The following is a 57,671-nucleotide window of genomic DNA, read 5'->3' as shown; positions in this document are numbered from 1 at the left end:
GTCGTAACCCTCAAAGTATTCCATTGTGGATAGACAAATTAAAAACCACTTCAACGTTAAAGGGTTATGCATTTTCAGCGATGACAATGGATCGCGGTGAAGCACAGCCGTTGGCGTTTAAATTGATAAGCCAGCCCGTTGCTAAGGAGTTTGCACAATGAAGCAACAATGGCTGGTGTGGTCGTCAAAATTTAATGAGCTAAGTCCACGAGAGCGGATATTGATTACGTTAGCCTTATTCGTTGTCATTGGGATGTTGCTGTTTATGCCATTAGAGTCATTGTGGAAGCAACAGCAAAGTGTTCAGAATCAGTTAAAGGGACTCGAACAAGAAAATTCGATTTCATTACAACAAGTGGCGCTTTATGAAGAGCGTTTACAGCTCGATCCCAATCAAGATTATCAACAACGATTACAGTTGATTAATGAGCAGATGCAATTGATTGATGCTGATCTCAGCAACAAAATGGTTGATATGGTTCCTGCGGATTATATGCCGACAGTATTAGCCAACTTACTGGGCAATGTGAAGGGGGTATCGCTCATGTCGTTTGCCTCTATTGCGCCCAAAGCCTTATTGCAAGTGGGTGATGGTAGTAAAGTTAATCTTTACAGCCATGGTATTAAGTTGACGTTACAAGGCGATTACTTTTCTATTTTAGCGTTTATTAAAGCGGTGGAAAGTATGCCCGATAAATTGTATTGGAAGCGTTTAGATTACCGTGTTGAATCTCATCCCGATGCGTTAGTTGAATTAGAACTTTACACACTTAGTGTGAATAAGGACTTTATCAGTGTTGCGAAACAAGATTAATGCTATGGCGTATGCATCCAGCCTAATGATGCTATTAATGTCGGCTGCTAACGCGCAAACATTACGTGATCCAACTTTACCAGGGCAGGGCTTTGTTGCTGTGCAGGCCAAAGCTGATAATCAATCTTTGGTGTTAAACAGTATTGTTAACGGCCAGAATACTTATGCGGTTATTAATAATATTATTCTTTCGGTAGGTGATGCTATTAGCGGTAGTGGATTACGAGTATCAAAGATTAACAAGGACGATGTTACCTTGTCAGACGGAAGAAAACTTCAACTATTTCAGTCGATAACAGAGCGATAGGATAAGAATAAAAATGAATGTGATTAGATATGTTACTCCTCTGATGTCGCTGTGCTTAGTTGCTTGCCAAACGACAGATAGGCCCGACCCACAAACAGCGAAAGCGGCCTTGAATGAGTCAAGGCAACAAGCTGAGGCGAGTCAAGCCATTACGCCTCCTCCAGCGGCAATGCCTGAAGATGTTCAGCGTGAGCTTAATGGTAATAATGTGTTGAGCCAATCAGCAAGAGCATTGCCCGCCGAGCGTCGTTTTGATGTATCAGCCAATGAAGTTGACGCCAGAGTTTTTTTCCCCAGCTTAGTAAAAGACACCCCATTGAGTGTCGCGGTACATCCAGATGTACAAGGTAAAATTTCATTATCTTTAAAAGCGGTAACCTTGTCAGAAGCCATTCAAGTTGTTGAAGACATTTATGGTTACGAAGTGAATCGAGAAGGTCGTATTTTACGTGTGTTTCCGTCGGGTATGCGAACCGAAACTTTCCCTTTGAATTATATCTACATGCAACGTGAAGGGTTGTCATTAACCTCCGTTAGCTCAGGACGGATTTCAGACCAAAATAATAATTCAAGTAATGGCAGTAACAATAGTAATAGCAACAGCAGTAACAGTAGTAATAGTTCAAATAGTAACAGTAGCAATGGCAATTCGAACAGCAGTGACAATACCAATGGCACGTTTATTCGTTCAACGACCAAGACCGATTTTTGGGGTGAATTACAAGCCACATTAATGTCAATAATGGGTGAAACAGGTGGCGGGCGACAGGTTGTGGTAACCCCTCAAGCAGGGCTTGTTACCGTTCGAGCTTTCCCTGATGAGCTACGTCAAATTCGAAGTTTCTTACAAATAGCCGAAAGCCATCTACAGCGCCAAGTGATTTTGGAAGCGAAAATTATTGAAGTGACCTTATCCGATGGTTACCAGCAAGGTATTCAGTGGGAAAATGTCTTAGGTCATGCTGGCAGTACCAATGTTGATTTCAGTACCTCAGCAGGACAAGGGTTAAGTAATGCGATTACGTCTGCAATTGGCGGTGTAACCTCGATTAATTTCACCGGAAGTGATTTCAGTACCATTATTAACTTGTTAGATACCCAAGGTGATGTTGATGTACTTTCAAGCCCTCGTGTTACCGCTTCTAATAATCAAAAAGCGGTTATTAAAGTCGGCAATGACGAATACTTTGTCACCGATGTATCTTCAACGACCGTAGCGGGTACCACTCCGGTAACGACGCCGCAGGTTGAGCTGACACCATTTTTCTCAGGCATTGCCTTAGATGTAACCCCGCAGATTGATGAATATGGCAACGTAATATTGCATGTCCATCCTTCGGTGATTGACGTGACCTCACAAACCAAAGAAATTAAAATCAGTGATTCAACCTTAGAATTACCGTTAGCACAAAGTGAGATCCGTGAATCGGATACCGTTATCCGCGCCGCTTCTGGTGATGTAGTGGTGATTGGTGGCTTGATGAAGAGCGAAAATATTGAAACAGTGTCTAAAGTACCTTTATTAGGTGATATTCCTTTTCTGGGCGAAGCCTTCACCAGTCGCACTAAATCTAAAAAGAAAACTGAATTGATTATTATGTTGAAGCCAACGGTTGTGGGTGGTGACACATGGAAGGATGAATTAAAGCGTTCGCAAGATTTAATCGAACGTTGGTACCCTTCTAAATAGCGACCGTTGACGGTAGAGAATTGACGATTAAAAATAGCGGTTGAAATTGATAAGGGATAGCCAGTAATTATGTATTTGCAGCACTTTGGCTTAAGTCAATTGCCCTTTACGCTTACCCCAAATACGAGTTTCTTTTTTGGGTTGTCGCCGCATGTGGAAGCGTTGCAAGTGCTGCAAACCGCATTACAGACAGGTGAAGGTTTTATTAAAGTGACTGGTGAAGTGGGTACCGGTAAAACCTTAGTGTGTCGTAAGTTGTTGAATGACTTACCGACTCAATATCATTGCGCTTACTTACCTAACCCCTATTTGAATCCTAAAGAATTACGTTTGGCCGTAGCGGGCGAACTCGGTTTAGCGTTACCGAACAAATTAGATCAACAACAATTGACAAGGCTTATCCATGAGCGCTTGTTAGCGTTAAATCATCAGGGCTTTCACGTGGTGTTAGTGTTAGATGAAGCGCAATCATTACCGGATGACAGTATTGAGGCGTTAAGATTATTTACTAATTTAGAGACCGAAAGTCGTAAATTATTGCAAGTGGTGTTGTTTGGCCAACCAGAATTAGATGAGCGTTTAGCTCAACCCAAGTTTAGACAATTACGACAACGCATTACCTTTAGCTATGACTTACGTCCATTAACATGGGATGAGATACAAGCTTATATTGGTTACCGACTTGCTATAGCGGGTTATCAAGGACCTGAATTGTTTAATACCGCGGATATTAAACACATTGCCAAAGCTGCTCGAGGTATCCCGCGTTTAGTGAATATATTGGCGCATAAGAGCTTATTGCTATGTTATGGCCAAGGTAAAAAAAAGGTGACATCTCGCCATTGTCTAGCTGCGATAACGGATACAGAAGATATTAATTTACAACATAAAGTAGGGTTTTCCCGTGTCAGCATGCTGATAATTATGTTGCTTGTAACAGTGATGGTGGTTATTGGGTTAAATGGTGATAATTGTTGTGGTGAATGGATGACACAAATAAGCGAGATTAAATGAGTGTGATTATCAAGATGCTGAAAGATTTAGAGCAGCGTCAGCAACCAGGAACAGACAAACCACCAGTGCAACCTGCGGGTGAATTTGTACGTCCTCAAATTCAGTATCATTCAGTAGCTAAATCTCGCTCACCACTTATTAGCCTTATTGTTGTTGCCGTACTCCTGATCCCTACATTGTGGTTTGGTGTATCTATGTATCGCCAAGCCAATATTCAAATGGTCAATGAGCCAACAGCTATCAATACATCGGTTACCGAAGATATTCAGTCATCGCTGGCGAGTCAGCCACAAGATAATGTCGTTGCTGCTGAACCTAAGCTTGCTCAAGTTTCAACTGAAGCACCAACCCAAGCAGCAGCTCAAATATCAACTCAAGCATCTATTCAAGCGAGCACCCCAGAAATCACTGCTGAGATGATTGAACCAACGGATCGCATATCCGAGCTTGATCCATCCAAAGTGAGCACTGCATCAGCCGTTAATAGCGAAACCGTTAATATCTCTTCGCCATTGGAACAACAAGTTAGTGCGAAAGTAGCAGAAACCGTCAATACACAAACATTTAACCAACAAACAGTACTAGCTTCAACCGTAGACACAGAGAAGCCCAGTGGTTCGGTGGATAATAATTCACAGAATATGGCTTCGCTGATTAATACTGAATCCACTCAAGGCCAAATCGTAGCGCAAACATCTCGCTTCTTACCCGCAGAAGTGCCCGCAGAAGTATCTGCTGCAGCAAAAACTGTTGATATGAGCGTCAATGAAGTGGTGCTTTCCAAGACGCAAATGGCGCAATTACAATATCGCAAAGCGATGGATGCTGAGCAAGCGCAACGTCTGGACGATGCGGCGGGTTACTATTTAGAAGCCATTATTTTACAACCGAGTTTACATAAAGCCCGTAAGCAATTAGTCGAAATTTATTTTGCGCAAAATAATCCAACGACTGCAATGAGATTACTCGAGAGTGGAATCAGTATGTTTCCACAACAGTGGGAGTTTTATGTGATTTTGTCGCAAATTCAAACTGCAATAAAAGCTTATGATGAAGCGTTAACAACGGTGGCGATGATCCCAGATAGCTCATCGTGGGCTCGTGATAAGTGGATCGCACAAACCGATTTGGCACAAAACTCTAAAAACTTTGTTTTAGCGGAGGAGGCTTACCGAAACTTATTGGTATCTGAGTCAACTCAATCTCGCTGGTGGATGGGGTTAGGTTATGCGCTCGATTCCCAGCAAAAATATCCACAAGCCGCGCAAGCATACCGATCAGCATTAAGCTATGAAGGGCTATCAACTTCAGCTATGACATTTATTGAAAAGCGTTTAGATCAGCTAGGAGAAAACCGATGAAGCCTAAGTTAAAGATGCGGTTAGGAGATCTTCTTGTTCAAGAGCTGATTATTACTGACACCCAATTACAGCAAGCATTAGCAGAGCAGCGCAATTCAGGTAAAAAGCTCGGCCGCACCTTAATTGATTTGAACAGTATTACTGAAGACCAGTTACTTAAATTTTTATCTCATCAGCTTAATTTACCGTACCTCGATATTAGTCGTCGTCCGATTGCCGATGAAGTGGTGAATATTCTCCCCGAAGTACAAGCGAGGCGTTATCGAGCTTTAGTGGTGGAAAGTCATTCCGACCATGTATTAGTTGCTATGAGCGACCCCGCTGACTTGCAGGCTATTGATAATATTGAAGTGTTAGTTGCCCCTAAGCAGTTAATGATCGCGGTGGCACCAGAGCAACAATTACTCGACGCGTTTGACAACCTTTATCGTCGTACTGGGCAAATTGCTGAAATTGCCGGTAAGCTTGATGAAGAATATGCCGCAGATGACATGTTCGATTTGGCTAATTTGACTCAAAGCGACAGTGATAACGAAACCACCGTGGTGAAGCTATTACAATCTATTTTTGAAGATGCGGTGCAAATGCGTGCGTCAGATATTCACATTGAGCCTGGCGAGAAAGTACTGCGGATCCGTCAGCGTATCGATGGCCAATTACATGAAAACCTTCTCAGTGAAGTTAATATCGCCTCTGCTTTAGTATTACGGCTTAAGTTGATGGCTGGACTGGATATTTCAGAAAAACGTATGCCACAAGATGGCCGTTTTCATATGGAAATAAAAGGTCATAAAATCGATGTGCGGATGTCGACCATGCCGATTTATCATGGTGAGTCGGTGGTGATGCGTTTATTGGATCAGACCACAGGTTTACGTACGTTAGATGAAACCGGTATGCCACCGCATATTGTGGCGCGTATTCGTAAACAGATTAAACGCCCCCACGGTATGTTGTTAGTTACAGGGCCAACCGGTAGTGGTAAAACGACCACCCTGTACGGTATTTTAAGTGAGCTTAACACTGCCGATAGAAAGATTATCACTGTAGAAGATCCGGTTGAGTATCAATTACCGCGCATTAACCAAGTACAAGTTAACCACAAGATTGGTTTAGACTTTTCTAACGTGTTGCGTACCACGCTTCGTCAAGATCCTGACATTATCATGGTGGGAGAGATGCGTGACCAAGAAACGGTAGAAATTGGCTTACGCGGTGCATTAACCGGTCACTTTGTATTATCGACTTTGCATACTAATGATGCGGTTACCAGTGCGTTGCGATTACTTGATATGGGCGCGGCGAGTTATTTGGTTGCCAGTGCGCTGCGGGTCATTATCGCTCAACGTCTTGTTAGGCGCGTTTGTCACAATTGTGCCGTAGATTATCAACCAACCGCAGCTGAACGCAGCTGGCTTGCGAGTGTGACGAAAAAAGATATTAGCAGCGCTACGTTTAAAGTGGGTAGCGGTTGCCAAACCTGTAATGGATCGGGCTATCGTGGTCGTATCGGTATTTTTGAAATACTCGAGCTCGACGAAAATATGATTGATGCCATGCGAACGGGTAATCCGCAAGATTTTGCCCGTGCAGCGCTGCGCAGTCCTAACTTTATTCCTCTCGCGCATTCTGCGATGGAGTATTTATTCCTTGGCACCACAACACTGGAAGAGGTGTCAAAACTGGTTGAAGACGTTAGTGAGTCGAAAGTGCCGTTGTCGGAAGATATTGTTAGCCAACAAGATATTGGGTTATAACAATGCCACTATATCAATATCGAGGACGTAATTCACAAGGGCAGGCGGTCAGTGCACAGCTTGAGTCTGCTAATGAAAGCGCGGCGGCCGATGCGTTGCTTTCTCGCGGGATCATTCCACTAGAATTGCGCGAAGTGAAAACTAAGCAATCCTTTTCGATGAGCTTATTTCAAAGCAAGGTGTCGCTGGAAGAGTTACAAATTTTTAGTCGACAAATGTATTCACTGACGCGTTCAGGTATTCCTATTTTAAGGGCCATAGCGGGCTTGTCGGAAACAACCCATTCCGATCGTATGAAAAAAGCTTTGGATGATATTTCTGTTCAACTTACTTCAGGTCGACCGCTATCGTCGGCAATGAATCAACATCAGGATATATTTGATTCGTTGTTTGTCTCGATGATCCATGTTGGGGAGAATACCGGTAAGTTGGAAGATGCTTTTATCCAGTTGTCTGGTTATATCGAGCGAGAACAAGAAACTCGTCGACGGATTAAAGCCGCAATGCGCTATCCGATGTTTGTCTTGATTGCGATCACTATTGCGATGGTTATTTTGAACATTATGGTGATCCCTAAATTTGCCGATATGTTCTCTCGTTTCGGCGCTGAATTGCCATGGGCGACAAAAATTTTAATTGGCACGTCTAATCTGTTTGTTAATTTTTGGCCTCACATGATTGTGCTATTAATCGGTATCATAGTCGGGATTCGATATTGGCATCACTCTGAAAAGGGCGAGAGGCAATGGGACTTATGGAAGCTGCACATACCTGTTATTGGATCTATTATTGAGCGCTCAACCTTGTCACGTTATTGTCGCTGTTTTTCGATGATGCTCAGTGCAGGCGTTCCGATGACACAGGCATTAAGCTTGGTCGCAGATGCGGTCGATAACGCTTATATGCATGACAAAATTGTGGGTATGCGCCGTGGTATTGAATCTGGTGAGTCAATGCTAAGGGTATCAAATAGCAGCCAATTGTTTACCCCATTAGTATTGCAAATGGTTGCCGTGGGTGAAGAAACCGGTCAAATAGATCAGCTGCTCAATGATGCCGCTGATTTTTATGAAGGTGAGGTGGATTATGATTTAAAAAACCTCACTGCAAAACTCGAACCTATTTTAATCGCATTTGTTGCTGGCATTGTATTGATATTGGCACTGGGTATTTATCTACCTATGTGGGATATGCTGAATGTGGTAAAAGGCGGTTAGCAAAGAATGCAACAAAGAACGCAACAAAGAATGCAACAAAGAATGCAAACAGATCATTGGGTATCGAGATGTTGAGCCAGCAAAAAGCGGATGGCGATCTGCTTAAAGTCTATGGGCGAGTTATTGCGATTGTGGTGGTGTTAACGCTGCTGGCTATTTTTGGCGGACGTTATGTCAATACTGCCTCAAACATAGGTGGGCGTGGTTTAGAGTTTGAACATAATCGTTTTTTGAATGTCTTAGCTATGGTGCGTAGTCAGTGGTTAGCTTCTGGCCGACCTCATAAAATGCAGTTGTCCTGGCATCATATGGCATCGAATGTGACATCAAGTAAGATTAGCGATGACGATACAGTATCAAAAAATGCTCCGAGTAAGATGGATGCTATTAATACTGATGCTGATTTGGTTGGCACCGATAATTGGATTGCTATGTCTAATCAAGGTTGGCCAACCATTGACACTAATGATGTCCAAGGTTGTGAACAACTGTGGGGGCATTTATTGGCAACTAATGTTCAAGAGTTAAATATTACGGTAGATTATCAGCCTGATGAGAACATTTGCCGCTACTATTCAGGCAATACAGCCAGTTTAAGTTATCAGCTACAAACCGGTAGAGTTATTTTTTTAATGAGCGATGGATAAAGTTTGTGCCATTAGTGTTAAATTTTAAATAAGCTGCTAATATTAGTGAAGTTATAGCTTAATCAGTATTATTTCCTGTTGTAGGCGCTATAGATAAGAGTGAGTTATTATGAAATTGAAACAACAAGGTTTTTCATTGATCGAGTTGGTTATTGTTATTGTCATCCTCGGTTTATTAGCCGCTACAGCGATCCCGCGTTTTTTAAATGTGACCGATGATGCTGAAGACGCCAGTGTTGATGGTGTTGCTGGTGGTTTAGCCACAGCAGTGAGTTTTGTTCGCGCACAATGGGAAGTTGATGGTCGTCGTAACAACAGCGTTATTTTAGATGGTACTAGCGTATCACTCGATACACGTTTTGGTTTTCCAACTGGCACAACCAATACTGATGTTACCTCAATGACCAACGAAACATGTCAGGAAGTATTTGATTCAGTTTTACAAAATGCTCCTAGAAATGTACTGTTCAATCAGGATGCTCGTAATCATCGTTATACCGTAAGAATGCAAAATGGTGTCGGCGGTTCATCTACCAGTATTGATGGCCAAACTGTTACTGGTCTTGATTTGTGTGTTTATCACCAAGTGGCTACTTTAGCGCTAAATCAAACGTCGGGTGTAGCAGATCCTGCGCCTGATTTAGACACTGCGGGTGCTAACGGTGTAACATATAATGCAGGTACGGGTCAGGTCGTATCTTTTACAAACAACTAATTTGATTTACCACTGTTCGCAGTGATGTTGGTTTACCCATTTATTTTCTATAGAGGTTATTTAATATGCAAAAACAACAAGGTTTTACATTAATCGAATTAGTGGTAGTGATCATTATTCTAGGTATTTTAGCGGTTACGGCAGCACCTAAGTTTATTAACTTGCAAGGTGATGCTCGTGCTTCAGCGTTATCAGGCATGAAAGCGGCAATTCAAGGTGCAAACACCTTAGTTTATTCGAAAGCAGCATTAGCTGGTGTCGAGAAAGGCATAGATCCTACTGATGGAAAAGCTAATGTAGATATCAACGATAATGATAATGTAAATATAGTATATGGCTATATTGCAGCATCAATAGTAGATCTGGAGGCCGCATTGGATGTTACATTTGCTGCTGGTTCAGATGGCGTCGCAACAGTAACTACACCTGTTACAGTTGGTGATTGGATTATCGAAGAAAGTACAGGTAGTGTTGAAATTTGGCAAGCAGGTGCACCTGCTACTTGTTCTTTTACTTATACTCAAGCAACGGCGACATCAATTCCTGCCCTTTCTCAAGTTCCTGATGCTGACGATTGTTAATACTTGATTGTTAAGTAATAAAAGCCTGCTCATGCAGGTTTTTTTTTAAGTTAAAAAAGGATATTAATCGACTCACTTGGCTTTTCTATAAAATGTGACAAGGTAATAAATAAACAGACAATAACGCCTATTTTTGCCATAATGAGTAAGTTAATATAAGTCACTGACACCATTATGGTTTAATTAATATTGAACGTTAATAATGTTCATCAGGTTGAATGAGGACATCATCATAGTGAATCGACAACATCATATTCAAGCCGGGTTTACCTTGGTTGAATTGGTTACCACCATGATTGTGATTGGTATTATTGCCGTGGCGGTGTTGCCGCGTTTGATGTCTGATTCATCTTTTAGTGCCTACAGTTTACGCAGTGAATTTATTAGTGAGTTACGCCAGGTCCAACTTAAAGCCATCCAGAATACCGATCAGTGTTATCAAATTGACGTGACATCAAGCGGTTATACGTTACGCCATTTTAGCGAAAGAGCCGCCAGCATATGTACAAACCAAGTACGTATAGAGCAACAACAAACCTTCAGCGGCAATGCTCATGTCGCCTTAACCAGTAATGCTAGCCAAGTGTTTTCGATTACCTTCGACAGCTTAGGTCGCATGTTATCTCCGGCTTGTTCTGGCCATTGCTTTAATGTGGTGGCAGATGAAACCTTAGCCATTGCGGTAGAGTCTGAGGGGTATATTTATGCTCTGTAAAACTCAATTTCATCGTTTATCACAATCTACTCGTGGTTTTACTTTAATCGAACTTGTTATTGGCATGATGGTGATCGGCATTGCGATAGTGATGCTCACCAGTATGCTTTTTCCCCAGGCGGATAGAGCAGCATCAACATTACAAAGAGTGCGTTCGGCAGAATTAGCTCATTCGGTAATGAATGAAATTTGGGGTAAGCGATATGATCAAAATACCAATCCCAATGGCGGAGTACCAGCGTGTAATGCACCGACTGGTGACGTTTGTTCTTATACTTTATCAGCCGATGGTACTCCATTTCTGGGGCCTGACGGTGAAAGCCGAGACACGTTCAACGACGTTGATGATTATAATGGTTTGGATGAAGACGATAACATGCTCGACTCGAGCCAAACTTATGTCCAAGCCTATCCTCGCTATCAGTTGCAAGTCACTGTGGCATATCTCGACTCAGCAACGAAAGCGCAAAAATTAATTACAGTATCGGTGACAACGCCTGCCAATGAAGTGATCACTTACCAAGCGGTAAGGAGTAACTACTAATGCCTTTACGACGAGGATTAAAAGCAGCAGGTTTTACCTTAATTGAAATGGTGACGGTCATTTTAATCTTAGGGATTATTATTGTTGGGATTAGTAGTTTTGTGATTTTTGGTACTCGTATTTTTGTTGAATCAAGTGCGGTAGATCAAGTGCTCAGTCAAAGCCGTTTTGGTATCGAGCGGATGACCCGAGATATTCGCCGTGCAGTGCCCAATAGTATGCGGGTACTTACCGCAACCGATGGCAGTTATCAGTGTTTGGAGTTACTGCCTATTAGCACCAGCACATCGTATCTTGAAGCACCGTTTGTGCCTCAAATTGCGCAAAATACCATAACCGCGATTAAAAGTATTCGTCCCATTAATGCTGCTCAGTCAGTGTTAATTTATCCTTTAACCAATAGCGAAATTTATAATCCTCAAGCGACTACCGCCAAACGATTTATTGTGCAGAGTGTGGCTGAAATAAGCGATCAACTCACCATTACATTAACTCAAAGTGTGCGTTTTACTGAGGCCTCACCGTTAAAACGCTTGTTTGTTGCCGATAGCCCATTAAGCTACTGTTTTGTTAATACAGCTAGCAATGTTGATCTGCGCCTGTACCAAAACTATGGTTATAAGGTCAATCAGCCTGCACCAGCTGCAATGGGCAATGGCGTATTGATGGCACAAAATATCACTAATACCTTAGCGGTTAATCCCGCGGTGATCTTGACTCCATCGACACTGTTGACTAATGCTATAGTGCATTTGCAGCCACTATTTAGCGTCAATGGTGAAACATTTCAATATCAACATCAAGTACAGGTGATGAATGTTCCCTAAGATGAAATTAACCCAACATTATCAACAAGGTAGCGCACTAATCATTGGTATATTTGTGCTAACGGTGATGTTTTTACTTGCCGCGAGTTTAATCCGTATTGTCGGTGATGCAGATGAATCTGTGAACATGGAGGTGTGGGGCACTCGAGCTTTATTTAGTGCGAATAGCGGCGCCGATACGGCGTTGGCTGAGTTATTTCCACTGTTAGGTTCAGCAGCTAATTGTACTAATGTTAGCCCTACATGGACGCCGCCAAGCGGATTAAATGGGTTTCATAACTGCACCGTGTCGGTTACCTGCAATACTGCAACTGTGGGCAGTGTGACTCAATATCGTATTAACAGCTCAGCGGTATGTGAAACAGGTAATTGTGGTGGCAATGCTAACAGTTCAACATGTTTGCGAGTGAGTCGCCAAGTGGAGGTAGAAGCCCGTGGGAATTAAGTTACTTAAATATATTTTTACTCTTCTGAGCGTTTTTTTTGTGTCTAGTGCAAAAGCGGATCTGCCGCCGCAGTTAGAGCCCCCTCTTGATAGCCTGACGATCTATTCTGGTGCTGCTATTACAATGGGCGCAAGTTCAATAGTTGGTGGCAATATTCAGGTAAAAGCCGCCGCAACACTCGGTGCAAGTACAAGTGTAAGTGGCTATATTGTTGCCGGTGCTGCTGTAACTCTCGGCGCATCGGCAAAAGTTGGAGGCTATATTGAAGCCCGTGACGCCGGAACTATTGGTGCGGATTCAACCATAGGCGGTCATCTTACAACTGGAGATGCCGCTACGCTCGGTGCGAATACGATAGATGGCAATATTATGGTTGGCGGCGACCTAACGGCCGGTGCCGCGATACTTGTCGGCACGAAGGCCATTATTTCCGGTAACCTCAGATCTGGAGCTGCCGCATCTGCAGATCTTGGCGCGGATGCAATAGTTCGTGGCAATGCTACCGCTGGAACCGCCTTAACATTGGGCGCTAATGTCATCATTGATGGCAATATTCAGGCTGGAACTGGCGCTGTATCGCTTGGCGTGGATGCCGACGTGATCGGTAATGCTAGAGCTGGAACCAGCGTGACGCTCGCCGCAGGTGCAAGTGTTGGTGGCGTGATCACACAGAATAGTATTGAGCTGTTTACTAATGAACCCAAGGAACCCATAGATGATCATTTCTTAAAACTTTCGGTGGTGCAAGCTGAGCTTGCCGCGATGATAGCACCCTTGGAAAATCAACTTCCAGCGTCGATGACCTCAAGTACTACACTCAAAAAGGGCGTCTATCATGCAACGGCTCTTACGACTACCGCAGGCATAACCATCACGCTCGATGGCGAAGGCGTAGATGGTCACTGGCTTATCAATAGTGATACCTTCATTGCCTTTGGTGCGAGTACTAAAATAGTATTAAAGAATGTTACTGCTAACAGTACTATTACCTGGAATGCATTGAGCTATACATCTGCAGGTGCAAGCGCTGATCTAATCGGTAAATTTTTTGCATTTTCTTACATTCTCACCGGAGAGTTCACTACGCTAAAAGGCATTGGTACTGGTTGTGGTGGTATGTTTACTAATACCGGAGCTGTCACATTAGGCGCCAGTAACATAATTGGATCCGTTGGTTGTACGTCTGTTGCACCTCAGAGGCCTTTTCATATGCAATTTGGTAAGGCAGCGCAGGCATCAACGTCGGTGATATTTGATAAACCGTTTCTCTCAGGTGTAACGCCGTTGGTTTTTGTTATGGCGACAATTTCAGAAGCTGATACGAATGACGATGGTCCTGCTGCAGTTTTTGTTAGTGATATTAGTAATACAGGTTTTAAGTGGACACAAAAAGAATCACCTTCTTCAGCAGGAAACTCTGTGGCATCAAAGCCTATGCCTGAGATTCATTGGATTGCAGTGACATCAGGTACTTATGATTTAAGTAACGGGACGCAACTCATTGCTGGCTCGGTACTGCAAAATAAGGCGTTGATTGGCTCAACTAATCAATATGTAGCAGTAACCTTGCCCAGTACTCAAAATGTGGTGCTTAACCAGTTGCAGACTCAAAATAATGACTGTTGGCTAACCAGTACTTCTCAATTTACGACAAGTGGTATCGAGTTAGCGATGGATGCCTCTGAGGTGCGTAATAATTCGGGTCAGTGCGAAACGGGTAAACTAGACAATAATAGTCTTAAAAGTGAAAAAATTGCCTATTTGTCAGTAAAATCAGGTAGCGGTGCGCTCATATTAAATGAAACTAATGTCAATTATCATTTTGGCCAAGGGCAAACGTTTGATGGTAATGGTACCAAAAGTGTTGCAGATCAATGTTCTGATACTACTAGTTTGACAGGTTTTACCAATGTCCCTATGTTGGTCGCCAGTAAAAATAGCCGTCGTGGTAGTGACGGTGGGTGGTTACGGCGCTGTAAGTTAACGAATACAACGGTCAGTATGGTCGATGATGAAGACACTTTTAGGGATGGTGACCGTAGACATACTCGAGAAAACTACAGTTTTGTTGCGATAGAAACACTCAAACCTGTTCGTCAGTGTTTTACTGATAAATTCGATCGTACAGATTTAGGCAGTGATTGGGTTGTTGCGCGCAGTTCAGGTAATTTCACACCTGCAATTGTTGGAAATCGTTTAAGACAAACTCAAGCCTCTTCTAATCAAGCTACGTCTACAACTTACCAGCGTTTATTTCCTGCAAAGAATAATAAAGTAGAAATTGAATTTGATCATTATGCTTATGGAGGAACTGGTGCCGATGGTATTGCTTTTGTATTGTCCGATGCATCTATAACACCACAACCTGGTGCCGCGGGCGGTCCTATGGGTTACGGTGCTCGTTCGAATGTGAATGGATTTGCCGGAGGTTGGTTAGGGTTTGGTATTGATGAGTATGGTAACTTTTCTGCTGAGGGTGGGCCAAGTGGTCCAGGTCGACGCAGACAGTCGGTATCGATTCGAGGTTCTGGCTCAGGCACATCTGGTTATCCTTATTTACGCGGGACATGTAGTAATGGCTCTATAAATCAGAATGGGGATTGTTTGTCTCCTAAAGTTGATAACAATAATGTTTCACCTGCACATCGATACCGTATTACGGTTGATTCATTGATCGCTAATCAGTCCATTGTTAAGGTTGAACGCAATACTGGAAGTGGTTTTGTTGAAATTATTCCAGCATTTAATGCAGCAGGCATTTCCACTCAAGCTGCAATACCTGATAACTTTGTATTATCGTTGACCGGCTCGACGGGTGGCTCTACCAATAATCATGAAATTGATAATGTAGAGATTTGTGCGCTCGACTCAAATCCAATAGGTGTCCAAATAGATCACTTTGAATATTCATATTCTGGCCAAGGGATCACCTGCACACCTAAAACATTGTCGATTAAAGCGTGTGCCAATGCGGATTGTACGCAGACAGTGGCCGATACCGTTACAGCAACTTTAAGCCCTGCAACAGTCACCGGTGGTGGCGGTTGGGTTGGTGGTAACGTGATAACGTTTACTGGTGGGCAAAAATCAGATTTACAACTAAGACGTAATACTCCAGGCACAGTTACTTTAGGTGTTACAGGGTCTACGCCAAGCACTAAAGCATTCAGTAAAACCTTGTGCCGTGTCAATGGTAGCGCCGCGAGTGAGGCTAACTGTGGTTTAGTGTTTGCAGACAGTGGTTTCATTTTTGATGTGCCGGATAAGTTGGCTAACAAACCAACAGGTAATGTATCCATTAGTGCAGTGAAAAAATCGGATAGTACTCTTCAATGTGTACCTACTTTTGCTAGTACAACCAAAAACGTCGGTTTTTGGAGTACTTATATTGAGCCGACTACGTTAATTAGTGGTCAATCGGTAATCGTGAATGCAACAGCTGTGGGTAAACAGAGTAGCGCAGCAACAACGCTTGCGTTGGCATTCGATGCAGAAGGAAAAGCAGATATTATTGTTAACTATCCTGATGCAGGAAAAATGCAGCTAGATGCAAAGTATACTGGCACAGGCGATGAGCAGGGGTTGATCATGTTAGGTTCAGATCAGTTTGTTAGTTTCCCTGTAGGCTTATGCGTTACCCCCAAAGATAGTGTTGCAGAGTGCTCTGCAAATATTAGTAGTACTTGTAATCGATATAAAAAAGCTGGCGAGTCATTTGATTTAATTATTCAAGGTAAAGCATGGCAAGCGGATGGGGACACAAATTACTGCGATAATGTAAATACCCCTAATTATTCCCATACTAACATTGTATTAGGTCATCAGTTGGTTGCTCCAGCCGGAGGTGTGTTAGGGGCTGTGGGATCATCGCTTTACAATCATGCTGCGCAAACGACTAATAGTAATACCGTATCTCAGTCGGTAACCGAAGTGGGCGTCTTTAGCTTTACCGCTAATCCACCGAGTAGCTATTTAGGGTCGAGTTTTTATGACATTCCATTAGCCGCATCTCCTAATATAGGTCGTTTTATACCAGACCGATTTTTAGTCAGCAGTTCAAGTGTATTGCCATCTTGCGGTAGCTTTACCTACATGGATCAACCGTTTGGTTTGACATTAACATTAAGTGCCTTGAATACCGGTACTTACGTAACCCAAAATTATCAAGGAGCCTTTGCTAAAGGTAGTGCAAGCCTTGTGGGTGAAAACATCAATAATGGTGTAGATTTGAGTGGTAGATTAAGTGCTTTACCAATAAATGCTGGTTCTTGGGCTTTGGGTGAAGCAAACGTCGGATTATCTTATCAAGCAAATTTTCGTCGTACCGTGGCACCGGCTGTGGATGGACCATTTAGTCAGTTAGCTCTTGGCGTACAAGCATTTGATAATGATGGAGCGGTGTCGTTTATTGCCTCACCTGATATGCGTGCAGACAGCAGTGCTATTTGCGCTGACAGTAACACCTGCAATGCGAAACAATTGTCGACTCAAGATTTTCGTCATGGCAGAGTAGTGATGGATAATACTTATGGCCCTGAAAATGAAATTTTACGCATGCCAACGTATGCTCAATATTGGAATGGTAGCGGCTGGATAACTAACGTCAGTGATAGCTGTACTCGAGTAGTCGATCTACTTGATGGTAGCGAAGTATACGACCCATTATTAACCTCTGGTGAAACCGTTACCCGTAGTGATGGCAACAGTGCCGTGAACGTTACGATGAACAATGGCCAACTCCCCTTATTATGGCAAAACACGGGTTCTGTAGCATATCGAGGTCAAGTGACCGCACCGCTACAAGTCGAGGATTGGCTTAAGTGGTATTGGAATTGGGACCAAGTAAGTCCGACTCAGCTCTATGAGCCAAGAGCAAGTGCGTACTTTGGTCGCTACCGAGGCCATGATAAGATCATTTATTGGCGTGAGGTTAGTCAATGATCCGAATAAAAAAGCATCTCTTTTACGCTTTTTAGGATTAAATTTGACCGATTAGCATTTTTTTAGATACTTTTACAAAAAAAAACGTCAGATTAGCAATTGTTAACCTGTTCGGTCTTGTAGAATGGGGGTGTCATTGATAAAGTTAGCTGATTTTTCTTCTTCTGATTTCACAGAATACAGGCCTGATACATGTTCAAAAAGCTGCGCGGCATTTTTTCTAACGACCTATCCATCGATTTAGGTACGGCAAATACTCTTATTTATGTTCGCGATGAAGGCATCGTGTTGAACGAACCCTCAGTGGTTGCCATTCGCGGCGAACGCAATAGCAATGGACCAAAGTCAGTTGCTGCAGTCGGTAGAGAGGCAAAACAAATGCTAGGCAGAACGCCTGGTAATATTCAAGCTATTCGTCCAATGAAAGACGGCGTAATTGCCGATTTTTATGTTACCGAAAAAATGCTTCAGCACTTTATCAAACAAGTGCACAACAACAGTTTCTTCCGTCCTAGTCCTCGCGTACTCGTGTGTGTTCCGGTAGGCGCGACTCAAGTTGAACGCCGTGCTATTCGCGAATCAGCGATGGGTGCTGGTGCTCGTGAAGTTTACCTAATTGAAGAGCCAATGGCTGCTGCGATTGGTGCGGGTTTACCAGTATCTGAAGCGACCGGTTCTATGGTTGTCGATATTGGTGGTGGTACGACCGAAGTGGCGATTATTTCATTGAATGGCGTGGTGTATTCTTCATCAGTGCGTATCGGTGGAGATAAGTTTGACGATGCCATTATCAATTATGTTCGTCGTAACTACGGTAGTTTAATTGGTGAAGCAACAGCTGAGCGTATTAAGCATACTATTGGTACCGCATACCCTGGTGACGAAGTACTTGAAATTGAAGTGCGCGGTCGTAACCTTGCTGAAGGTGTACCAAGAAGTTTCACCTTAAACAGCAATGAAATCTTAGAAGCATTACAAGAGCCATTATCTGGCATTGTGAGCGCGGTAATGGTTGCCCTTGAGCAATCACCACCGGAGCTAGCGTCAGATATTTCTGAGCGCGGCATGGTATTAACTGGCGGTGGTGCTTTACTTCGTGACCTAGACCGTTTATTAATGCAAGAAACTGGTATTCCAGTTATGGTCGCAGACGATCCACTGACCTGTGTTGCTCGTGGTGGTGGTAAAGCTCTTGAAATGATTGATATGCACGGTGGTGATTTGTTCTCTGAAGAGAACTAATTATCAACTGCTGAGCGGCTTTGTTAATGGCATTTTATGGGTTAACAAAGTTGCGAACAATTTATGAAACCAATTTTCGTTCGTGGCGTCTCGAGTCAATTTAGATTGACACTGGCAATTATTTTGTCGGTGGCATTACTTATGACCAATAATCGCCTTGATCCAATACGCCAATCTTTATCCTCAGTATTAAGTCCTCTACAGTATTTAGCCAATGTACCAGGGGTGATGCTCGACTGGTCAGCCGAGGCTTTTGCCACCCGCAATATGCTTGAACTGCAAAACAAAGAACTGTTACGCCAACAACTGGTTATGTCAGAACGTTTACAGCGTTTTGAGCATGTTCGCCAAGAAAATGAGCGTTTACGCGCATTGCTCGGTTCGCCTGTGCACATGGACTCTCGTAAAATGGTGGCTGAAGTGATGGAAGTGGCCAGTGATCCATTTCGTCAATTTGTGGTGTTAAATCATGGTTCGCAAACCGGCATTTATGTTGGTCAACCTGTGGTTGACGCCCAGGGAGTTGTGGGACAGGTGGTGGAGGTTAGTGAGTTTACCAGTCGAGTATTGATGGTGTCAGATACCACTCATGGTATTCCGGTACGTGTTACCCGTAACGATGTGCGGGCCATTGCGAATGGCATGGGTGATATTGATCAAATTGAACTACGTCATGTGGCGAAAAGCACTGACATTATAGTGGGTGATTTATTAGTCACTTCAGGGCTGGGTAATCGTTTTCCTGAAGGGTATCCTGTCGCGCGCGTTATTAGTGTGTCGCGTGATGATGGCCAGAGTTATGCCGTAATTTATGCTCAGCCTTTGGCAGCGCTAGATCGTATTCGATACGTGTTACTGATTTGGCCTGATGAAACCAAACCGTTTACGCTGCCTAATGACGTACAAGAGTTAATAAAAGAAGCGGCAGATAAAGCCGCTGCCACTGCAAATTCTTCAGCACCCCAACCTCAACCCGTAGAAACAACCACTACACCAGTAACAAGCGAGGTAAACCAATGAGCGCACATATTGCAAATGGTCGCTTAGTGGTATGGCTGACCTTATTCATCGGGATGATGTTTCAGATCATGCCGTTGCCAAAAATGGTAGAAGCCTGGCGACCGGATTGGCTATTGATGGTGATGATGTATTGGGCCATGGCGCTACCGCATCGTTACAGTATTCTGACCGCGTGGTTGTTAGGGGTGATGCTTGATGTGTTGTTGGGAGCTCATCTAGGGATCCGTTCATTAGCATTATCATTAGTGATTTATATTGTGGTGTTGTTGTGCCAACAGTTACGTAACTACCCTCGCTGGCAACAGTCGTTACTGGTTGCTTGTTTTATTTGTATTTATCATGCTGTGATCTTTTGGGTGCAGTTTGTTGTTGTAGGCGCCGCACCATTTAATGTGGACATGTTTTTACCCGCTATTTCGAGTTTATTTATTTGGTGGTGGGTGTTCTGGGTGTTACGCAATATGCGCCGCCATTATAAAGTACGTTAATCCAACGCACTAACGTGAATACGGTATTAATGTAAACTACTTAAGGTAAATAACCGATGGCATGGATACTGGCTTCAACATCACCAAGAAGAAAAGAATTATTGGAGCAAGCGGGATTTAGTCATCTCGATTTTTCGTTTCAGCTTGTCGCACCCAACATTGATGAAACACCTTTGTTGACTGAAACGGCAGAACAATATGTCTGTCGTCTCGCACTTGAAAAAGCTCAAGCGGGCCTAGTGCTTAGCGGTCATGTGGTTAAGCCTCAAGTTCTGGGTTCAGATACGATAGTGGTGTTAAATGGCCTGATATTAGGTAAACCAACAGATTTAAATGATGCCAAACGTATGCTGGCATTATTATCCGGTCAAACTCACGAAGTGATGACCGCGGTAGCGTTAACAGACGGTGAACACACCTTTAACCGACTATGCCGTACCCAAGTGAGCTTTTGTGAATTGTCTGCAGCAGACATAGATGCTTATGTTGCCTCAGGTGAACCGATGGACAAAGCCGGTGCTTACGGTATACAAGCTCTGGGTGGTTGTTTTGTTAAATCGATTACTGGCAGTTACTCTGCAGTGGTTGGTTTGCCGTTAGTCGAAACACGTGAATTATTAGCCTGCATGATGCAGCAAACTTAACCTTTGCTTTAATCGGTCATCTACGGTGGTACAACTGCTGTCAATATTACGATTGGAGCATGACCCGAATACTGGTGGCTTATGAACATAAAAGCACAACGTAAAAAAGGCACAGAATTACTTATCAATGTCACGCCAACAGAAGCGCGTGTTGCATTAGTCGAGCATGGTGTTTTACAAGAGGTGCATATTGAACGTCGCATGAAGCGAGGTTTGGTCGGCAATATTTACAAAGGTAAAATCAGCCGTGTCCTCCCAGGTATGCAAGCCGCGTTTGTTGATATTGGCTTAGATAAAGCTGCTTTCTTACATGCCTCAGATATTGTTCCTCATACCGAATGTGTTGCCGATGTCGAAAAAGGCAACTTTGTGGTGCGTGATATTGCTGAGCTCGTGCGTCAAGGGCAAGACATTATGGTGCAAGTGGTCAAAGACCCACTCGGTACCAAAGGCGCCCGCCTTACGACTGACATTACCTTACCCTCACGTTATTTAGTCTTTATGCCTGGTTCTAGTCATGTTGGCGTATCGCAACGTATTGAGCTTGAAGACGAACGTCAACGCCTTAAAAATATTACTCTTCCTTATGTTGATGATGATGGCGGCTTTATTATTCGTACCGCGGCTGAAAATGTGGGTGAAGATGAGCTTGCTCAAGATGCAGCCTTTTTACGCCGGGTGTGGGCTAAAGTCAGCGAGCGTCGTAAGCGTAAAGGCGTCACTTTACTGTATCAAGACTTAGCCTTACCAGTGCGGATCATTCGTGATTTTGTCGGAACCGAACTTGACCATATTCAAGTCGATTCGCGTCGAACTTATGCAGAGCTGCAACAGTTCGTGCAAGAGTTTATGCCTGAAATTGCGGATAAAATTGAGCATTATGCTGGCCCTGCACCTATCTTTGAATTGTATGATGTTGAAAACGAAGTTCAACGGGCTTTGGGCCGTAAAGTTGAACTTAAGTCTGGTGGTTATTTAATCATTGACCAAACTGAAGCCATGACTACCGTCGACATTAATACCGGCGCATTTGTTGGCCATCGCAACTTAGAAGAAACCATTTTCAATACTAATCTCGAAGCCACTCAAGCAATTGCAAGGCAACTACGGTTACGCAATTTGGGTGGGATTATCATTATCGACTTTATCGATATGTTAAGTAAGGAACACCAAGCGCGGGTGCTAGAAAGCTTAAATGCAGCATTGGCGTTAGATCGCGTTAAAACCAGTGTCAGTGGTTTTTCGGGCTTAGGTTTAGTGGAAATGACCCGTAAACGTACTCGCGAAAGTTTAGAGCATGTGGTGTGTGGTGAATGCCCTTCCTGTAAAGGCACCGGCACCATGAAAACGATTGAAACCGTGTCTTATGAAATTTTTCGAGAGATTATCCGTTTAGACCGAGCATACAAAGCCGATGAGTTTTTACTGTATTGCTCGCCGGCGGTGTATATGAGCTTTAGTGGTGATGAATCGCATTTGCTGGCAGAATTAGAAGTCTACATTGGTAAGCGTATTCGTTTGCAAAATGAACCGTTATACATTCAAAGTAAATATGATGTGGTGATGATGTAGTGTCGACAACTCAGGCAGTAACTATCAACAGATTATGTTGGCAAATTTTGGCTATCGCGCTGGTGCTTTTTGCACTGGTTGTGAGCCTTATTCGTGGTTTATTGCCCCATATTCCTGAAGTCCGTACTGAGTTAATCCATTATCTTGAAAGTGAATACCAACTGCATGTGCAGATGGATAAACTGAGTGCAGAATGGCAAGCTTTTGGGCCAGCACTTACCGTGAATAATTTAGTCTTACCGCCACAAGATAACTTACCGATTACCGTTATCAGCGAAAATGTGCATATCAAACTCGATTTTTGGCAATCGCTTTTCACCTTGAGCCCACAGATTGAAACGGTAGTATTTGATGGCGTTAAAGTCGCGTTAAATCTTGATGAGTTAGCGGCTAGTGATGACCAGGCTACAGTGGGCGATAAAGCTAATCTTGATTGGTTATATGGTCTGTTATTAGAACAGCTGGGACATTTTTCAATTACCGACGCGTCCTTACAACTGGTGAGTAAACAACATGCTTATCAGCCGATTTTTATCGATAATCTGCTATGGCAAAACACGGCTAATCGTCACCAAGCGCAAGGTATTATCCACGTTGATCAGCTTAAGTCGGAGCAAGAGCAATTAACATTACGCATTGACCTTACTGGGGATGGTTATCAACCCGATACTGTAGCAGGCCAGCTTTATGTTACCGCAGACTCATTAGACCTAGGTGAATGGGCGTCAAGGCAGCATACCGCTCAAACAAACACTGATAATATTGAATTTCAAGGCGTGATAAACCTCGATGCGTGGATGACATTTTCTCATCGTCAAATTCGTGATGGCATATTGGTTTTTAAACCCAGCTGGTTACAATGGCACGATGCAGACACCCAGCAAAAATTTGCAATTAACTCAGGTTCATTGCAATGGACTCTACAACCCGATGGTTGGAAAATAGACAGCCACGATTTAGATTTATCGACCAATGATCAAACTTGGCCATCATTAACGTTGGCAATTGGCACTCGCGAGGGTGACTTTTTTGGTTACGCTAACCAGATTATTCCAGCGAACTTAACCCCAATGTTGCCGCTAGTGCCCGATTTGGGTAAGCAGCAAGTGAATATTTGGCAACAACTCAACCCTCAAGGGCTAATTGGGCCGATTAGGCTGTATAAACCAGACGACAAACCCTTTATCGCCAAGGTCGAGTTACAGCAATTACAGTGGCAACCTTATCTGTCAGTGCCTGGTATTAGCCCTATTGATGCTCAATTAACCTGGGCCAATAATCAACTCGAGTTTGCCTTGCCAGAGCAGGAGTATACGCTCGATTTTAGCGGTGATTTTGGTCAACCAATTGTGCTGCGCGGCAGCCCAATTATGGGGCGTTATAATCTCGGCGAGCAACGCTTAACAGTACCTAATATTGAATTTATTAATGATGATATTGCCCTGAAAGCAGGTTTGAATCTTGAGTTTTCCCAGCAGACACATATGGGTTTAGCTGCTCATGTCACTATTAATGATGTCTCTCATCTTGGGCGGTATTTTCCATTAATGGCGATGAGCCCCAATTTAATCAACTACCTGAATGACGGTTTAGTGGCTGGGAATATAAACGATGCACAAGTCGTTTGGCATGGTGCATTAGGCGATTATCCTTATCAAGATAGCAGTGGCGTATTTCAAGCTGGCTTTATCCTTGATAGCGGCGTCTTTAAATTCCAACCAAATTGGCCTGCCGTTAGCTCACTCACGCTTTCCGCATTATTTGAAAATGACATGATGGATTTGCATATTGATCAGGGCAAACTCGATAACGTGGTGGTGGACGGTGCGCGAGTTTCTATTCCACATCTTGGTAAAGAATCTTTATTAAGAGTAGAAGCAGATATCACCACCGATGCACAAGCCGCCACCAAAGTGATTAATGCCTCTTCATTGCGGGGTTCTGTTGGGGCAACGTTAGATGTGGTGCAAATTCAGCGAAATATTAATACCACATTAGATCTTTCCATTCCCTTATATAAAGGGGGTGAACAATTGATTAAAGGCCAAGTCACACTTGATAATAACCCAGTGTTTATTAACTCGCCTGGTTTAGATTTACAGGCTGTGTCAGGGCAAGTGAGCTTTGTAAATCAATTGATTGAAGGTAAGAATATTAAGGCCAGATTATTTCAACAGCCGTTAACGTTTAGCGTAAAGACCGGTAAACACAACAGCAATTTAGCATTGAATGTCGATATGCGTGGCAAATGGGATCTTGATGCTCTGCCTGCCAGTTTACATAACCCAATGACGGAAACGTACCATGGGCTGCTAGACTGGAACGGCGGGCTAACCATGATTTTTGACCCCAGTGGTTACAGCTTACAAGTCTCTGCTAATTCCGATCTTATCGGTACGTCATTGGATTTACCGATGCCTTATCAAAAATCTGCAGACGAGCCCAGAAAGCTAAGTGCGGATCTTATTGGCGATAACAAACAATCATCATTGAGTATTAAGTTGGGTAATGATCTGGAGTTTTGGGGTGGATTTAATGCTGATAGTGGCAGTCAGCTTGCCTATTATGATGTCATGATTGGTCGCCACTTTAGACTAGGTGATAACTTAAATAAGCAACAAGGACATCTACATTTAGACTTGCCAAAAGTCGACTTAGCGCAGTGGCTCCCGCTTATCAATCGCTTTAGTGCCACCGCAGAACCTGAAGTGATCACCTCATCGGTACGCGACCGTATCTTAACGGCTGCAGAGCTACCTGGCGCTGCGGCACAACAAAATACCACCTCATCGATTGACGCTACAGCCCCCGCATTCCCTAAATTAGTCGGTATTCATGCCAACATCGCTCAATTAAATGTATTGGGACAATCATTTGATAAACTGCATTTTGATGCTCAACCTACTGAACATGTGTGGCGTGTTGATGCTGATTCACAACAGTTTGAAGGGCGTATTGATTTTTATCCTAACTGGCGCGATCAAGGTATCAAAGTGGTTGCGAAAAAGCTGCATTTATCCCCAGTCGTGAGTGACACTGAAACCGTTGCGTTAGCACCAACTTCGATGCTAGAACATCTGCCTACTTTAGCCGTAGATGTGGATGACTTTAGCGTTAATGATTTATCACTAGGTCACTTAGTGCTGCAAGGCTTGCCACATAAACAAGGCTACCAATTTCAAACTGTTTCCATCACAAAACCGACGGTAGCATTACAGGCCAACGGTTTATGGTCTGTTGAAAATGGTATCGATAAAACCCTGTTTGAGGTTAATTTACAGGCTGACAAGTTTGATGACTTATCGACGATGTTAAAAATAAACCCGGGATTGCAAGATGCACCGCTGGACCTCTCTGGTCAGTTATCTTGGCAAGGCGCACCTTATCACTTCGCCCTCGACACCTTAAACGGCCAACTTAAGTTTGATTTGGGCAAAGGTCATTTATCGGAAATTAGTGATAAAGGTGCCCGAGTGTTTTCGTTATTTAGTTTAGATTCGTTGTTGCGCAAATTATCGTTAGATTTTTCGGACGTGTTTGGCGAAGGTTTATATTTCAATACATTTAACGGTAACTTGACGATTGATAATGGGGTGGTTAAAACCACTGATTCTGAAATGGATGCTATTGCTGGTAATATGCGAGTAAGAGGCTACACCGACTTAACCACCCAAAGCTTAAATTATGACATTCGTTTTGTGCCGCAACTTGCGTCAAGTGTGCCAACCGTGGTGTTATTGAGTACGAGTGCATGGACCCTAGGTTTAGGCGCGTTTGCCCTAACGAAAGTGTTAGAACCAGTTATTGAAGTTATCTCTGAAATTCGTTTCCGAGTCACCGGTACCATGGACAACCCGCAGCTAGAAGAGCTTGAGCGTAAGAGTAAAGAAATCGAAATACCTAAAGCAATTTTACCGCAAGCGGACGAGACCAGTGTAGAGACGACTATTGGAGCTAAAGCCAAAGCTAACTTAAATACTACAGCTAACGTAGAAACTAAAGCTAACATAGACAGTAAAGCAGAAAATAACGTTGAGGCAGATGTTCAGCGTGGCGATAACGCTCGTGAAGCGGAAGATAAATCGCTACCAAGAAGTTCGCCATCCACGCAACTTATGCCTGGTATCGATAATTTATCTGATGTAAATCAACCGTCAGCGACTGACACTGAAGTTGATCGAATGCGCAAAACTTTAGCCGAGCCAGCAACTAACGTCGTTATGCTACCAGGAGTGAGAAATGCAAATCAGCTTATTACAATGTCAAAGCAGTCGCGATGTCAAAGCCAATCTCGCGTTTGTCGACTCGCAGCTTAAAGACTTACCCCGCGAGGCCGATGAAGCGCAATTAGTGGTGTTGCCCGAGTGTTGTTTATTGTTTGGTGGCCATGAAAGCCAGCAACTTGAACATGCTGGCAACGAGCATCAAAGTGAGCTTAAAGATGCATTAGCTGCAATGGCAAAACAATACCAAGTGTATTTTATTGCCGGCACCATTCCCATGCGTGCAGATGATGGTAGAGTCTTTAGCCGCTGTTATTTTTTTGATGATCATGGCGTCACCCTAGGTCATTACGATAAACTGCATTTATTCGATGTTGAGGTGGCAGATGGCACCAAGACTTATCGTGAAAGTGATACCTTTCATCCCGGAGATAGCATTTGTGTCATAGACACCCCTTTTGGCAAAGTCGGCTTAGCCGTTTGTTACGATATCCGTTTTGGCGATATGTTTCGAGCGTTGCGTTTAGCGGGTGCAGACTATATTGCGTTACCTTCTGCTTTTACCAAAGTCACTGGTGAAGCGCATTGGCAGGTGTTATTACAAGCCCGAGCTATTGAAACTCAATGTTATTTGTTGGGGGCGGGCCAATGGGGACAACATAACCAGGGCAGTCGAGAAACATGGGGTCACAGTATGATCGTCGACCCATGGGGCCGAGTGATTGCAGAGCAAGCCACTGAATGCGGCTGGGTACAAGCTAAAGTCGATTTAACGGAACTACGACGTATTCGTCAACAAATGCCAGTGATAGGCCATAATCGATTTATAGAACCGCAGTTGAAATAACACTGGTTGAAATAACACTGGCTTAAATAATACTGGTTTAAATAACACTGAACGAGCCTGACAGAAACCAAATTCGCAGTACGCGTTACCAATTAAAAAAGAGAGTTTTAATGCCATTTTTAACCCAAGTAGAGCAGAGTTTATTGCAAGATGGATTAACCTTAGATGGACTGCAAGGTTACTTAAATACCATTCATCAACACAATATCGATTTTTCAGACCTGTATTTCCAAGCTTGTCGTCATGAGTCTTGGGTATTAGAAGATGGCATTGTAAAAGAAGGCAGCTTTCACATTGAACGTGGAGTAGGTGTGCGCGCTATTACCGGCGAAAAAACCGGTTTTGCTTATGCTGACGAAATCACCCCAGCAGCTTTAGATGCAGCAGCAAAAGCTGCCCGCGGAATTGCCAGTGCTGGTGAGCAACATAAAGTACAAGCTTTTAAGCGCCAAACAGCCCATAAATTGTATGACAGTGCTGACCCAATAGCTGCTATGGACGAAGTGAAGAAAATCGATTTATTAAAGCAAGCCGATGCTTATATTCGTAGCCTCGACAGCCGTATTATTCAAGTCGTCGTAAGTTTATCGGGCGTACATGAAGAAATATTGATAGCCGCCAGTGACGGCACATTAGCAGCAGATATTCGTCCATTAGTGCGCTTTAACTGTAGTGTTATCTTAGAAGACAAAGGTAAGCGCGAACGTGGCAGTGCTGGTGGCGGTGGTCGTCACGATTACAGCGCCTTTTTAGCCACCGATGAAGCTGGCTTACCGCAGAGTTTTGAGTTTGCCCGCGAAGCGGTACGCCAAGCTCAAGTTAATGTACACGCTATTGATGCACCTGCCGGTGAAATGACCGTGGTGTTAGGTAATGGTTGGCCTGGTGTTTTATTGCATGAGGCAGTTGGCCATGGCTTAGAAGGCGACTTTAACCGTAAAGGCAGCAGTGCATTTAGCGGTAAAATGGGCCAGCAGGTGGCGTCTACCTTAGTGACCATCGTGGATGACGGCACCTTAGAAAATCGTCGCGGTTCATTAAGCATCGATGATGAAGGCGTGCCAAGCCAAAAAACCACCTTAATTGAGAACGGTATTTTAAAAGGTTACATGCAAGACAAGTTAAATGCCCGCTTAATGGGGCAAGAGCCTACAGGTAACGGTCGCCGTGAATCTTATGCGCATTTACCTATGCCGCGCATGACCAATACCTATATGAATGCAGGTGAGTCAAATCCAGCCGACATTATTAAGTCGGTTAAAAAAGGCATTTACGCGCCTAACTTTGGTGGCGGACAGGTCGACATTACTTCAGGTAAGTTTGTGTTCTCGGCTTCTGAAGCCTATTTGATTGAAGACGGTGAAGTGACTCAGGCGATTAAAGGCGCGACCTTAATTGGTAATGGCCCTGAAGCTATGGGACTCATTTCAATGGTAGGTAATGACTTAGCCTTAGATAAAGGTGTTGGCGTGTGCGGTAAAGACGGACAAAGCGTGCCCGTTGGTGTGGGTCAGCCTACTCTAAAAATTGATCGCCTAACGGTTGGTGGCACCGCTTAACACTAACTTTTACTGTGTTGGTCACTCACTGAGTGTTTATGCTCAGTGAGTTATGGTGATCTACACTGTGATCACTATCTTATGTGAGTGAATATGCACGTTATGATCTAGTGGCTGTGATAATAACGGAATTACGTTATAATTCATCAAGGAATTAGAGTATTAACTCTAGAGGTGTTTATGGTTGCACAACGTCATATCAGTACATATTGTCGCAGACGAGTGAACTTTACTCTGTGTTTCAGTGTTTTATTTGTCCATCTTAGTGTTTTTGCTGAACCCGTTACCTTTAGTCATGCTTGGCAGCAATTGGCGCAAGTGAGTGATCAGCTTCAAGCTAAAGCTCAGCTAGTCAACCGCGCCAAAGCGGAAGAGGATGCCGGTGATGCGTTAAATTACCCATCGCTTAATATTGCTGGCAGCTATACTCGCCTCGAAAAACCTATCGAACTTGATTTACGTGACTTAAATCCATTAGCGACTCTCGACACAAGTACATTACCAGCAGCTCTTAGTAGTGCATTAGCTGAAATCCCAGGCTCTCTCTTTGTCACTCCTTTTACCGAACAAGATGTATTTCGTGCCAGTTTACAAGCCATGTGGCCCATTTATACCGGTGGTAAAATTACTGCAGCCCAAGGAATACATGCTGCCCAAGTCTCAGAGAGAGAACAAGAGTTTGCCCTAGCTCAGCGTGAGTTATTTCTTCAGTTAGTTGATCGCTACTACGCAGTATCGGTGACAAAAACCTTAGTAGATACCCAAAAGCAGCTGGTGGACTCGTTGACTTTGCATGTGAGTCATGCCCAAAAATTAGAACAACAAGGCCAAATAGCCAAAGTTGAACGCTTAAATGCCCAGGTCGCATTAGAAAATGCCAAAGTCAACTGGGGCAAAACCAAGCGTCAATACGAAATGACTGAAATTGCGCTAGCAAGGATGTTACATATACCGTCGGTCGATCCTATTTCGGCACTGTTTTTACTCGAACAACAACCTTCATTGCCCCGTCTTAGCCAGCTGACATTAACTCAGCATCCGGCGTTAAAACTACTCGAAGCTAAAGAAGCTCAAGCCAATGGTTTAGTCGACTTAGAAAAGGGCAGTTACTACCCCACGGTGTATTTATACGGCAACTACACCTTGTATGAAGATGACAGCTTATTTTCTCAAGTAGAGCCGGACTGGATGGTGGGTGTTGGTATGAGCATACCGCTTATTAGCCGTGATGGTCGCAGTGGAAAAGTGCTCGCGGCGAAAAGTGCTTTACTGCAAGCGCGTTACACCAAAGCACAAACCAAACAAGATTTAAGTTTGTTGATTGATCAGAGTTATCGGCAAATGCTGCAAGCTAAAGAAGAAGCGGATGCGCTGGATGTGTCATTAGCATTGGCGACCGAGAATTTACGATTGCGAGAGTTGTCCTTTAACCAAGGCTTATCCACTTCAATTGACCGAATCGATGCCGAGTTGAGCTTAACTGCAGTGAAAACTCAGCAATTAGGTGCAAAATATCGTTATATGCAAGCCTATGCCAAAGTGATGGCCATTAGTGGTCAAGTAGATGAATTTATTAACCGAACTCAACTTCAAGGGGCTGCTTATGCGGGCTAACAAGATTATTGCAGTGGTCGCATTCGTGCTAGTTATATTATTGTTAGGGTACGGTGTAATGCTAGCTTTTACGCCTCAACCGACAGTGTTGCAAGGGCAAATAGAAGCTCGTGAATATAATATTTCATCTAAAGTTCCTGGCCGAGTTGAGCAAGTTTTGGTTCGCAAAGGCGACCAAGTCAATGTGAATGATATTTTGTTTGCCATCAGCAGCCCAGAATTAGATGCTAAGTTACTGCAGGCTCAAGGCGGCCTTGAAGCGGCAACGGCTATGCAGCAACAAGCTAAAAATGGCGCAAGGCAGCAACAAGTTACCGCAGCTAAAGAACAGTGGTTAAAAGCCAAGGCTGCAACCGAACTTAGCCTAAAAACTTACCAACGAATTGAAAACTTATTTGATGAAGGTGTTGTCGCACGGCAAAAGCGCGATGAAGCTTATACCCAATGGCAAGCGGCAAAATATACCGAGCAAGCAGCTTACGCTATGTATCAAATGGCAAATGAAGGCGCGCGGGTTGAAACTAAAGCCGCAGCCGCAGGAAAAACTCGTATGGCAGAAGGTGCGGTTAACGAGGTCAATGCCATTTTAGCCGACAGCCAAATGCGCTCACCTAAAAAAGCGGAGGTGAGTGAAGTATTATTACAAGCAGGTGAGCTTGCGCCGAGTGGTTTTCCGGTGGTAAGCATTATTGATATGAGTGATGCGTGGGCCGTATTACAAGTTCGAGAAGATTTATTGAAGCTATTTAAACAAGATCAAACCGTCATGTTAGATATTCCAGCACTACAGCAGCAAGTCGAATTTACCGTTTCGCACGTTAGTGTTATGGGTAATTTTGCCACTTGGCGCTCGACAGAGAGCGGCCATGACTTTGATATGCGTACCTTTGAAGTTGAACTGACACCTAAGCAAAAGATTGTCGATTTACGAGTTGGTATGTCGGTATTGTTTCGTGCCGACAAGCTTGCCGAACATTAATAAGGCTTGCTGATGAGGCATTTATTCAGGCGAGAATGTAAAGCGTTGTGGAATTCACCATGGCAACTTGCCTTGGTGAGCTATATTCCGCTAATTAGCGTGATCGCACTTTGGTGGTTATTTAGTGCGGGGTTGCCAAGGCAGCTCCCCGTTGCCGTGGTTGACTTAGATAACAGCCAAATTAGCCGCATGCTAACAAGGCAATTATCGGCCAATGCCGTGATTGCACCACGTTCATTTGCCAATGAAGCTGCGGCGATTGAAGCTATGCGTCAAGCGCAAGTATACGGGCTAGTTATTTTACCTTACCAGCTCAGAAAAGATTTACTCACATCAAAACAACCCACTATTGATATTCGCTATAACAGCCAATTTTTGTTAGTAGGTAAGTTATTATCCAGCCAGTTACAACTCAGCCTTGCTGAGGGGTTAACGCATATTGGCGAGGAGAGCCTATTACTTAAAGGCGCAAATAAAGCCACCGTTGATGTGAGTTTAACGCCTATTAGTAACCAAACGACGGCGTTATTTAACCGAAATAATAACTATGTTGGTTTTTTAGTCCCGCCTATATTAATTGCATTATGGCAATTACTGTCGATGTTGGTATTTGTTAATAGTGTTAATGCGGAGCTTATTCCTCAAGGTGAACGCTATTATTTAGCCCGAAACATTTGGCCAAAAGTGTGGGTTAAAGTGTTATTTTATAGTCCGATCATGCTCGTTCATAGTGGCTTTATTTTAGTGTGGTTATACCACTATTTAGCTTTGCCCGTGTCGGGTTCGCTATGGTTATTGCTATTGGCACAGGCATTCATGCTCATGGCATTGTGGTTGTTAGTGTTGGTTATTTTTATGATTATGCGTGACAGTGCTCGCACGGTCAGTTTCTGTACCGCATTATTTGCTCCAGCATTTGCATTTATGGGAATAACCTTTCCCGTAAACGATATGCCCTTATTGGCTAAATGGTGGCGGTTGGTGATGCCATCGAGTCACTATATAGACTCTCATATCAGCGTCGTCAGTTATGGTGTTGGCTTGCCGCAAGTATTGAGTCAAATCAGTTCTTATTGGGGCTTTTTACTGTTATTGCCTTTGCTTTATGTGCTGGGCCGCCACGCGCAGAAAATACCGCCACAGGGTCATGTTAGTCACCCGGTTACTCTGGAGGTCAACCGATGAACTTCTGGCAATTAATCGTAGCAGAATGCAAAGCTATATTGGCTGACAAAGCGATTGTGATGACGCTATTTGGTGGAGTGTTATTTTACTCGGTTCTGTATCCGTTACCGTATTTGAATCAGGTGCCGACAGAGCAAAAGGTCGTGGTGGTAGATCACGATAATTCGTCACTCAGTAGGTTGGTGACTCGCCACGCAGATGCCAGTGCTAAGATAAAAATACTCGCTAAGGTAAGCAGTATTGAGCAAGCACAAATGTGGATCGATCAAGGTAAAGCTCACGGCTTACTGGTTATTCCGGCTAACTTTAGACGCGATTTGTTGTTAGGCAAGGGTGCAACATTAAGTTACGGCGGCGATGCGAGTTACTTTCTGATTTATTCAGCCGTAGTAGAAGGCTTAGTGTCAGCCGGTATAGATGCCAGTAAACAAGTGCAGTTAATTGGTTTATTGGCTCGGGGCCAAAACCCCCAACTTGCCCAGCAAGCTGTTAATTCTATTAATATTAATTCAGTTCCAGCGTTTAACCCCAGTTTAGGTTACACACCGTATGTGGTGCCGGGATTATTTTTATTAATTCTGCATCAAACCTTATTAATTGGCACCGGTATTTTGGGCGCAGGCCAATGGCGCAAACCCGGTTATTGGCAGCAAGTACGTCCAGTAACCTTGGTGCTTGCACGGTTAAGTGTGTTTATGATGATTTACGCGCTATTTAGTAGTTTCTATTTAGGTTTTTGTTTTTATTGGTACAAAGTAAGCGTGGTGGCTACGGTGATTGAAGTTGGGCTATTTATGTTGCCCTTTCTATTAGCCACGGGATCGTTAGGTATTTATCTTAGCAGTTTATTTAATCGTCGAGAATTACCTACCCAATTGTATTTACTGGTGTCGATGCCGATTTTATTTGTGTCAGGGTTTGTGTGGCCGATTGCATTAATTCCAGAACCATTGGTATTAGCATCTCAAGTTATTCCAGCTGTTCCAGCGATTATGGGGATGCTCGAGTTAAATCAATTAGGAGCTGGTTGGTCGGCGGTAATGCCTAAATGGTTACAATTGTGGGGCTTGTTTGCAGTATTCGTCACGATGGCCATAGTCGCCATTGGGCGGAAACAGAAAAATGTTGATGTTGCATCATAAATCACCCATAGAAGTTAGCCAGGTTCTATCATATCGAAATAAGGTTATAGCTAGGTTTGTCACTGAGTAAAAAAAATAGACAGTTATCTTCTCGATAGACCTGTCTATTTCATTTGTTTTATGGGGTTTATTGTTGACTGATAAAGGGCAACCGTGACGGTTTCTTGGTCAGAGTCCAATTACATCATTCCGTTTTGGGCATTGTTTAAAGCTGCCTCTAAACGTTTAACGTTATGTTGGTATATCTCGCTGTGATCGACTTTTGCAGCATATTTAAAATCAGCTAATGCGCCTAAATTGTCATTATTCAGTAATTTCATTACACCACGATTATTATAGGCATAAGCCCGAACCGTCATTGATGGAATCGCCACTTGGGTACGAGCACTTTTCACGGCTGCACTACAGGCTTTTTGGGCTTTTTCCATATCAGCTAATTGCACATATCCAGCGCATAAGTTCACGTTGCGAGAATAGTCATCCACGGCGAACTTACTTGCAGACAAAGTAGCGGTTAAGCCTGCTTCAACATCACCAGACTGCAATGCGTTAACACCAGGCACATCTTCCACTAATACCATTTTGTAGGCATTACTTTTGATCTGTTGACCTTGCTCATCAGCCATTACGCTTGTCGATGCTGTCAGTACTAATGTGGCACAAATTAGGCCATTAACGATGCTCTTTTTCATGATGTAGCTCCTTTAAACGTTTGTGTAGCGCCGCGCTACAGGTGAACTTTAGTCAAAACGACTAGCGTCGACAAACGATAAAAAACGCATTAATGGGTTAAAAAAATTCACTTATGGGGAGGTGTGATAGTTTTGTTTAATTAATGGCCGCGGCAATTAACGTCGATGTGTTTCATGACATGGTCATCCAACGATTTTCTTTAACCTCCACAATTTTCATTGAACCTGAAACCTTAACGACTTACACATTCTTTTATAAACAGTCTTCAACGGTATCAAGGGATTTAATACTGATAGTGTGTAAGCCATATTGATATGATTCAAAGTCTATTTATACTGTCTGCGTCTGCACTGCTTAAGATTTTAATGTCTTTACATCAATAAGATAGGGCATGTAGGATTATAATTGATACTTAATTAAAGACGGCCAGAAACTATTGGCAATGATCACTGATTTTTAGCCCAAAATGTGGCTGATAATGCTAATAGTATATTTAGGATTAATGATTATGTTTATTGAAGCCTCTAAATTTTCTTTTGTGAAAGAGCTTGAAGCTAATTGGGAAATAATTCGAGATGAATTTCTCGCACTACCAAATGACTCGTTTGACCCATGGGTTCAACAACAAATGCATGGTCAAGGCTGGAGTGTCTTCGGCTTGTATGCGCTTGGGAATCGTGTTGAAGGTGCATGCGTTAAATGTCCTCAAACAGCGAAACTCGTTGAAAACATCGGCGGCATTTCTCTCGCTGGTTTTTCGCTACTAGCCCCCCATACGCATATAACACCACATGTCGGTTGGGCCAATAATGTATATCGTTTACATCTTGGATTAGTGGTGCCACCTGACTGCAGGCTTCGTGTTGCCAGCGAAACCCGTTATTGGGAAGAAGGTAAATGTTTAATATTTGATGATACTGCTGAACATGAAGCTTGGAACGATTCTGCTCAATATCGTGGCACATTAATGTTGGATTTTCTTCGGTCGGATATTTGTTCCTTCACAGAAGATATGGTGCCAGACGACGTTCGGCAATACGCTGAACAGCTATTGAAACGATAATAAACAGTGTAATAAATTCATTATCAATCTAATTATTAATGACTTTCATCATGGAAACTTTTGAGGATCCAATCGATCAGTAATTGCACTTCTGGTCGATGTTGTTCATTGGTGTGGCGGATCAAATAATAGCGATCATGGCTAAAAAGTGGATGAGGAAATAATGGTAGAAGGGTGCCATTATCGAACCATGCTTGGCTGATGGGTAATGGAATGAGTGCAATGCCTAATCCTTGTTCTGCAGCGCGGGCGACACTGAACATACTGTCTAGTTGAATTATCTGCTTAGGCTGAAATGCATCAAAGCCAACATTTTCGGCCCATTGATGCCAAGCGTAAGGTCGAGCTTTATGCAATATTAATGGCACCTTAGTTAATGCTTTAAAACCTTGTGAAGACAATTCAGCATGCAGTTGTGCATTACACGCAGGGATATAAGTGATTGGAAATAAATCATACACATCGGCATTCGTTTGTTGTTTACCAGAGAGCATAATGGATACATCAGTGTGCTTAATTGTATCGCTACGCGACTTAATGGTTTCGAGCTTAAGATTGATGGTGGGATATTTAGATGACCAACCAATGAGTTTAGGCATAAACAGTTCACTGGCAAAGAATTCTGGCATTGAAATACTGACTTCGAGCATTCTGTCTGACTGGTTAAATTCACTGACTGTGTTGACTAATTGCTGCATGACCGGCTCGATGGCCTGGTAAAAGCGTGCGCCCACTTCGGTCAATGTCACCGCGCGGGTTTGACGAATAAACAAGCTCTGGTTTAGTGATTCTTCTAACTGTTTAATCTGATGACTTACCGCCGAAGGGGTTAGATACAATCTTTTAGCGGTTTCTTTAAAACTTAAGCATTCAGCAGCGACGCAAAAACAACGTAGGCCGCGCATGGAGGTGTGTAAAGGGATCATTCAATTCTCAACAAGGACAGTTTATCAACTCACTTCCCCTCGATGATAATCAATTATGATGACATCTGTAATGCATGCGGGTCGACTACTGAGTAATAGTTTAGTGAGACTAGGAGCTATTCTTGAAGAGAAAGCAAGGATTAGACCAGTAGTTAAAATCTAATTTAAACATAGTGTTAACTAATTTTATAAAAATTGATTGAGTTGCTCTGGTGCTGAATAAACCTTGTTCGCACCAATTTGGTGCTAACTGATGTTACGTTATCTCAACTGAGATAACGAAATGGATTAATAGATAGGTAGGTAAGCAGGGCTAGCGCTTAATTAATATGTCTAATTAGAAGTACAGTGTTTCTTGCTTGGTGCCATCGATAAAAATGTCGCATTTATCTGCAGTGCTCGATTTTGCTGATTGAACAATGCTAGCAACAATACCAAAGCTTCCACCTTGATCTCCGAGTACCGAACCAAAGTAACAATCACCTTTAAATTTCATATCTTTAAAGTTTGCATTAAGATTTTGGGTAGGCGTCATTGGCGGGAATCGACCCTGCATGATCGGGTCACCATTAGCGGTCAATAGCAGTTTATTATTTGCTTTATCATACGATCCGCCAAGCACGAAAGTTTGGTCATTGACGACAACCGTTTTGTTTTGAGCCACGATTGGTGGTTTAGCGGCACAAGCGGTGAGTAGTACACCTGCAGTTATAGTAAGAAGTAGAGAAATTTTGCGCATTATTATTCCTTAGTATGCGTCGAGAGTCGTAAATCGGTCCCTCGTAATAGTAAACTAGCCCTGTTTACAGATGCTATTGATGGTATCGAAACGCATAATGTTGAGCACTATTTAAGGCGCGAACATAACGTCAGCTAGAAAAAATAGTTTTTATTTCAACAGCATATCAATTAAATACCGTATTGCACGTCTTATTGTACCAACATATTTGTGAATGCCAAGTATAAAAAAGCCTGCTGAAGTAGCAGGCTTGAAGGATCGATATATATTATAGGAGTGAGAATATTGAGCTTATGACAAGGTCACATCAAATATCAATTTAGTTACCACACCTTTAGGCGTAGTTGCTGTCAGTGTGACTTGGCTTGCGCCTGGTGTACCATTATTTTTCAAGGTAAATGAGGTTGATGTTCCTCCTGCTGAACTCTTGTTAGGTACGGTATAGCCAGATAACTGCAATTCACCTTCGGTGTTAGTAACGGTTAAGGTTGTACCTGAAGGTAATATTTGATTGGCGCTATCAGTGATTACCACATCAAACTTTGCCGTTTCATCTAGTGCAATAGGTTGAACATCAGTGTCGTAATCATTAATCACGCTGCCATCTTGGCTAACGACAAAATTAGCTTCAGAGCCTGACATTGTTAATACTAATGCTTTACGGATATAAGTACTCATAGCCGTGCTATCACATAATGCACCTTGGCATTGTGGGCCGTTAAATTGACCGTCAGCTAATTGGTATGTGTTGCTCGCTTGAATATTAAAGTACGGTTCAGCTGAATCATGGGTGCGAGATTCGTTGTCATCTCTAAAGGCGTCTGGCAAGTCAACAAAACCACCGTCATGGTAAGTTTCTACATCCATGCCGTTGCCACTGCATGCTACTGACGTTGTGCCGCTTAAGCAGCCGTTAACCACGCCACCATCAGCATCGTCAAATACATTGTTGCCATTGGTATCGAAGAAGGTTTCGTGTCCTAGCGCATAAGCCATAATCGTTACACGATGGTCACTTACCCGTGGTGATGCCGATGTCCAAATGACGGAACATTTTCCGTTTTCTATGGAACACGATGGTTCAATTTGACCACCTTCAGCGGTAAAGTTGATGGTAGTGTCGTCTGGTGCAGGGTTTGCAAAACTGTCAGAGGCATAAGCTGTAATGGTAACTTGTTCGCCGTTGTAGTCGCCCGCTTCAGGGTTGCCATTTGATCTTGAAATACTAAAACCAAGCTGTTGTGGCAAGCCGGTATTGACGGTCAGCTGTTCTGATTGGCTGGTAATGGTTTGGTTAGTGTCGGCGTCTGTGGTTGATGCCACCACTCTTACCGGGGTTGGAATGGTGCCAGCTTGCACTCGCACACTGACTAATCCCTGGGAATTGGTAATACTGCTGTCGGTCACTTCACCATTAGCAAACCGCAGACCGCCAACACTGGTGTCTAAGCTGAAATTAACCGTTTGTTGTGCTGCCGGCTGGCCATTAGCACTGGTGACTAAAAAGGTCACTAACGATGATTCTGTTGAACCGGTACCACCAGAACCTTTGATACGAATTTGGCTTGGATCAGCTGACACAAAGCTCACATTAGATAATGTTTGACGGGCTAAGGTAAAAGGCAAACTTGCATTTAAACTAGCGCCATTAACCGTTGCTGTCGCGATGATGATGTCATTACGTTCGCTGTTGCCACTGCAGCTGACATCTGAAAAGGTTGAGCTGGCAGAACCTGATAAGCTAGTAACAGGTGAATCAAGTGTGGCGTTGTCATTGGTAGAACAGTCAGAACTAAAGCTGATGCTGGTTGGGCTTTGTAAGCGTGTAAATGTGCCATCGGTGTTTTCGGTAACTAACGTAGCGCTAATCCCAAAGGTGCCACCGGCACTAATGCTATAACTACCATCAGTTGTTGCGACTAGCGTTGTCGCTAATTCACTTTCAACAAACTCACCATTAGCATTATACGAGCCCATCTTAACATTACCATTCGTGGCAATATCGTCAGACGCTAACACTTCAAAAGCGCTGCTGCTGGTAAGAGTACTACCTTGATATTCGGTGGTAGCAGTTAACAGGCTCGCACCTAACTCTGCCTCGGACGGTGTGTAGTTTAGCGTAGCAATACCTGAGGATTTTGTCAGTGCAGTTGCTGGCGCTAACGTAGCGCTACCGGCATTGAATGTCACAATTTGGTTAGCAATAGCTTGATTATTACTGTCAGTAAGCAAGGCATTGAGCTGAACTGTTTGATCAATATTAAAGCGGGTAATAGGGCCGGTAGCATCACTTATCGAAGCGGTTAATTTAATCGCTTCGACAGAGATACTGGTGTCATATTCTTTAAATTGATAATTGCGAGTCGCACTAACAGCATCTGCATCACTTGGAGAGTAAGTTGCGCTAAGCGTGCCAGCGTCGGTACTACTTGATGTGACCAGAGTTGTCGCAAGACCAGAAGATAAGGTTAACACCGTGGTAGGTGATATTGTTGCATTGGTGGTGCTAAAAGTAATGAGCGCTCCACTAACGTTAGTACTACCAATTTTGAGATGTGCAATGGCACAAAAGCTACCATCAAGATCAAAAATCAGTGAGTCAGTATTCGCATCACATTGGCCATTGACAATATTTTGATAGCTGACGGCAATACTATAATTACCACTCAGTGTGTCAGTATCGGTGCCGTCCGCGGCACCGTTACAACCGGTAAATAACAGCACTGAAGTTAGTAATAACAATAGTGTGCGAGTCATCATTTTTAGCCGCATTAGCAACATCCTTATTCTATTAAACAGACTATTTTTGAGATGGACCCTAGTCTTTTATTTCAGATCTTAAATACTTATATAGCTCTTTAGACGATTTTGATTCTGGGTTTTTAGCCAGTTCTTTATTCGCTTGGCGGATCAGTTGACGCATTTTTTGACGATCAAGTTGTGGGTGTAAATCCAGTAATACTTGGACTTCATCGTCGCCATTCGCTAATAAACGTTCACGCATTTTTTCAAAAATCTGTATTTGAGCGGCTTCATTATTGTTTTTGTTCAACACTTTATCCAGTGCTGCTTCAATAGGTTCATGCTCAAAGCCACGCATTAATTTACCAATGTATTGTAAATGGCGGCGATAGGCTTCAGTTTTTTGTTTAATCAGTTTTGTTTTTAGAATCGCATCATATAGAAATTCATCTAAACCCATTTTGTCTAATTGAGTTTTGCTCAGGGCCACTAAACGCATGCCAAGTGCTTGAGCATCCTCACTTTCTTTTTTAACGCCTGTTCTGCTGACATAGTTGTCATCATTATCATAGGGCTGCTGAAATAGCTCAGAATCGCCAACAATTTTCATAGTCATAAACCTCAAGTCAATATGCATTAATGATAGCATTTATTTGGCCTAGAATATGCAGAATTTATTGATGATCAACTGCGATATAAATGCGCGGTTATCAATCGCCAATTGAATTTGATATGCTAGCGTCAATTAGACTAATCAAAGAGTAAATTTGTGGCTTCTCATCCTTCTTCAGCGCATAGCGCAACTGAACCAACACCTAGAATTGATTCTGAATTATCGGCGTTAAAAGACGCGGTATCTGTCGCATTAGAATATGCGAAAGAGTTAGGCACTTCGGCCGCTGAAGTGGCTATCAGCAAGCAGCAAGGTTTGTCGGTTTCAACCCGTGAAAAAGAAGTTGAAACCGTTGAGTTTAATAAAGACGGTGCGTTGGGCATTACCATTTACCGTGATGGTCGCAAAGGCAGTTCATCGACCTCAGACTTAAGCCCTGAAGCAATTCGCCAAGCGGTAAAAGCGGCCGATGGCATTGCAAAATATACCTCAGAAGATCCTTTTAGTGGCTTGGCTGATCCCGCTTTGATGGCGCAAGATATTCGCGATTTGGAGTTATATCATCCACAAGATATCGATGCTGAAGAGCTCGCACAGTTGGCCATTCGGGCAGAAGAAGCCAGTTTATCGGTTGATAGCCGTATACGTAACTCAGACGGCGCGAGTGCCAATGCTCATACTGCCGCTAGGGTTTATGGTAACAGTCATGGGTTTCTTAACGGCTATTGCAGCTCTCGCTACAGTTTAAGTTGTGTTGTAATAGGCCAAGAGTCTGATGGCAATATGCAGCGCGACTACGACTATACGGTTGCCCGTAAATATCATGATTTACTGTCACCTGAAGCGGTTGGTTTGCAAGCGGCAAACAAAACCTTAAGCCGTTTGGATGCCCGTAAAATAGCCACGGCGAAAATGCCAGTGTTATTTGCTCCTGAACTTGCCACAGGCTTAATGGGACATTTAATTGGCGCGATTAGTGGCAGTAGTATTTACCGTAAGTCAAGCTTCTTAATGGAAGCTCTGAATACTCAAATATTCCCAGACTGGTTTAGTATTGAAGAACAACCGCATTTAATTGGCGCACTGGCCAGTGCTAACTACGACAGTGAAGGCGTGGCAACCCAAGACCGTCGTATTATTGATCGTGGCCAACTAGAAACTTACTTACTAACCAGTTATTCGGCGCGTAAATTATCGATGACCAATACAGGCCATGCTGGTGGTATTTATAACTGGACCCTAAGCCATTCAAATCAAACCTTTGATGACTTGGTTAAAGCCATGAATACCGGCTTAATTGTTACGGAAGTGATGGGCCAAGGCGTTAATGGCGTTACTGGTGATTATTCACGTGGCGCGGCAGGTTTTTATGTTGAAAATGGCGAAGTGTTGTATCCAGTAGAAGAAATTACTATCGCGGGTAATTTAAAAGACATGTTTATGGGAATACAAGGCGTAGGTAAAGATCGCGATTTACGTTCATCAATCCGCACCGGCGGTATTTTACTGAGCGAGATGAAAATCGCGGGTAATTAACTCCTTTTGCTGAAAAATGCATTTATGGTTTAAATGCAAAAAGAATTAAAGCCTCTTATCTAATTGATAAAGAGGCTTTTTTTTAACTTTAATTTGGCTCTTTACGCTTTATATCTTTACTTTACCTTTCTTGACAGTCGTTTACAGGCAAGGGTTGTCATAACTCTTGCAAATGTAACTAGATGGTTAATGGAGTAAATATGTTTAACAAAAAAATAAGTCGATTGATGATGGTGTCTGCAATGGGAGCCTTGTTACTAGGGTGTGGCTCAGACAGTGAAGAAAGCAGTGATGATGTCGCTTATGTACAGTTTTATAATGCATCACCTAATAGCACATCGACTTCGTTAGTACTGGATGACTATTCATATACGGCGGTTGATTTTGCTGATGCAATGCCGCGCTATGCTTATAGTACAGGGAGCACTGAACTGGAAATTTATGGTCAAGACGAAGATAGTGAAACGGTAACCGTTTACAGCGATACTGTTGATTTAGCGAGCGACTCGAACCATTTGTTTGTACTTTATGGTGATTATCACGATCCAGAACTATTGGATATTAACTATTCACGCGATGAAATGGACGAGTTAAATGCCGACGATGATAATGACTACAGCAAAATGGAAGTGCTAGTGGCTAACGTAGCGACTGATGAAGGTACTTTTGATACCTATATTTCACTTGATACCCAAACCATTGACCAAGCGGTGATGCTGGGTAATGTGCCGTATAGCAGTTACACCAGCGAACAGATATTCGATACTGATGATTATATTGTCTATCTGACCGAAACCGGCACTAAAAATGTGCTCTACACCACAGGTAGCATGAGTTTAACCTCCGAAACCGCCTATAAACTGATTATTCGTAACAGTTTTGGTGCAGGTGATATTAACGTCACTATCGACAGTATTGACTCAACCACAACGCCTGTCACTTACGCCGCGTTAGAGGCAACTGCCGATTACCGGGTGTTTAATGGTTTAGAAACGCAAAGCATTGATGTTGATATTGCCAGTAAGCAAGAAACACAATACTTGTATGGTATTTCACCCTTCACAGTAACGGATTACCAATCAACATCGTTTAATGATTATGGTATCACCACTAAAGATGCGACCAGTAAAGCCAAGTTGTTCGATAACTTGTTGGTAACGTTTAACCAAGATGAAGTGAAGTCTTTACTGATTTATCAGCAAGAAGACAGTTCTGTTAAAGGTATGGTGATCGAGCAAGACTTACGACCTCGAGCTTTTGAATATAAAGTCGATGTGGTGAATTTAGCTTACGATTATGATGACCTAACCGTGTATTTTGTCCGCGCTTCAGAAACCATTGAAACCGCCGAATATACCTTAACGGATTTAGATTTTGTCGAAAAACTCAGCCTGACATTGCCTGAAGATGATTATGAAATTAACATTGTTTACGAAGCCGATAATGGCACGCAAACCTTAGTTTATCAGTCTGATTCAATCAGCTTTGATGGCGACAGTAATTATACTTTTGTGCTGACTCCAGACAGTACAAGCGCTTTAGGTCATAGACTGACGTCATTACAGTAATATTAAGTTGAATTAACCGTGAGTTAAGCTACTGCTTATTAAACATAAAAAAGCCGATATCATCGATATCGGCTTTTCATTTAGCGCTTATAATCAAATAAACATACAAACTAATAAGTTATAATCTGAGCTGAGATTAATTAGTACGGTATCGACTAAGAATTTTACCCAAATCAGCTGATGCTTTTGCTAGATCTTTAACACCACTTGAAGACTGTTGCGATAAGCCTCTAATAATATTTGATTTCTGTCTTATGTCCGTCAGCTCTTTTGCAATGTCATTGGCCACTGCACTTTGTTCTTCTGACGATGTAGAAATTTGGAAACTCATGTCCATAATTGAATTCGCAGATTCAGAAATGGCATTAATATCGGTTCCAATATTAGTAATTAGATCGCTACTGGTTTGTGCTTGTTTGACAGTATCTTGAGTAATGCTGTCAATATTGAGTGTTTCACTTTGCAGTAATTCAATCATTTTATGAATTTCAACCGTCGCAGCTTGAGTACGACCCGCAAGGGTTCTTACTTCGTCGGCAACCACCGCAAAACCACGGCCCATTTCACCTGCACGTGCCGCTTCAATTGCTGCGTTTAATGCCAGTAAGTTGGTTTGATCTGAAATAGCATTAATGGTGGTGATGACTTCATTAATATTGGTCGCGTTAATTTTTAGGGTATTGACTGAGTTTGATGTTTGTTCAATGTAGGTCGATAACTGCTTAATTTCATTAATCGCACGCTTAGCTCGGTCATAACTCTGACGCGTATACTCTGAATCTTGTTCAACACGTTGAGTTGAATTTCGAGCGATATTAGAGACTTCAGCAGCTGATGCCGTCATTTCTTCCATCGCGGTAGCAACCGAGTCAAGTGAAGCATATTGTAAATCAATTTGTTCAGCGCTTTGTACTGCTTCATTGGCGAATGAGCTCGAGGTTGTTTGCAATGTATCGGCACTTTTCTTCACCGCGACAACGAGATCGGTTAATGTGTCCATGGCTTTATCAAGTGCGCAACCAATGGTGCCAAATTCATCACGACCAGGATGGAAGCCTAAACGAGAGGTTAAATCACCTTTAGCAATTTTTTCCGTGGTATCCCATAACACCCAAAGTGCACCGCCAAGGAACGTGGCCGTCCAATAAATCACTACTACAAAAGGCAATACCCATAAAAATGACATTAACAGTGATATCAAAGCAGCTTGTTTTGCGCTGGCTTCTTGTCCAGAAACCGATTCGCTCAGGGTATAATATTGGTCATCTAATGCATAAACGGCAGTAATAGTATCTCGTTGGCGTGAACTTGTTTGTGAACGTCCTGAGACTTGTAAATCTAATGTTGAAGCTTGTTCTAGTTGGCTCGTGGCATCAAGTGCTTGAACCATAGCTGCTGTTTTTTGCTCTAAAACCAGTAATGATTGCTGTTCTATATTTTCAATTTTATTAACGTAACTACTAATCGATACACTAGATAAAATAATCAGGAACAGTCCGAAAATAGCCCAGAACTTATCGTTAATGGACATTTTGATGAAAAGTTTATCGATATTTCTGAAATCAACTTGTTTCATGGTTTGAGCACCTAAACCGGTAAAGATAATAAATTCAAATACTAGATGAGCTTTTAGTATATTGATACTAAATAGTCAGCTTAATAATATTTTGTTGTGACCAACATGACATCGAGTCATGATCAATATCGACAATAACTCACATACCTTAAGTGATTTATTGGTTTTTATTCATGGTGTATTCAACATACTACGAGTGTTGGTGGTCAATGTTAGCGTAATAATCGGGTAAAAACCTTACATTTTCAAGATGATTCCATGACATGAATTAAAATATCAAACAGTATGTTGTCATTTTTTTATTTTTTTGAACAATAAGTGTTACAAAATCTATATTTTTTAACAACCACCCCGTCAACGCTTGTTTTTACGCTAAATGTTGTTTTAGTTGAGGTATTTTTGATTTTATTTATCATCGTTTTCTAATTAAAACAAAATTACTTGATAATCAATCAGATAGTAAATTTGTTTACCCCATTAATGTGATCAATGTTCTTTTTTCTGTAAACAAACTTTGGGACAATCGCCCCGCATATTACAAAAAAATAGCATTTATATTACAAAATATGGGGTTAAAAAATGAAAGGACTGACTAAACTAACGGCGGTTTCACTCGCAGTAGCCGCTGCAATGCCGATAATGGCAAATGCAGAGGTGTTAATTAGTGAATACGTTGAAGGTAGTTCAAACAACAAAGCGATTGAACTGTATAACAACAGTGACGTTGCAATTGATTTAACAGGCTACAAATTAGTACGTTACAAAGACGGTGACTCTGCAGCGCTTGATATGGTGGAATTAACTGACACTATTGCCGCTAAAAGTGTCAAAGTCATTTTGCATTCAAGTGCAGCGATTACCTTGCCAGCCTCAACCGACTCGATGACCGGTAACTTATACTTTAATGGTGGCGATGCTGTCGGCTTATTAAAAGACGGTGTGTTGGTTGATGTTGTTGGTGACATTCCAACACCAGCAGGTTGGGGGTTTGACACCACATTCCAGCGTAAATTAGACGCCTTAACTGCCAGCACCACTTATGATGCCAGCCAATGGGTCACATTAGATAAAGACACCTTTAGTGGTTTAGGCTCGCTTGATACCGCAGTAACACCAGAGCCAACAGTATTTACCTGTAATGGGGCCACACTGACCAACATTTATGATGTGCAAGGTGCAGGTGACTCTAGTCCATTAATTGCCGATGGTAGTTATGAATCGGCTAATGAAGTGACCATAAAAGGGATTGTTACTTCTAGAAGCGACAGTTTATACAAAGGCTTCTTTATTCAAGACATGCAAGGTGACAACTCACCTTATACTTCAGACGGCATTTTCGTCTACTTGAACGAAGCTGCACCAGATACTATTCAGCCAGGCACTGAAGTGTGTGTGCAAGGTAAAGTAAACGAGTATTACGGCTCGACTCAGATTAACCTTAAGGACGATCAAAAAATTGAAGTTGGCGCATTAGGTGAAGTGCCTCTAGCCAGTGCATTTTATGTTGCCGATGGCGAAACCCTAACGCAAGCATTAGAGCGTGTTGAAGGCATGAAAGTAGTATTAGATGCGGGTAGTGAGATGAAAATCACCCGTACCTTTAGCTACGATTATGACGGACGTCGTAACAATATGGTGTTGTCACATAAAGCGCCATTAATGAAACCAACTCAAGTATTTGAGCCAAACTCAGCAGATTCTATTGCACTGGCTCAAGCTAACGCGGTGAACCAGTTATTTGTTGAATCTGATTTCAAAGCGAAGGATGGTGAAGTACCTTATTTCCCAGAGTTTAACGCAGAAACGGGTTACATTCGTGTTGGCGATCAATTGACTAACCTTGAAGGTGTGATCGGTTATAGCTACAACGCATTCCGTATTTTACCGACCAACATAATTACTGCTGGCGATTTTATCCGTGTAAACGATCGTACCGATGCGCCTACAGTGGCAGATATGGGCGACATTCGCGTAGCGAGCTTTAACGTGTTGAACTTCTTTAATGACGTTGTTGGCGGTGATGCTAATCCATCAAACAGCAATCGTGGTGCATTAATCGAAGAAGAAATGGTGTTGCAGCGTACTAAAATAGTGAATGCGCTTGTCGCCATGAATGCTGATGTTGTTGGCTTAATGGAAATCGCTAACAATGGCTTTGGCGAGTTAAGTGCCATTCAAAACCTTGTAGATGCATTGAACGCAGAATTAACTGATGATCAAGCGTATCGCTTTGTTGAAATTGAAGATGCTGATAAGTATGAAGACAAATTCATCGGCAGTGATGCGATTACAGTTGGCATGTTATATCGCCCAGCCCGTATTACATTAGACGGCGCGGCAAAAGTGATTGCGACGCCAGAACAACATGCTGCAGAAGGTGCGCAAACCCGTGAGAAAGATGGAGTTGTTGAGCAAAGCCCGAGTTATGAAAAGTTCCAACGTCATAGCTTAGTGCAAACCTTTAGCATTAACGATGAAAAGTTAACTGTTGTGGTTAACCACTTAAAATCGAAAGGTTCAGGCTGTATTGAAGACTGGGCTGAATTTAACGAAAACGCTGAGCCAGCAGACTTGCAAGGAAAGTGTAATGCATTCCGTGTATCAGCAGCCAAAGTACTCGGTGAGTCACTAAAAGATGTTGCTGGTGATGTACTGGTTATTGGTGATTTAAATGCCTACGGCAAAGAAGATCCGGTAGCAGTATTAACTGATTACGATGCCTCAACTACAGATCATGTTATCCGCACTGCATCGTGGACTACCTTAAACGGTAAAGTGTACGAGCGTGAAGGCAGCGTGATAGATAAAGGTTATGGTTTAATTAACTTAAACACTCAAGCACATGGCGCAGCCACTTATTCATATAGTTACAGTGGTGAATTAGGTAATTTAGACCATGCTTTAGCCAATGAGAGTTTAGCGGCTAAGTTAGTCGGTATTGACGACTGGCACATTAACTCAGTTGAATCTAACCTGTTTGAATATGGTAGCAAGTACACCGGAGATCTGGTTAAAACTGAAAGTCCATTCTCAGCTTCAGACCATGATCCAGTGATTATTGCATTAAGCTATCCTGCGCCAGTAACGCCAACTCCTACGCCAACACCAGAGCCTGTTCAAGACAGTGATGGTGGTAGTTTAGGTTACTTTGCATTGATGTTATTAGGTGCTCTAGGCTTACGCCGTCGCAGTTAATTATTGTTAACTGCTCAAGCACTAATAAAAAAGGATGACTGTTAAGTCATCCTTTTTTTTGAATATAGAGTGAACGTTACACGATCAAATCATACTGCTCACGTAGCACTTTAATAATGTCCGCTTTTGGGTTGGCTGGTAATGGAATACTTGAACCAGTGACTTTTTCTGCAACACCAATATAAGTGCGCGATACATTCATCATCGCGTCTAATGGTAAGTCGTTGTCACGAGCAAGTGCTTCACGCTCTGGCATTCTGTCTTTGTTTAACAAAATATCGGCATCGTCGAAATGGTTTAACAAGAACTGACGAAAACCTTCTTTTGAATTTTCAACAATCTTGCCCTCGCGATAAGCGGCCCCGTCCCAAATGCGTGATGAGTCAGGCGTACCGACTTCATCCATGTAAATCAGTTTTGATTGGCCATTTTTGTCATTGACGTAGCCAAACTCAAACTTAGTATCGACAAACACTTGATCAAGCTTTGCTAGCGCATCTGAAATTACTTTAAAGCCTTGCTTTAGCAAGGTTTCATACAAGTCGATATCTTGTGGTTTTTCAAATCCAAAGGCTTGGTAGTTAGCTTCAATATCGCTACGGCTAATGTTAACGTCATCTTGCGCAGGCACGCCCGGGATGCCGGTTAAGATTCCTTTGGTGGATGGGGTGATCATTAACTCTGGCAGTTTTTGATCTTTGCTTAACCCTTCTGGCAAGGTGATACCACAAAATACCCGCTCGCCTTTTGAATAAGCACGCCACATTGAGCCGGTAATATATTGGCGACAAATCGCTTCGACTTTAATTGGGCGAGCTTTTTGCACTATCCATACAAAAGGGTGCGGAATATCTAGAATGTGGCTGTCAGCTAAACCATTTTCGGCGAATAAACCAAACCAATGATTTGAAATCGCATTCAGTGCAGCGCCTTTACCTGGAATACCCTGCAAGTTACCTTCGCCATGAAAAATACAATCGAACGCCGAGATCCTGTCGCTGATCACCATAATTGCTAGCGGAGTATCTTCAGGTACATCGTAACCTTTGTCGCGGATTAAGCGGCGACTGTCTGTGTCGGTTAACCAGTAAACACTGCGTACTTTGCCACTGTGGACAGGCTTGTCGGTACGGATAGGTAAATCATTGTTCACGGCAAGAACGGAATCGGCAAGATTCATGCGAGTGTTCCTTAGGTAGTAGGGTACATAGGTTTTTATGGCGGCTATTTTACCTGCATTCAAAGCGTTTGCACGATAAAAGGAGGGGTTGAAATAGGCTTTTTTGTTATGCGAACAATCAAGGGTAAGGTTAACCTTTCTTGATAAAGACTTTATTGGGTTATTCAGGCAGAATTCACGCCTTAATGATGTGATGGATAAACCAACGTGAACAGTGAACAAGAAAGCGCGAATGCCCGTTTAGGACTGATATTTGTTTCTATAGCAGTATTTTTCTGGGGTATTTTGCCTATAGCATTAAAGCTATCAGGTGGATTCATTACACCAGTTACTCTGACCTGGTTTCGGTTTGTCATGGCGTTAGTCGTGACCTTGTTAATTCAATGGCGCTTAGGTGCATTACGTCAATTTGTCGGTTTACCTTCATTAGTATGGTTGAAATTGGTGCTCGCTGGCGTGCTGTTGATGTGCAATTACGTGTCGTTTGTTTATTCGTTGGGATATCTAGCTCCTGGTACTGCACAGCTTAACTTCCAAACCGCGCCTTTCTTCTTGGCATTTGGTGGGGTGTTGTTTTTCAAAGAGCGTTTTAATGCATTTCAGTTAAGTTGTTTTGCCACGCTTGGACTGGGCATGCTGATGTTTTTCCATCCGCAGTTCGATTTAAATCAAGCAAGTGATCATCAAGTGTTGGTTGGGATTATGATTGTGCAGTTTTCGGTGATGTCGTGGACCAGCTATGCTTTGTTACAAAAGTCGGTGAGCCAACGACTGTCACCCAGTAATGTACTGTTATTTATTTACGCATTAGGCATTGTGCTTATGGCGCCATTTAGTGACTTTAGTCAGTTTGAAGCTATGACGCTCGATCAATGGTGGATAGTACTTTTTTGCGGCGCCAATACTTTGATTGCGTATGGCTGTTTTGGTCAAGCTTTACATTATTGGCCAACCGCGCAAGTGAGTGCGATGTTGGCATTAACACCGGTATTGAGTTTTACTGCGACAGAAGTTGTGGTCAATCTTGGTTGGTGGAGCGGAGTATTTGCCGGTGCCGATATTGATGTATTGTCATTTGCTGGCATCGTTATGATTGTGTGTTCGGTGTTTGCCGTGCAAATTGTCCCCTTGTATCAAAAGCGTAAACAGGCCAAAGCGTTCAGGACTGTATTGTAACACTTTGGTGAAACGGATTATCACTAGGGTCGCTTCGCTGCTAGGGCGGACTGCGTCCTGCTAGGAAATGATAACAAGCGATAACAAGCGAACGCTGCGCTCACGGATAAAGCGGTCTAGCACCTAGGCTCTCGGCTTGTCATCTCTTAATCTCTCTCGTCACCGCTTGCTATCTCAGGAATAGGGACAGCTTCGCTGCTAAGATTTTATAGCATCTAGCCGCGCAGCGTCCTAGCAGCGTAGCGATCTAGGCTCTTGCTATAGAATCTAGCCGCGTAGCGACCTAGAGCCTAGAACCTAGAAATAGTGATATTAAACAGGTAATCGCCACGTTAATGGATGTTAATTATTTTTTAGACTTATTTTGTAGGATAGAGAATAGAGAATAGAGAGTAGAGAGTAAAAGCGGAAAACAAAAATGGAGCCCTTAGGCTCCATTTTTTGTGTCATTCAACTGAATGATTAACCGTTGTCACGTGGCTTACGTGGACGACGCTCTGCACTTGCAGGGCGGTCACTAGCCGGACGATCACCCGCTGGGCGGTCAGTACGTGGACGGTCACTGCGAGCACGATCACTACGTGGGCGACGTGGAGCGCCTGCGCCGCGAGTCGTGTCAGCAAACACTTCATCACCCGCTTCACGAATGTTTAAAGGACGACCACACACACGCACTTTTCTTAGGTGTGAAAGGATGTCTTTAGGCATTCCGTCTGGTAAATCAACGGTTGTGACTTGATCAAATAATTGAATTTGACCAATGAAACGGCTATCGATGTTTGCTTCGTTAGCGATAGCGCCAACGATATTACCTACACCAACACCATTTTCACGACCTACATCGATAACATAACGATTCATTTTAACGTCTGGGTTATCTTTTAAGCCTTCTGCATCACCAAAGCTATTTGGTGCTGGACGGCTACTACGCTCGCCACGGTCACTGCGTTCACGACGTGGACGGTCGCTGCTACTATTGCGATCACCACGGTCACTACCACGATCACTACGCTCGTCACGTGAATCACGTTGACGTTCGGTAATCGTTGGTAACTGTAGTGGACGCTCTTGCTGTACTTGTTGTAACAATGCAGCAGCCAGTAAATCTGTATCAACTTCAAGCTGTTGACATAATTCAGCTACAGCGTTTTTCATGAAATCTAAGTCACCGTTAATGGTTTCTTGGATTTGCTCGCCTAAACGAGACAAACGACGCTCTGCAACTGATTCAGGGCTAGGCACTTTCATTGGCGAAATACGGCTGTTTGTAGCGCGTTCGATAGTGCGTAACATGCGCATTTCACGATTGGTTACAAATAGGATTGCCATACCAGTACGACCAGCACGACCTGTACGACCGATGCGGTGAACATAGGCTTCTGAATCATAAGGAATATCGTAGTTTACTACGTGTCCAATACGTTCAACGTCTAGACCACGTGCCGCAACGTCAGTCGCGATTAAAATGTCTAACTTGCCGCGCTTAAGCTGCTCAACAGCACGCTCACGTGCTTGTTGATTCATGTCACCATGCAATGGAGATGAAGCATAACCACGGGCTTCTAATTTTTCTGCTAATTCAACACAGCTGTTACGGGTACGAACGAAGATGATAATACCTTCAGTATTTTCAACTTCTAAAACACGTACTAACGCTTCTAGTTTATTGTGTTGTGATACTTGCACATAACGTTGGTCGATAGACTCAACAGTTGTCTGGCTAGACGCTATGCTGATGTTCACTGGGTTTGTTAAGTGCTTAGCTGCAACGCGCTTAATTTGCTCAGGCATAGTGGCAGAGAATAATGCAAGTTGGCTGTCAGTAGGCTTGTGCTCTAATACCCATTCGATATCATCGATGAAGCCCATTTTTAGCATTTCATCGGCTTCGTCTAATACTAAGGCTTTTAGATTATCTAGCTTTAATGTGCCACGACGCATGTGATCCATTACACGACCAGGAGTACCAACAATCACTTGTGGTCCACGCTTAAGGGCGTTTAATTGTTGTTGCATGCTTTGACCACCGTAAATCGGTAGTACGTGGAAGCCTTTCATGAATTTGGCATAACTACCAAATGCTTCGGCAACTTGAACCGCTAATTCGCGGGTTGGTGCTAACACTAAAATCTGTGGAGCATTGATTTTCATGTCGATTTTGTTTAGTAAAGGCAGGGCAAACGCGCCTGTTTTACCGGTACCGGTTTGTGCTTGACCGATAATATCTTTACCAGCCATAAGCGGGTCGATACTAGCAGCTTGAATAGGAGTTGGGTTTTCATAACCTAACTCGTCAAGCGAACGCAACAAAGACTCAGACAGGCCGAGTTCGCGGAAAGTTCTTTCAGATGACATTGAGTTGTAGCCTTGTGGATGCGCACGAAGTTCGGAAGCTCGTGCTAAAGTTTCACAGACAGAAAATCAACCCCGTGTCGATTTCCCGCGCCGATAAGGGGGCGTATTATAGCAGCAACAATGCTAGTTGACCACGTAAAAACTGAAAATAAACATTAAATTGCCTATTCTAGTTTAAGATTGGCCTGATTCTTGATTTTTAAGATTTGTTAATTGATTGAAAAATGAACATTTGTTGGCGTGAATTAGGCTGTTTATGGGGCCTTGGTCAGCTTATCGATGCTGAGCATTTGATATACTGTTTCAGCAACTGCCACAATAAAGTCGATGTCTAACGTGGCTATTGTGTCGTCGGCCGTATGATATTGCGCATGGGGTGGCACGCCAAAATACACCCAGGAGTAGCCGGCTTTATGAAATGGGTAATGGTCTGACGCTCTGAGCCAATCACTTTTTTTCATCCGCCCACTTAGTAAATTTGTGTGATGAGTGCGAATACATAATTGGGTTTGTTGCATCAACAATGGTTTGATTGACTCAAAATTTGACAGATTTTTTTGCCCTTCCATGTAGATTGCTCTACGACGATCTGGGTGGCCTATCATGTCCAAGTTTACACTTAGCTCAATGTCCATCTGTGGGTATTGCTGCAATAACGTCACTAATTCATAGCTGCCATATAAACCTGGTTCTTCAGCGTCGGTTGCCACAATCATCAAATTAACATCATCTAACGGCGGATTCTTCTGCCATTGGGCTGCTATTGCCATCATTCCGGCAATGCCTGAGGCATTATCATCAGCACCTGGATACATTTTACTGGCCGTTTGACCTAAGTGATCATAGTGCGCGGTAATCACTCGCCATCGGTTTGAGCTATTTTTGGCCGCAATAGTGGCAATAATATTGACCCCAGAGACGGTCGAAAATTGATGTTGAAAACTAAACGGGACGGCAAAATTTGGCTGCCAGGGTTGTAATCCCACTTCTGTAAATCGTTTAATTAAATACTCTTGAGTGAGGCGGGCGCCTTCGGTGGTTGTCTTACGGCCTTGAAATTCAGTGGAACTCAGTATGGTGATATCTTCAGTGATTTGGCTATGGGCGCTAGACCAAGAGGTGATAATAGCTGACGAGCATTGCTGAGGAGTTTGGCTACAGGCACTGAGTAAGCCGCCCAATAACATCATAGCCAATACCTTAAGGTGAATTTGAGTAGTAAACATAGTGTGTCCTCCTCTTATTCACCTAAGGTTTGGTATTTGATCTCAGCGTGTTATTTGGCTTTTTTAGCCTTTACCCGTTTATTGTGAAGCGCCAACATCGGCTTTAGGAATCTCGCGGTATGAGAATCTGGGTGCTCTGCTACTTCTTCTGGGCTGCCTGCGGCTAAAATCATGCCGCCGCCAGCACCACCTTCAGGGCCTAAATCGATAATCCAGTCTGCGGTTTTAATCACATCTAAATTATGCTCAATCACCACAACAGTGTTGCCATGAGATTTTAAGCGATGCAATACTTCTAACAATAGTTGAATATCGGCAAAGTGAAGCCCTGTAGTGGGTTCATCTAAAATGTATAAGGTTTTACCTGTATCGCGTTTAGACAGCTCTTTGGCCAGTTTAACGCGCTGAGCTTCACCGCCAGATAAGGTGGTCGCGCTTTGCCCTAAGCGAATGTACGACAAGCCGACATCCATTAAGGTTTGCAATTTACGTGAAATAGATGGAATCGCATCAAAATAGCCACGAGCGTCTTCAACCGTCATTTGCAGCACTTCGTGAATGTTTTTGCCTTTGTATTTTACTTCTAAGGTTTCGCGGTTATAACGCTTGCCTTTACACGAATCACAAGGCACATAAACATCAGGTAAAAAGTGCATTTCCACTTTAATTAACCCATCACCTTGGCAGGCTTCACAACGACCGCCCTTGACGTTAAACGAGAAGCGACCCACTTGATAACCACGGGTGCGCGATTCTTGTGTGCCAGCAAACAGTTCACGTATTGGGGTGAAAATACCCGTATAGGTGGCAGGGTTCGAGCGTGGCGTGCGGCCAATAGGGCTTTGATCAATATCGACTACTTTATCGCAATGATCCATGCCTTCAATACTTCTGTAGGGCGCAGGTTCGTCCACGGTAGCGCCATTGAGCATCCGATGGGCAATTTTAAAGAAAGTGTCGTTAATCAGTGTCGATTTACCTGAACCCGATACGCCAGTAACACAGGTAAACAATCCAACTGGAATGGTTAAATCAACATCTCTTAGGTTATTACCCGATGCGCCAAATAACTGAATCACCTTTTTCGGATCGATAGGGGTGCGCTGGTCACTAATGTGTATTTGCTTTTTACCGGAAATATATTGGCCCGTAACCGACGCTTCACAGTTAAGAATATCTTCTAGCGTACCGTCACAAATGACTTCACCGCCATGTACACCGGCACCTGGGCCAATATCGATAATGTGATCGGCTAAGCGAATCGCATCTTCATCGTGTTCAACCACAATCACGGTATTGCCTAAATCACGAAGATGGATCAGGGTTTGTAATAAACGTTCGTTATCGCGTTGATGCAAACCAATTGAAGGCTCATCAAGCACGTACATCACGCCCACTAAACCCGCTCCAATTTGGCTGGCTAGGCGAATACGTTGCGCCTCGCCACCCGATAAGGTTTCAGCTGAGCGCGACAAGCTTAAATAGTTAAGCCCCACATTGACCAAGAAGCCAAGGCGTTGACTGATCTCTTTTAAGATTTTCTCGGCAATTTGCGCACGTTGTCCTTCAAACACTACGGTGTCGAAGTATTGTTTAGCTTCGCCAATCGACCAAATGGTCAGTTGCGGTAGGTTTAACTCACCAATAAATACGTTACGGGCTTCTTCACGTAAGCGCGAACCACCACAACTATTACAAGGCTGCATATTAATAAATTTAGACAGCTCATCGCGTACCGAGTTACTTTCGGTTTCACGGTAACGGCGATCCATATTATTCAAAATGCCTTCAAACGGATGGTTACGGATCACAACATCGCCGCGGTCATTAATGTACTTAAAGGCAATGTTTTGTTTGCCAGAACCATATAAGACAATCTTTTTAACTTTGTCGCTTAGTTCGGCATAAGGCTTCTCAACGTCAAACTTATAATGTTCAGCTAATGAACTGAGCATTTGGAAATAGTAAAAATTACGTCTATCCCAGCCTCTAATCGCGCCGCCAGCTAATGAGAGTTCATCATTAGCAATGACTCGCTCAGGGTCAAAAAACTGCTGCACACCTAAACCATCACAAGTTTGACAAGCACCGGCCGGATTGTTAAACGAGAAAATACGCGGCTCAAGTTCGGCCATCGAATAGCCACAATGCGGACACGCGAAATTAGCTGAAAATATCAGTTCTTCGGCTTTGCTATCATCCATACTGGCAATTTTTGCAATGCCACCAGATAATTCTAAAGCGGTTTCAAACGACTCAGCCAAGCGCTGTTTCATGTCTTCGCGTACTTTGAAGCGATCGACAACCACTTCAATGGTATGTTTGATGTGTAAATCTAATGTTGGAGGATCGGTTAAGTCACATACTTCACCGTCAATACGGGCGCGGATGTAGCCTTGTGCCGATAAGCTTTCCAGCAACTTAACGTGCTCACCTTTACGGTCGTTAACCACTGGCGCAAGCAGCATTTGGCGGCTGTCTGCCGGCATCGCCAACACTTTATCCACCATTTGGCTGACCGTTTGCGCTGACAACGGCTGATTATGCGTTGGGCAGCGAGGCTCGCCCACACGGGCAAACAACAAGCGTAAATAGTCATAGATTTCGGTAATGGTACCGACGGTCGAACGTGGATTGTGCGAGGTTGATTTTTGTTCAATTGAAATGGCAGGGCTAAGGCCTTCAATATGATCTACATCGGGTTTTTCCATTAAGCTCAAGAATTGACGCGCATACGCCGACAGCGATTCGACATAACGACGTTGGCCTTCTGCATACAAAGTATCGAAGGCTAATGATGATTTTCCTGAACCGGATAACCCAGTTATCACAATAAGTTTGTCACGGGGAATGGTTAGATTGATGTTCTTAAGATTGTGGGTTCGGGCACCGCGTATTTCAATTTTATCCATCTATATCACTCTATGACTTATGTAAAACAAAACAGCGATCAGTATCGCATAGTTTGTTGGGGGACTTCATATCAATTTTG

General features: G+C 43.1%; 43 protein-coding genes (1 of these 43 cut by a window edge). 33 read left to right on the top strand and 10 right to left on the bottom strand.

Features of this window, described 5'->3' with window-relative positions:
- From AAEY98_RS07940 to AAEY98_RS07805, 28 genes are all read left to right on the top strand, one after another.
- Positions 1 to 161: the end of a PilN family protein gene (locus AAEY98_RS07940; RefSeq protein WP_351016199.1), read on the top strand. It extends 460 nt beyond the left edge of the window; only the last 161 of its 621 coding nucleotides appear in the window; its start codon lies beyond the left edge, outside the window; the stop codon is at positions 159 to 161.
- Positions 158 to 814 (top strand): MSHA biogenesis protein MshJ, encoded by a 657-nt coding sequence (locus AAEY98_RS07935; RefSeq protein WP_351016196.1) that lies wholly within the window; start codon positions 158 to 160, stop codon positions 812 to 814. The genes AAEY98_RS07940 and AAEY98_RS07935 overlap by 4 nt, the downstream gene beginning before the upstream one ends.
- On the top strand, positions 795 to 1,121 hold the full coding sequence (locus tag AAEY98_RS07930) for an MSHA biogenesis protein MshK (protein ID WP_502959450.1): 327 nt from the start codon (positions 795 to 797) through the stop codon (positions 1,119 to 1,121). The genes AAEY98_RS07935 and AAEY98_RS07930 overlap by 20 nt, the downstream gene beginning before the upstream one ends.
- Before the next feature lie 13 nt (positions 1,122 to 1,134).
- Complete coding sequence (gene mshL / locus AAEY98_RS07925) at positions 1,135 to 2,811, top strand: pilus (MSHA type) biogenesis protein MshL (protein WP_192116400.1); 1,677 nt, start codon at positions 1,135 to 1,137, stop codon at positions 2,809 to 2,811.
- Positions 2,812 to 2,880: 69 nt separating this feature from the next.
- Positions 2,881 to 3,825: an ExeA family protein gene (locus tag AAEY98_RS07920; RefSeq protein ID WP_350978983.1), complete on the top strand. Its 945-nt coding sequence runs from the start codon at positions 2,881 to 2,883 to the stop codon at positions 3,823 to 3,825.
- Positions 3,822 to 5,186, top strand: a complete 1,365-nt coding sequence (locus AAEY98_RS07915; protein ID WP_351016193.1) for a tetratricopeptide repeat protein — start codon at positions 3,822 to 3,824, stop codon at positions 5,184 to 5,186. Before AAEY98_RS07920 ends, AAEY98_RS07915 begins: the two co-directional genes overlap by 4 nt.
- Entirely contained in the window at positions 5,183 to 6,943 is a 1,761-nt protein-coding gene (locus AAEY98_RS07910) for a GspE/PulE family protein (RefSeq protein ID WP_101087693.1), read from the top strand. The genes AAEY98_RS07915 and AAEY98_RS07910 overlap by 4 nt, the downstream gene beginning before the upstream one ends.
- A 2-nt stretch (positions 6,944 to 6,945) precedes the next feature.
- Complete coding sequence (locus AAEY98_RS07905; protein ID WP_192116398.1) at positions 6,946 to 8,160, top strand: type II secretion system F family protein; 1,215 nt, start codon at positions 6,946 to 6,948, stop codon at positions 8,158 to 8,160.
- Positions 8,161 to 8,228: 68 nt separating this feature from the next.
- Entirely contained in the window at positions 8,229 to 8,807 is a 579-nt protein-coding gene (locus tag AAEY98_RS07900) for a hypothetical protein (RefSeq protein WP_351016189.1), read from the top strand.
- Between the two features lie 109 nt (positions 8,808 to 8,916).
- Positions 8,917 to 9,522: a pilin gene (locus AAEY98_RS07895; protein WP_101087690.1), complete on the top strand. Its 606-nt coding sequence runs from the start codon at positions 8,917 to 8,919 to the stop codon at positions 9,520 to 9,522.
- A 65-nt stretch (positions 9,523 to 9,587) separates the two neighbouring features.
- Positions 9,588 to 10,103, top strand: coding sequence for a prepilin-type N-terminal cleavage/methylation domain-containing protein (locus tag AAEY98_RS07890; protein WP_351016186.1), 516 nt, complete (start codon positions 9,588 to 9,590; stop codon positions 10,101 to 10,103).
- Positions 10,104 to 10,305: 202 nt separating this feature from the next.
- Entirely contained in the window at positions 10,306 to 10,818 is a 513-nt protein-coding gene (locus AAEY98_RS07885; RefSeq protein ID WP_502959637.1) for a type II secretion system protein, read from the top strand.
- Positions 10,808 to 11,362, top strand: a complete 555-nt coding sequence (locus AAEY98_RS07880; protein WP_351016180.1) for a prepilin-type N-terminal cleavage/methylation domain-containing protein — start codon at positions 10,808 to 10,810, stop codon at positions 11,360 to 11,362. The genes AAEY98_RS07885 and AAEY98_RS07880 overlap by 11 nt, the downstream gene beginning before the upstream one ends.
- Positions 11,362 to 12,189: a prepilin-type N-terminal cleavage/methylation domain-containing protein gene (locus AAEY98_RS07875; protein WP_351016177.1), complete on the top strand. Its 828-nt coding sequence runs from the start codon at positions 11,362 to 11,364 to the stop codon at positions 12,187 to 12,189. The genes AAEY98_RS07880 and AAEY98_RS07875 overlap by 1 nt, the downstream gene beginning before the upstream one ends.
- A 1-nt stretch (position 12,190) precedes the next feature.
- A complete protein-coding gene (locus AAEY98_RS07870) occupies positions 12,191 to 12,634 on the top strand; it encodes an MSHA biogenesis protein MshP (RefSeq protein WP_351016174.1) in 444 nt (147 codons plus the stop codon).
- 40 nt (positions 12,635 to 12,674) lie between these two features.
- Positions 12,675 to 17,576: a DUF6701 domain-containing protein gene (locus tag AAEY98_RS07865; protein ID WP_351016171.1), complete on the top strand. Its 4,902-nt coding sequence runs from the start codon at positions 12,675 to 12,677 to the stop codon at positions 17,574 to 17,576.
- 192 nt (positions 17,577 to 17,768) lie between these two features.
- The gene (locus AAEY98_RS07860) at positions 17,769 to 18,818 is read left to right on the top strand and encodes a rod shape-determining protein (RefSeq protein ID WP_011639153.1); all 1,050 of its coding nucleotides are present in this window, start codon (positions 17,769 to 17,771) and stop codon (positions 18,816 to 18,818) included.
- 63 nt (positions 18,819 to 18,881) lie between these two features.
- Positions 18,882 to 19,838, top strand: coding sequence for a rod shape-determining protein MreC (gene mreC, locus AAEY98_RS07855; RefSeq protein ID WP_101087684.1), 957 nt, complete (start codon positions 18,882 to 18,884; stop codon positions 19,836 to 19,838).
- Positions 19,835 to 20,326, top strand: a complete 492-nt coding sequence (gene mreD / locus AAEY98_RS07850; protein ID WP_011639151.1) for a rod shape-determining protein MreD — start codon at positions 19,835 to 19,837, stop codon at positions 20,324 to 20,326. Before mreC ends, mreD begins: the two co-directional genes overlap by 4 nt.
- A gap of 56 nt (positions 20,327 to 20,382) precedes the next feature.
- Positions 20,383 to 20,970 (top strand): Maf family protein, encoded by a 588-nt coding sequence (locus AAEY98_RS07845; RefSeq protein WP_351016169.1) that lies wholly within the window; start codon positions 20,383 to 20,385, stop codon positions 20,968 to 20,970.
- Positions 20,971 to 21,051: 81 nt separating this feature from the next.
- Positions 21,052 to 22,542 carry a ribonuclease G gene (rng, locus tag AAEY98_RS07840; protein ID WP_059747760.1) on the top strand — a complete coding sequence of 497 codons (1,491 nt, stop codon included), beginning with the start codon at positions 21,052 to 21,054 and terminating at the stop codon, positions 22,540 to 22,542.
- Positions 22,542 to 26,858, top strand: coding sequence for a YhdP family protein (locus AAEY98_RS07835; protein WP_351016166.1), 4,317 nt, complete (start codon positions 22,542 to 22,544; stop codon positions 26,856 to 26,858). The genes rng and AAEY98_RS07835 overlap by 1 nt, the downstream gene beginning before the upstream one ends.
- Positions 26,782 to 27,612, top strand: a complete 831-nt coding sequence (locus tag AAEY98_RS07830) for a carbon-nitrogen hydrolase family protein (protein ID WP_101087681.1) — start codon at positions 26,782 to 26,784, stop codon at positions 27,610 to 27,612. The genes AAEY98_RS07835 and AAEY98_RS07830 overlap by 77 nt, the downstream gene beginning before the upstream one ends.
- Before the next feature lie 110 nt (positions 27,613 to 27,722).
- The gene (tldD, locus tag AAEY98_RS07825; RefSeq protein WP_101087680.1) at positions 27,723 to 29,171 is read left to right on the top strand and encodes a metalloprotease TldD; all 1,449 of its coding nucleotides are present in this window, start codon (positions 27,723 to 27,725) and stop codon (positions 29,169 to 29,171) included.
- A 180-nt stretch (positions 29,172 to 29,351) separates the two neighbouring features.
- Positions 29,352 to 30,785 carry a TolC family protein gene (locus tag AAEY98_RS07820; RefSeq protein WP_101087679.1) on the top strand — a complete coding sequence of 478 codons (1,434 nt, stop codon included), beginning with the start codon at positions 29,352 to 29,354 and terminating at the stop codon, positions 30,783 to 30,785.
- Positions 30,775 to 31,764, top strand: coding sequence for an HlyD family secretion protein (locus AAEY98_RS07815; protein WP_101087678.1), 990 nt, complete (start codon positions 30,775 to 30,777; stop codon positions 31,762 to 31,764). The genes AAEY98_RS07820 and AAEY98_RS07815 overlap by 11 nt, the downstream gene beginning before the upstream one ends.
- Positions 31,765 to 31,776: 12 nt before the next feature.
- Positions 31,777 to 32,949 carry an ABC transporter permease gene (locus tag AAEY98_RS07810; RefSeq protein WP_351016163.1) on the top strand — a complete coding sequence of 391 codons (1,173 nt, stop codon included), beginning with the start codon at positions 31,777 to 31,779 and terminating at the stop codon, positions 32,947 to 32,949.
- On the top strand, positions 32,946 to 34,091 hold the full coding sequence (locus AAEY98_RS07805) for an ABC transporter permease (RefSeq protein ID WP_182744114.1): 1,146 nt from the start codon (positions 32,946 to 32,948) through the stop codon (positions 34,089 to 34,091). The genes AAEY98_RS07810 and AAEY98_RS07805 overlap by 4 nt, the downstream gene beginning before the upstream one ends.
- A gap of 179 nt (positions 34,092 to 34,270) precedes the next feature.
- Here AAEY98_RS07805 and AAEY98_RS07800 read toward each other — a convergent pair whose 3' ends face one another.
- A complete protein-coding gene (locus tag AAEY98_RS07800; protein WP_101087675.1) occupies positions 34,271 to 34,783 on the bottom strand; it encodes a tetratricopeptide repeat protein in 513 nt (170 codons plus the stop codon).
- A gap of 509 nt (positions 34,784 to 35,292) precedes the next feature.
- Between AAEY98_RS07800 and AAEY98_RS07795 the strand changes: the two genes are divergently transcribed.
- On the top strand, positions 35,293 to 35,847 hold the full coding sequence (locus AAEY98_RS07795) for an aspartyl/asparaginyl beta-hydroxylase domain-containing protein (RefSeq protein WP_182744123.1): 555 nt from the start codon (positions 35,293 to 35,295) through the stop codon (positions 35,845 to 35,847).
- 35 nt (positions 35,848 to 35,882) lie between these two features.
- Here AAEY98_RS07795 and AAEY98_RS07790 read toward each other — a convergent pair whose 3' ends face one another.
- The 4 genes from AAEY98_RS07790 to yjgA all read right to left on the bottom strand — a co-directional run bounded on the left by AAEY98_RS07790 (position 35,883) and on the right by yjgA (position 40,864).
- A complete protein-coding gene (locus AAEY98_RS07790; RefSeq protein ID WP_351016160.1) occupies positions 35,883 to 36,773 on the bottom strand; it encodes a LysR family transcriptional regulator in 891 nt (296 codons plus the stop codon).
- 337 nt (positions 36,774 to 37,110) lie between these two features.
- Positions 37,111 to 37,512 carry a YajG family lipoprotein gene (locus tag AAEY98_RS07785; protein ID WP_101087673.1) on the bottom strand — a complete coding sequence of 134 codons (402 nt, stop codon included), beginning with the start codon at positions 37,510 to 37,512 and terminating at the stop codon, positions 37,111 to 37,113.
- A gap of 291 nt (positions 37,513 to 37,803) precedes the next feature.
- Positions 37,804 to 40,284, bottom strand: a complete 2,481-nt coding sequence (locus AAEY98_RS07780) for an Ig-like domain-containing protein (protein ID WP_351016157.1) — start codon at positions 40,282 to 40,284, stop codon at positions 37,804 to 37,806.
- Positions 40,285 to 40,330: 46 nt separating this feature from the next.
- The gene (gene yjgA, locus AAEY98_RS07775; RefSeq protein WP_101087732.1) at positions 40,331 to 40,864 is read right to left on the bottom strand and encodes a ribosome biogenesis factor YjgA; all 534 of its coding nucleotides are present in this window, start codon (positions 40,862 to 40,864) and stop codon (positions 40,331 to 40,333) included.
- A gap of 159 nt (positions 40,865 to 41,023) precedes the next feature.
- On the opposite strand from yjgA, the gene pmbA reads away from it, so the two are divergent.
- Positions 41,024 to 42,403: a metalloprotease PmbA gene (gene pmbA / locus AAEY98_RS07770; protein WP_351016154.1), complete on the top strand. Its 1,380-nt coding sequence runs from the start codon at positions 41,024 to 41,026 to the stop codon at positions 42,401 to 42,403.
- Between the two features lie 200 nt (positions 42,404 to 42,603).
- Positions 42,604 to 43,971: a DUF4397 domain-containing protein gene (locus AAEY98_RS07765; RefSeq protein ID WP_162024049.1), complete on the top strand. Its 1,368-nt coding sequence runs from the start codon at positions 42,604 to 42,606 to the stop codon at positions 43,969 to 43,971.
- A gap of 136 nt (positions 43,972 to 44,107) precedes the next feature.
- Here the strand turns inward: AAEY98_RS07765 and AAEY98_RS07760 are convergent, their stop codons facing one another.
- Positions 44,108 to 45,547: a methyl-accepting chemotaxis protein gene (locus AAEY98_RS07760; RefSeq protein WP_351016151.1), complete on the bottom strand. Its 1,440-nt coding sequence runs from the start codon at positions 45,545 to 45,547 to the stop codon at positions 44,108 to 44,110.
- A 579-nt stretch (positions 45,548 to 46,126) separates the two neighbouring features.
- Between AAEY98_RS07760 and exeM the strand changes: the two genes are divergently transcribed.
- Complete coding sequence (exeM, locus tag AAEY98_RS07755; protein WP_101087668.1) at positions 46,127 to 48,742, top strand: extracellular exonuclease ExeM; 2,616 nt, start codon at positions 46,127 to 46,129, stop codon at positions 48,740 to 48,742.
- 76 nt (positions 48,743 to 48,818) lie between these two features.
- Here exeM and AAEY98_RS07750 read toward each other — a convergent pair whose 3' ends face one another.
- On the bottom strand, positions 48,819 to 49,922 hold the full coding sequence (locus AAEY98_RS07750) for a phosphoribosylaminoimidazolesuccinocarboxamide synthase (protein ID WP_351016147.1): 1,104 nt from the start codon (positions 49,920 to 49,922) through the stop codon (positions 48,819 to 48,821).
- Positions 49,923 to 50,129: 207 nt separating this feature from the next.
- Here AAEY98_RS07750 and AAEY98_RS07745 point away from each other — a divergent pair, with 207 nt between their 5' ends.
- Complete coding sequence (locus AAEY98_RS07745; protein ID WP_351016144.1) at positions 50,130 to 51,098, top strand: DMT family transporter; 969 nt, start codon at positions 50,130 to 50,132, stop codon at positions 51,096 to 51,098.
- A 462-nt stretch (positions 51,099 to 51,560) separates the two neighbouring features.
- Here the strand turns inward: AAEY98_RS07745 and AAEY98_RS07740 are convergent, their stop codons facing one another.
- The 3 genes from AAEY98_RS07740 to uvrA form a co-directional block, all read right to left on the bottom strand.
- Positions 51,561 to 53,453 (bottom strand): DEAD/DEAH box helicase, encoded by a 1,893-nt coding sequence (locus AAEY98_RS07740; protein ID WP_101084976.1) that lies wholly within the window; start codon positions 53,451 to 53,453, stop codon positions 51,561 to 51,563.
- A 254-nt stretch (positions 53,454 to 53,707) separates the two neighbouring features.
- On the bottom strand, positions 53,708 to 54,679 hold the full coding sequence (locus AAEY98_RS07735; RefSeq protein WP_351016141.1) for a M20/M25/M40 family metallo-hydrolase: 972 nt from the start codon (positions 54,677 to 54,679) through the stop codon (positions 53,708 to 53,710).
- A gap of 50 nt (positions 54,680 to 54,729) precedes the next feature.
- Positions 54,730 to 57,591 carry an excinuclease ABC subunit UvrA gene (gene uvrA, locus AAEY98_RS07730; protein WP_351016138.1) on the bottom strand — a complete coding sequence of 954 codons (2,862 nt, stop codon included), beginning with the start codon at positions 57,589 to 57,591 and terminating at the stop codon, positions 54,730 to 54,732.
- Positions 57,592 to 57,671: the final 80 nt, after the last annotated feature.

The sequence above is a fragment of the Shewanella sp. AC91-MNA-CIBAN-0169 genome (assembly GCF_040310165.1).
GTDB lineage: Bacteria > Pseudomonadota > Gammaproteobacteria > Enterobacterales > Shewanellaceae > Shewanella.
The sequence above is the reverse complement of the archived record's forward strand: the minus strand, read 5'-3'. Positions and strand labels throughout refer to the sequence as shown.

What these genes read in the sequence shown, in the direction of transcription:
- AAEY98_RS07935 (WP_351016196.1), top strand. Translation starts at nt 158, where the DNA reads ATGAAGCAACAATGGCTGGTGTGGTCGTCAAAATTTAATGAGCTAAGT.
- mshL (WP_192116400.1), top strand. Translation starts at nt 1,135, where the DNA reads ATGAATGTGATTAGATATGTTACTCCTCTGATGTCGCTGTGCTTAGTT.
- AAEY98_RS07920 (WP_350978983.1), top strand. Translation starts at nt 2,881, where the DNA reads ATGTATTTGCAGCACTTTGGCTTAAGTCAATTGCCCTTTACGCTTACC.
- AAEY98_RS07915 (WP_351016193.1), top strand. Translation starts at nt 3,822, where the DNA reads ATGAGTGTGATTATCAAGATGCTGAAAGATTTAGAGCAGCGTCAGCAA.
- AAEY98_RS07910 (WP_101087693.1), top strand. Translation starts at nt 5,183, where the DNA reads ATGAAGCCTAAGTTAAAGATGCGGTTAGGAGATCTTCTTGTTCAAGAG.
- AAEY98_RS07905 (WP_192116398.1), top strand. Translation starts at nt 6,946, where the DNA reads ATGCCACTATATCAATATCGAGGACGTAATTCACAAGGGCAGGCGGTC.
- AAEY98_RS07900 (WP_351016189.1), top strand. Translation starts at nt 8,229, where the DNA reads ATGTTGAGCCAGCAAAAAGCGGATGGCGATCTGCTTAAAGTCTATGGG.
- AAEY98_RS07895 (WP_101087690.1), top strand. Translation starts at nt 8,917, where the DNA reads ATGAAATTGAAACAACAAGGTTTTTCATTGATCGAGTTGGTTATTGTT.
- AAEY98_RS07890 (WP_351016186.1), top strand. Translation starts at nt 9,588, where the DNA reads ATGCAAAAACAACAAGGTTTTACATTAATCGAATTAGTGGTAGTGATC.
- AAEY98_RS07885 (WP_502959637.1), top strand. Translation starts at nt 10,306, where the DNA reads ATGTTCATCAGGTTGAATGAGGACATCATCATAGTGAATCGACAACAT.
- AAEY98_RS07880 (WP_351016180.1), top strand. Translation starts at nt 10,808, where the DNA reads ATGCTCTGTAAAACTCAATTTCATCGTTTATCACAATCTACTCGTGGT.
- AAEY98_RS07875 (WP_351016177.1), top strand. Translation starts at nt 11,362, where the DNA reads ATGCCTTTACGACGAGGATTAAAAGCAGCAGGTTTTACCTTAATTGAA.
- AAEY98_RS07870 (WP_351016174.1), top strand. Translation starts at nt 12,191, where the DNA reads ATGAAATTAACCCAACATTATCAACAAGGTAGCGCACTAATCATTGGT.
- AAEY98_RS07860 (WP_011639153.1), top strand. Translation starts at nt 17,769, where the DNA reads ATGTTCAAAAAGCTGCGCGGCATTTTTTCTAACGACCTATCCATCGAT.
- mreC (WP_101087684.1), top strand. Translation starts at nt 18,882, where the DNA reads ATGAAACCAATTTTCGTTCGTGGCGTCTCGAGTCAATTTAGATTGACA.
- mreD (WP_011639151.1), top strand. Translation starts at nt 19,835, where the DNA reads ATGAGCGCACATATTGCAAATGGTCGCTTAGTGGTATGGCTGACCTTA.
- AAEY98_RS07845 (WP_351016169.1), top strand. Translation starts at nt 20,383, where the DNA reads ATGGCATGGATACTGGCTTCAACATCACCAAGAAGAAAAGAATTATTG.
- rng (WP_059747760.1), top strand. Translation starts at nt 21,052, where the DNA reads ATGAACATAAAAGCACAACGTAAAAAAGGCACAGAATTACTTATCAAT.
- AAEY98_RS07830 (WP_101087681.1), top strand. Translation starts at nt 26,782, where the DNA reads ATGCAAATCAGCTTATTACAATGTCAAAGCAGTCGCGATGTCAAAGCC.
- tldD (WP_101087680.1), top strand. Translation starts at nt 27,723, where the DNA reads ATGCCATTTTTAACCCAAGTAGAGCAGAGTTTATTGCAAGATGGATTA.
- AAEY98_RS07820 (WP_101087679.1), top strand. Translation starts at nt 29,352, where the DNA reads ATGGTTGCACAACGTCATATCAGTACATATTGTCGCAGACGAGTGAAC.
- AAEY98_RS07815 (WP_101087678.1), top strand. Translation starts at nt 30,775, where the DNA reads ATGCGGGCTAACAAGATTATTGCAGTGGTCGCATTCGTGCTAGTTATA.
- AAEY98_RS07810 (WP_351016163.1), top strand. Translation starts at nt 31,777, where the DNA reads ATGAGGCATTTATTCAGGCGAGAATGTAAAGCGTTGTGGAATTCACCA.
- AAEY98_RS07805 (WP_182744114.1), top strand. Translation starts at nt 32,946, where the DNA reads ATGAACTTCTGGCAATTAATCGTAGCAGAATGCAAAGCTATATTGGCT.
- AAEY98_RS07800 (WP_101087675.1), bottom strand. Translation starts at nt 34,783, where the DNA reads ATGAAAAAGAGCATCGTTAATGGCCTAATTTGTGCCACATTAGTACTG.
- AAEY98_RS07795 (WP_182744123.1), top strand. Translation starts at nt 35,293, where the DNA reads ATGTTTATTGAAGCCTCTAAATTTTCTTTTGTGAAAGAGCTTGAAGCT.
- AAEY98_RS07790 (WP_351016160.1), bottom strand. Translation starts at nt 36,773, where the DNA reads ATGATCCCTTTACACACCTCCATGCGCGGCCTACGTTGTTTTTGCGTC.
- AAEY98_RS07785 (WP_101087673.1), bottom strand. Translation starts at nt 37,512, where the DNA reads ATGCGCAAAATTTCTCTACTTCTTACTATAACTGCAGGTGTACTACTC.
- AAEY98_RS07780 (WP_351016157.1), bottom strand. Translation starts at nt 40,284, where the DNA reads ATGCGGCTAAAAATGATGACTCGCACACTATTGTTATTACTAACTTCA.
- yjgA (WP_101087732.1), bottom strand. Translation starts at nt 40,864, where the DNA reads ATGAAAATTGTTGGCGATTCTGAGCTATTTCAGCAGCCCTATGATAAT.
- AAEY98_RS07765 (WP_162024049.1), top strand. Translation starts at nt 42,604, where the DNA reads ATGTTTAACAAAAAAATAAGTCGATTGATGATGGTGTCTGCAATGGGA.
- AAEY98_RS07760 (WP_351016151.1), bottom strand. Translation starts at nt 45,547, where the DNA reads ATGAAACAAGTTGATTTCAGAAATATCGATAAACTTTTCATCAAAATG.
- exeM (WP_101087668.1), top strand. Translation starts at nt 46,127, where the DNA reads ATGAAAGGACTGACTAAACTAACGGCGGTTTCACTCGCAGTAGCCGCT.
- AAEY98_RS07750 (WP_351016147.1), bottom strand. Translation starts at nt 49,922, where the DNA reads ATGAATCTTGCCGATTCCGTTCTTGCCGTGAACAATGATTTACCTATC.
- AAEY98_RS07740 (WP_101084976.1), bottom strand. Translation starts at nt 53,453, where the DNA reads ATGTCATCTGAAAGAACTTTCCGCGAACTCGGCCTGTCTGAGTCTTTG.
- AAEY98_RS07735 (WP_351016141.1), bottom strand. Translation starts at nt 54,679, where the DNA reads ATGTTTACTACTCAAATTCACCTTAAGGTATTGGCTATGATGTTATTG.
- uvrA (WP_351016138.1), bottom strand. Translation starts at nt 57,591, where the DNA reads ATGGATAAAATTGAAATACGCGGTGCCCGAACCCACAATCTTAAGAAC.